Below are 56,016 nucleotides of genomic sequence, written 5' to 3'. Positions count from 1 at the left end.
CACGTACGGGATGGCGTTGACCACCCGCATCGTGGTGGCGATCATCCCGTCCTCGCCGGGCGAGTCGCCGTCGCCGATGGTCAGTTCACAGGTCAAAGACGGTGTGCCTTCGATGACCACCCGGTAGGTGCCGTCCCGCGCCGCGACGGGCCACTGCGGTGCGATATCGACGGCCATTCGGTTCACGTGTTCGATCACAATGGCCGGCCGGCCGCCGACGATCCCGATGGTTTCCATGCGAATTGCCCCGCAGGTGCCTTCCTCGATGATCCCCGCCGCGACTTCGAGCTTGCGCGGCGCCTCGACCCGTTCGTAGGTCTCGGCGATATCGTCGAGTTCCACGCCGAGCGCTGCCGCGACGAAGTGCACAGGTGGTCCCCACGCGAAACGTTGAGACCCGCCAAGACTCATCAGTGGTGCGTAATCCATGGGTCGGCCGAAGCCGAATACGTCGAACATCATGAAGGTGTTCGGGTATTCGCTGTAGTCGAAGATCTCCTGCGTCCTGATCGACGTGATGGTGCTCGACAACGTGCTCAACAGAACGGCGAGCTGGTCGCCCGCGAAGCCCGGTTCCAGTCCCGAGGCGTACAACGAGGCGCCACCCTTGAGGGACGCGGCGCGAACGGCTTCGGCGTAATGAGGTACCCACGCATCCGGGAACACCAGGCCCGGTGAGCTGGTGGTGACGACGTTGATGCCGGCGCTGAGCAGCCGGACATAATCGGGTACCGCGGCGGCGTCGAGGTCCGGTCCGCTGGCCGCGTAAACCACACAATCCGGCGCTGCCTCGATGATGTCGTCGAGCGCGCCCGTCGCCACGACGCCGACCGGGGCGCCACCTGCCAACTCACCCGCATCTACGCCGACCTTGGCCGGCGAATGGACCCACAGCCCGGTGAGTGTCAGGTCGTGGCGCCTGCCGATCGCGCGAATCGCCTCCGTACCAATACCGCCCGAGGCGATCACTGCGATGCGCAGAGCACCGGATCCCATGCGTGTCCCTTCGTCGTAGCGGACCGTCCGCATAACTGACTAATAGTCAGCAAGTTCTTCTGTCGGTCCAGCCGTCACAGACCAGCGGACGATATCGCGGCCGGCACTGGAGTCACACCAAACAGGCGGAGAATAGCTGGAATTCACAAACAGCAGAGACGCTGGCGGTACGTGTCGACCCATTGACATCGTGATCTAAGTCATAGTCTAATAGTCCCTTCGACCGGCCCACTCTCCTACCAGCATCGGAGCCCATGTGCCTGCCCCGGGCCGCAACGGCGCTTCCGACGATCTGCCCACCACGGCGTATCTGGTATTGGGGATCCTGGCCGCTTTCGACAAGCCGTTGACCGCCGGCGAGATCAAAACCCGCGCCGAATTCTCGGTCGGCTACTTCTACTGGTCACCGTCTGTCAGTCATGTCCGTCGCGAACTGACCCGGCTGGCCGACCGGGACATGGTCAGCCACAACGAGACTCATACCGGAAAACGGACCAGCACACTTCATCAGGCCACCGACCGCGGTCTGGCCGCCCTGCGCGGCTGGGTGAAGACCATGCCCGTCAGCGACCAGGTGGTCATCAAACATCCGGTGATCCTCAAGACCTGGCTCGCGCAGGAGGGCGATTCCGCGCAGGTGCTCGACGCGCTCGACCGTCACCTCGCCGCGACCCGGCGCCGTCTCGACGAGGCGCTCTGTAGCCGACAACGCGCTCGGCAGGCGGGGATGGGCGAGGATCCACGGCTGCGGGCCTCGATGGCGGTGCTCAACTACTCGATCCGCGCGCTCTACGGCGAGCTGTCCAATATCGCTGCACTTCGCGACGAGATCGCATTGGAGACAACATGATTGACAGCCGTTTCTCACATCTGGTCGTCGGAGTCACCGACATGGACCGCGCACTGCAGTTCTATCGTGGACTGCTCGGAATGGACGTGGTGTTCGACCAGTCCATCTCGGGTGAGCCGTTCGATACGGCGCTCGGCAGCACGAGCAATCAGGACGGCCGCGTCGTCGGTGGTCTCATCGGCGGGCTCATGGTGGAACTGCTGTCCCTCGGCGCAACCGGGCCCGCCTCGCCTGGTCGGCGGCCGTTCCGGGGCAACCAGAACATCTCACTGTCGGTGGCCGACCTGGATGCCACCCATGGCGCCGTTCTGGACGCGGGCTACCGGCCGGAACAAGAGCCGTTCGAGATCAGCGGAGTGCGAATGTTCTTCGTCAAGGATCCCGACGGAATGCCCGTCGAGTTCATCGAATTCCCGGGCGCAGCAAGAACTTCGTATGAATTGCACCGCGGCACTGCACCACAGAACGGAGAGCGGACATGACATCAGCTGGGATGGGACGGTATTGGCATCCGCACTCGCTGGACGGCCACGCGGTGATCGTCACCGGTGCCGCCAGAGGCATCGGCCGCGGTACCGCCCAGGCGCTGCTCGAACGTGGCGCAGCAGTACTGCTCGTGGACCGTGAGGAATCGGTCGTCGATCTCGCCGCCGAGTTCGTCGCGGCCGGCTTCAAGGCCGAGCACTGTGTGGCCGATCTGCGGGACGCCGCGAGCCCGCAACTGATCGTCACCACGGCAGTGGACAAGCTCGGTGCCGTCACCGCACTGGTGAACAACGCTATTGCCTGCAACGAGCCCAAGCCGTTCACCGACATCACCCAGGAGGACTTCAACCTGGTCTACGACGTCGGGCCACGCGCGACGTTCTTCCTGATGCAGGCGGTCCATCCGATTCTGCAGGCGGCCGGCGGCGGGTCGATCGTCAACTTCGGGTCCGGCAGCGGCACGGTCGGGGAACCGATGTTCGGCGCGTATGCGAGCGCCAAGGAGGCGATCCGCGGGATGTCGTGGGTCGCGGCACTGGAGTGGGGCAAAGACAACATCCGGATCAACGTCGTGTGCCCGTTCGCGAACTCCGATGGAGTGCTCTTCTGGGCCGAGAATTTCACCAAGGACTACGAGCGCGCTGTCCGGCACATCCCATTGCGGCGGGTCGGCGATACTCACGACGACATCGGGGCCATGATCGCGTTCCTGCTCAGTCCGGATGCCTCTTATCTCACTGCCCAGACGATCCACATCGACGGTGGTTCGGGCAGCTTCCGCTAGCCGACGTTGATGAACGGGCTGATGGCGTCGCGGGCGAACTGGACGACGTTGACGCTCGGATCTCCATCCGGATAGCTCACCGTCGCAAGGATATTGCCTCCGGCGTCGGCGAAATTCCCGTCGGCGCGATCCTGATGCGTACTCGACGTGACCAGGATGATGCCCGAGGTGCCCGCATCTTTCGCCAGAGGAACCGAGAACCGGGCGTTCTGGACGGTGCTGTTGGCCTTGTCCTCGACGATGATCCGGTTTGCCGGAAAACCGAGGAGCATCAGCATGTTCCGCATCTGTCCCGCCTCGGTTCTGCCATTCTGCGGATTACCCCCGGTCACGATGATCGGCGATTGCGGGAAGAACTGCGCGACAGTCAGACCGGTCAGGACACGACGGCGCAGGATCGTGCGCATGGTGCCGTCCGGATTGAGTCCGTATCCGAGGATGACGATCGCCGGCTTGGAGAAGTCTTTCGTCGCGACCGGCGGCGCGGCCTGCGAGACCGCCGGCGCAACTCCCCCCAATCCGACCGAGGCGGCGAGAGCCATCGCACCGAGTGCGGCTTTCCATCGGCTGCGCATATGTCCTCTGCTCCCGTGACAGGTGGGGTCGATGTTACTGCCGGGTGTATCGACGCCGAGCGGCCGTTTGTTTCAGCAGCACCCCTTTGAAACACGAAAAGGGGCACCCGCGTCGATGCGGGCGCCCCTGCTGAGCAGTTCTTTTAGGGACTCTGGTGCACGCTGGTGTTGACCTGTGGCACTGAGACGCTGGTCTGGTTCTGCTGGTTAGCCCACACGTTGTGGCCCAAGTCGGCCTGTGCAGGTGCTGCGAACCCAAGAACAGCTGCGGCGAGTCCTGCGCCGACGATGCCGGCCAGCCCAATCTTCTTCATGGTGATGCCTTCGATTCTTCTTGCTCAAATGTTCTGTGTCGGGCCGAGCCTTCGGTTCTTCGTCTCGACCTGATAGATGGAACATGTCCTTCGCAGAGATAATTCCTCTGGGAAGGACCCATGCATCAGCTGTGACTTAGCTATGACGAACCATGCACTGCCGCAATAGGTTCTACGACCCAGGCACCGTGACGCAGGCCACCCAGCACGGCCGGCCGCGCGACCGGGTGACGCATGTCTCACCGCCGGCAGCAGGGCCGCGTCGCGCGGGAGCCCACTGATCGACGGGCCCCGCAGTAGCCCCGCAATAGCCACGGCTGCGGCCGAAGGCACCGCCGAACGACTCACCGCGATACCGGGTTCTTTTGCCACGGCTGATCCCATCCACGACGGCAGCCTGCGATGTTACGGTGCGACTAGACGTTATTTGAGATCTGTCTACTCGAGTGGAGGAATGGTGGCAGGACGGTTGGCCGGCAAGGTCGCTCTGGTCAGCGGCGGCGCCCGCGGAATGGGCGCCTCGCACGCCCGTGCGCTCGCCGCACAGGGCGCCCGGGTGGTGCTCGGCGACATCCTCGACCCCGAGGGTGAATTGGTGGCCAAGGACATCGGGGAGACAGCCCGCTACGTCCACCTCGACGTCACCGAACCCGACGACTGGGCGGCCGCTGTAGCGGTGGCCGTCGCCGAATTCGGCGGGTTGGACATCCTGGTGAACAACGCCGGGATCATGAACTTCGGCATGATCGAGGACTACGAGCTTTCCGACTGGCACAAGATCCTCGACGTCAACCTCACCGGGGTATTCCTCGGCATCCGCGCCGTCGTCGCACCGATGAAGGCCGCGGGCCGCGGTTCCATCATCAATATCTCGTCGATCGAGGGCATGGCGGGAACCATCGCGACCCACGGCTACACCGCGACCAAGTTCGCCGTTCGCGGGCTGACGAAGTCCGTCGCTTTGGAACTGGGCCCCAGCGGAATTCGGGTCAACTCCATCCACCCCGGGCTGATCAAGACGCCGATGACCGACTGGGTTCCCGAGGATATCTTCCAGACCGCCCTCGGCCGCGCCGCCGAGCCGGAGGAAGTGTCGAACCTGGTCGTCTATCTGGCCAGCGACGAGTCGAGTTACTCCACCGGCTCGGAGTTCGTCGTCGACGGCGGCTGCACCGCCGGCCTGGGACACAAGGACTTCTCGGGCATCGAAGCCGAGTGATCAACGCGTAGGACTCTGCGCCAGGATCACACCCGCGGCCCACTCGACCCGGTCCTGACATTCGTCCAGTGACATGTTCCCGGTCAGCAGACCGGTGATGGCACTCGTCAGGATCGCGTTGAGGACGAAGCTCAGGTTCGGGACGTCCTCGGCCGAAAAGCCTTGCAGCAGCCGATCGAACATCTCGGCGTTGGTCGCGTTCATCCGGACGATCGCCGCACTGACATCGGGGTCGGTGGAGGTCACCATCTGCATCATCAGCGCGGACATCTTCGGATTGCGGCCGAATGCCCGCAGCGCGCGTCGCAGATATTCGAGCACGCCCGCCAGCGGATCCGATTGCGGGGAACGGCCAGCCGCCAGCGTGCGGCGAGTCAACCGCTGCTGCCAGTCCTCCAAGGCCGCCGCCAGCAGATGCTCCTTGGATCGGAAGTACCGATACGCGGTGGCCAACGCCACCCCCGACCGTTGGGCGACATCGCGCATCTGCACAGCTTCATGGCCCACTTCACCGATGAGGTCGATGACCGATTCGATCAACGTGGCCCGGCGAATCAACTGGCTGCTGGTCATGCTCTCCAGCGGCACGCGGGTTCCCGCGAACGTGTCCATAACTAGAACTGACCTCTCATTTCTAGTCGATACTACCGCCCGATAGCGGTGCTCTGTGAGCTATAGATCCAGGTCGAAACCCCGCCGCGTGTTGACACAAGGCAGAACGCCGTTTCATTATGAGGCGTGAATCGATGGGTGAGCGACAGCTTGGCTCAGTGCGACTTCATCCGCACTCGATTGGAGAACTGACGCCTCATGCCTTTGGCAATCACCGAGGAACAACAGCAACTGGCCGACGCGGTGGGCAGTTTCGCGGCTCGGCAGGCCCCCGTCGCACAGACCCGCGCCCTGTTCGACGCCACCGCGGCCGGCGACCTGCCGCCCTGGTGGGGCGGATTCGTCGACAACGGTTTCCACGCCGTGCACCTACCGGAGGACATCGGCGGCCAGGGCGGCACGCTGATGGACATGGCGTGCGTCATCGAGGCCGCGGCCACGGCATTGCTGCCCGGGCCCTGGTTGACCACCGCGATCGCAGGCGCCGTCGCGTTGTCCGGCGGGTCGGCGGCGCCGGAGTCGCTGCTGAAGGACCTGGCCGCCGGAACGACGGCCGTGGTCGTCCTGCCCGATCACTCAGATGTCCGCGCGACCGCCGCCGGGGACAGCTGGCGGCTGAGCGGCTCAACGGGGATCACCCTCGGAATCTGCTCGGCTCAACGGATTCTGCTGCCCGCCACCACTGACGATGGCCACAGGTGGTTCGTCGTCGACACCGAATCGACCAACCTGCGCGCTGAACCCCGAAACGGGACCGACCTCTGCACAGACGTCGGCGTGCTGGCGCTGACCGACGTCACCCTGCCGCTGACCTCGGTGCTGCCGGGTATCGATACCGAGCGCGTTCGCGCCCTGGCGGCGGCACTGACCGCCTGCGCGGCCGCCGGCACCGTGCGCTGGTGCCTCACCGCGGCGACGGATCACCTGCGCACCCGCGAACAGTTCGGCAAGCCGATCGGGACATTCCAGGCGTTACAGCACAAGTCCGCAACACTTCTGGTCAACACCGAACTGGCGGAGGCCGCGGCCTGGGACGCGGTTCGCGCCGCGGACGAATCCGTCGAGCAGCACCGGATCGCGGCCAGTGCCGCGGCGCTGGTGGCCGTCATACCAGCGCCCGATCTGGTACTGGACGCGCTGTTGATGTTCGGTGCGATCGGCTACACCTGGGAACACGACATCCAGCTGTACTGGCGGCGGGCCACCAGCCTTGGCGGTTCCCTCGGGCCGGCACCGCGATGGAGCCGCGAGGCAGGCGAGTTCGCTCGGACTGTCCAGCGCTCGCAGGCACTGAACCTCGGTGACGTGGAGTCGGAATTCCGTTCCGAGATCGCTGACATCCTGGATCGCGCGGTATCGCTCAGCAATGACGGGTCGTCGCGCCAGGACGACCGCCCCGAATTCGACATCGGTCCACGGCGTGATCTGTTGGCGGAGTCGGGTTTGGTCGCTCCGCAGCTACCGGCGCCATGGGGCATGGGCGCCAACGCGTTACAGCAGGTGATCATCGCCGAGGAATACGAGAAGCGCCCCGCGATGCTTCGCCCCACACTCGGGATCGCGGAGTGGATGGCGCCGACCATCATCGATGCCGGGACCGATGAACAGCGCGATCGCTTCGTGTGGCCGACGTTGCGGGGTGTCCTGCAATGGTGCCAGCTCTACAGTGAGCCGGGCGCCGGATCCGATCTCGCGTCACTGACCACCCGCGCTGCGAAAGTCGATGGCGGCTGGGTGGTCAACGGCCGCAAGATCTGGACGTCGATGGCCGACGGCGCGGACTTCGGCGCCCTGCTGGCACGGACCGACCCCGATGCGCCCAAACACCGTGGGCTGAGCTACTTCCTGGTCGACATGGAGACCGAGGGCCTCGATGTCACGCCCATCAGGCAGGCTAATGGGGCTGCCAAGTTCTGCGAGGTGGTCCTCACCGATGTGTTCGTCCCCGACGCGATGCTGGTGGGCCAACCGGGCGACGGGTGGGGTCTAGCCGTGGGTGCGATGGCCGTCGAGCGCACCGCGATCGGTAACTACGTCTCGATCGACCGCACCGAAGCGCTGCGTCATCTCGCGGCGATCGACGGGCCGGACCGCGATGCCGTGGTCCGATCGCTCGGCGAGATCCAGTCCTACACCAGCGCGCTCAAGGCCCTGGTCACCCGCGAGACGCTGCGGCTGGTCGAGGGCGGCAAACCGGGTGCGGCATCGAGCATCGCCAAGGTCGCCATGTCCACCCTGCTCCGCCGTGCTTCGACTGCCATGTTGGCCCACACCGGACGCTCTGCCCTGGTCGAGGATTCAGACCCGGAGGTGTTCGTGCCCTATTTCCATCAGCCTTCCGAGCTGATCGGCGGAGGTACGGCCGAGATCCAGCTGACGGTGATCGCCCAGATGATCCTCGGCCTGCCCCGCACGTGACGTCAGAGCCGCACACAGGCTTCGATGCCGTCGCCGATCGGCAGCGTCATCGACAGGTAGCCGTTGGCACTGTCTGCGAGATAGGACGCCAGCGGCCCGTGTACGTCGGAGCCGAAGTCGAGATCGACGTCGTCGACCAGGACCAGCGCTCCCGGCCGCAGCCGCGGCTCCAGCAGCCGCAGCACCGGTAGCGCCAGCTCCGGCCAGCCGTCGAGCAGCACAAGATCTATCGCGCCAGGCACGTCACGCAGCGTCGTCAACGCGTCACCGACCCGCAGATCGATCAGGTCGTCCACTCCGGACTCGACGAAATTACGTTGCGCCGCAGCCGCTTTGTCGGCTTGCAGCTCGGTACCGATCACCAGACCGCCACCGTTGTCCCGCACGGCACTGGCCAGATGGATCGTCGAGACGCCGAACGAGGTGCCGTACTCGACGACTGTGCGGGCTCCGATGGCGCGGGCCAGCAGGTACAGGAGCCTGCCGCCGTCCGACGAGACCGACATGTAGACGTTCTTGAACAGCTCCGCGCGTTCGGCCGCCCCGATATCGATGGGATAGGAGACAGAGGTCGCGGTGCCTGCCACCGCGAAGGCTTCGGCGTCGTTGCCGGATTCGGCCAGCGACAAACGTTGCAGCACAGCGGAAACGGCGGGGGAAGAAAGTGTTGAGTTCACGGACTTCACCGTATGCTCGAACTGGCTTGCACTCCAGTGCATGGTTGGTAAGGAATAGTTATCAATAATGGAATCCTCGGCACTCGACCTGAATCTGCTGGTGGCGCTCGACGCCCTGCTCGACGAGCGCAGCGTCAAGCGCGCGGCCGAGCGGCTGCACACCTCGCCGCCCGCGATGAGCCGGACGCTGGCCAAGCTGCGCCGGGTCCTCGACGACCCAGTCTTGGTGCGGGCCGGCCGGGCGATGGTCCCAACCCCACGCGCACTGTCGCTACAGGGGTCGGTGCGCGATCTCGTCGAACAGGCCCGGATGGTCTTCACTCCGCCGCAACCGCCGCGGCCGGTATCGCTGGAGCGCGTGTTCTCGATTCAGGTCGGCGAAGGACTGTTCAGTTCACTGGGTGCGCAGTTGTTGGCCAGGGTGCGCGCCGAAGCGCCGGGTGTGACACTGCGGTTTGTCGGCGAAAGCCACGAGGACACCCATTCGCTGCGCGACGGTTCCGTCGACGTCGAGGTCGGGCAGATCCGGCGCGCGGAACCGGAAACGCGCATCGAGCCACTGGTGCGCGAGCGCCTGGTCGGCGTGGTCCGGGCGGGTCACCCGCTGCTCGGCAGACGCGTCACCGTGAAGCGCTTCGCGGCCGCCGACCACGTGGTGTTCTCCCGGCGCGGCCGGCTGATCGGGCCCGTCGATGAGCTACTCGCCGAGCAGGGATTGCGTCGCAGAGTGGTGGCGTGCGCACCCAACCCCGCGGGTGGACTCTTCCTGATCTGCAACAGCGATCTGGTCGGGCTGGTGCCCGCCCAGATCGGCCATGATGCGGTGGCCGCGCTGCGGCTGCACACCTTCGAGATCCCTTTGGAGCTACCGCCACTGGAGATCAGCATGGCCTGGCACCCCCGCTACGATGCCGACGGTGCCCACGGTTGGCTTCGGGACTGTGTTCGCGACGCCATCGCGGTGCGCTGACGGATCAGAACGGACTGCTGTTCGCTTGTGCACTGGCCGATTCCGGTCGCGGGCCATAGTGCTGGGCATACGCCTCGTGCAACCGCGCGTCCTTGCGGCGCCTCAGCACATCGACCAAATTCGGATCGAGGCCATGCTGCGACAGGCGGTGCCGGCGCCACACCTTGTTCAGCGCGAGTGTGATCAGTAAGGCCCAGATATAGATCGGAGCCGTCATCTCCAGATGTACGTAGAGCGACGCCGGCAGTAGCCACAGCGGGCCGAGCACGAACAGCGGCGGGATCGCCATGCGGATCACCTGGCGACGCACGGCGCCCGGGCCTGCCAGATCATGTGCCACCCAGTGGCGCATCGAATCGGGTAGGCGGCGCCCGTACGCATAGGCGACATACTGCAACGGACTGGGGCGGGCGGCATCCGCGCGGGAAGTTCTCATGCGGCTCCTAGGTGGTTGCGCTATCGAGGGCGCCGGCCGCGAGCGCGGCGGTGTTGATCCGGGTGAGCACGTGGTGCAGTTGTTCGAGTTCGGCCATCTCGACACCGAGTCGGGCCACGACGGCGGGCGGAATATTCAGAGCGCGGGTGCGCAAAGCGATTCCGGCAGTGGTCAATTCGATATCGGTGGCACGCTCATCGCTGGCGCTGCGGGTGCGGGTGATCAGTCCGAGGGCTTCCAGACGTTTCAGCATCGGCGAGAGCGTGGCCGAATCCAGTTGCAGGGCTGAGGCGATCTGCTTGACCGATAACGCTGGCTGACCGGTAGAGGCGGACTTCTGATGATCCCAAAGCGCCAGCATCACCAAGTACTGCGGATGAGTCAGGCCGAGTGGTTCCAGTAGCGGCCGGTACACGGCCAGGACGGCGCGGTTAGTGACTGCCAGCGCGAAACACACCTGGCGCTCCAATGCGAGCGGATCGAGTTGCGGCGTCGTTGCGACCATAATTGCATCGTACGCTAATAGTTAGTGTCCTAGCTATATGGGATCACGTGACGCGAAAACCCCGCAGGCGCACCCACTGGTGCGCCGCGAAAGTGCCGACTATCCACACACTCAGCGCCACCCCGAGATGCACCATGCTCTTGGTGTCCCGCCCCAGCACAGGTCCGATCATCGAGGGCAGCGCATTCCACAGCAGTTGGTGCGGCGCCCCCTGCACCGGATCGGCGACATAACACAACGCGTACGGCAGCGTCAGAGCGGCGAGCCAGCCGGCCGTGCGCCTGCGGTCATGACGCTGCCGCCACCGCCGGGCCAGCGGAGCGGCCGTGACCGGGTGCAGTACCGAGATCAGATTGCCGACGCCCAGCCAGGACAAAATCGGAACCGCGACGTTGGGAATCGTAACCCCAAGGTGCGCAGGGCTTTCCAGAGCCACAGTGAGCGCCATGGCCACTGCCAGAGTAGGTAGGCCGACCAGCACGATCAGGGCGAGATTCTTGATCAGCAGCACCCGCCACAAGGGCGCGCCATCGGATAACCCCTTCTGCACCCGGACGTGATCGGCCCCGAGCAGATTGGTGGTGGTCACGTCGGCGAGGATGAACGACGAAAAGTAGATGCCGATCAGGGTTACCCAGTCATGCCGGTGACCGTGGGGCGTAATCGGCTGAATCAGCAGCCAGGCGGCGGCCAGGAAGAAATTGGCCACCACGCCCAACAGCCACGTCCGTGGCGGGGTGAAGGCCCACCGGATCTCCGCAACGACGGCCGGCCAGAGCTTCTGGCTGAGATCCTTCGCGGCGCGTTCGGCCGCGGCGGGACGAGGCGCTGACGCCCGCACCGCCGCACGCACCCTGGCACGAACACCCGAGGGCAGCGGCGCCGTTAGATCCAAGGTGAGCTCCCCCATATGCGGTCTGCGAGCAGCACACTACCCGCGGGACCTGGCGATCAGCTGTCGCATTTCCGCGCTGTCGTGACACCATCCGGTGGTGACTGGGCTCCCCGCTGACGCTGTTCTGGCTCAGCTCGAGCAATGGCAGCTGCGACCCGACGGACCCGCCATTCACGGCCACGGCACCCTCGTCCAGCCCGTACGCACGGCTGAGGAAACCGCCGCCGTCCTCAAGCTCGGCTCCGCCGACGCCGGATCCGAACACGAACATCTGGTGCTGCGACGCTGGGGCGGCAGCGGGGCGGTCCGCCTGCTGCGCGCAGACCCACATCGGCGCGCCCTGCTACTGGAGCGGCTCCGGCCCCAGCACCTCGACTCGCTCTCGGATTACGAAGCCTGCGGGGTTGTCGGCGAGCTCTACCACCGGTTGCATGTGCCGGCACTACCCCAATTACGCACCCTCACCTCGCTTGTCGAGCAGTGGCTGGGCGAATTCTCCGTGCTCCCCCGCAACGCCCCGATTCCCCATCGCCTGGTGGAACAGGCGAGCGCACTCGGGCGCGACCTGATTGCCGACCGGAGCGGCGCCGATCGCGTCGTCCTGCACGGCAACCTCCATTCCGGCAATGTGCTCACCGCCGGCCGGGAGCCCTGGCTCGCGATCGCCCCACGCCCGATAAATGGCGATCCACACTTCGAGATCGCCCCGATGCTCTGGCACCAGTGGGACGAACTCGCCGGTTACGTCCGGGACGGGGTCCGGACCCGGCTCCACACCCTGCTCGACGCCGCAGGTCTCGACGAGGACCGCGCGCGGGGCTGGGCGATCGTCCGGGTGATCCACGCCGCCGTTCGCGAAGTGGACAGCGGATCTGACGCCGCAGCCATCACCAGATACATCGCACTGGCGAAAGCCGTACAGGACTGAGCACCTAGCTCGGAGTCAAGGCGAAGACGGGGATCGTGCGCGTCGTATTGCGTTGATACTCAGCAAATCCCGGATAGAGTTGCGCCTGCAGGGCATACTTCTCGTCGCGCTCGGGGCCGTGGAGCTCGACTGCATGGACCGTGAGGTGCTCGTCGCCCACTTCGACCGTGACCGTGGGGTTGGCGATTAGATTCCAGTACCAGGCCGGGTTGATGTCCGCCCCGGCGGCCGAGGCGAATACCAGGTAGCGGTCTCCGTCAGCCAGGTACATCATCGGACTCACCCGTTCGGCACCGCTGCGCGCTCCGATGCTGTGCAGCAACAGAACTGGCGCTCCATCGAAACTCCCGCCGAGCCGGCCGTGGTTGGCGCGGAACTCCTGAATGTTTCGGCGGTTGAAGTCGTCGTCGGTCATACCAGGCTCCTTGTAACGGAATTAATCCTCCGCTTATCCGAGCATACACTCGATCGATGCCTGTCAACGCCAGCTCCGGTCGTGCCCGCGCGGTACGCCGGGACGCCGTCGAGAACCGGGAGAAGATCCTGCGCACCGCCGCCGAACTGATCGCCCGCCGCGGCCGGACGGTGCCGCTGACGGATATCGCGGAGGCAGCGGGCGTCGGGGTCGGCACCTTCTACCGGGGCTTTCCCGACCGTGCCGCGCTCCTCGCCGAGTTGCAGCGCCGCGGTTACGAACTGCTGCTCGCCACCCTCGCCGATATCAGGGCCGCGGGGTTGCGTGGCGGGGCCGCCGTCGAGGCCTATCTGCAGGAGTGTCTGACACTCGCCGATCAGTTGGTGGCGCTACCACTTCGCGGCGCAGAACCGCTGGCCGACGCTGCCGCGGTCGACGCCAAGCGGGAGATCGTCGCTGCCATCGACGCTTTCCTGACCGAGGGTCGCGCCGACGGATCCTTACACGCCGACGTCACGGCACGGGATGTGGTCGTGTGCGGAACACTCATCGCGCGGCCGCTACCGCACGATCCCGACTGGCCCACCACGGCACGGCGCCATCTCGAGCTGGTCTTTCGCGGCATGCGCCCCTGAGACGGCCTCATACCCAGGTGCCGCCGTCCACCCGCAGGATCGCCCCGGTCACATACGAGGCACGGTCACTGAGCAACCACGCGGCCGCTTCGGCGATCTCCGCGGGTTCGGCCGCCCTGCGCAACGGGGTCTGCGCGGTCAGGCTGTCGATGATGCCGGGCGACGCCGTCTCCCATTCCCGAATCATGTCGGTCAGTGTGCTGCCGGGCGTGATCGCGTTGACCCGAATCCCTTCCGGTCCATAGGTGACCGCCGCGGATTCGGTCAGGCTGTTGACCGCGCGCTTCATCGCGCCGTAGGCGGGCAATTCCGGGTTGGACTTCAGGCTGCCGACGCTCGAGGTGTTGACGATGGCGCCGGACTTGGCGGTGCCGCGGATGGCGGCGATCTCGGCGACCATTGCCAGATAGACGCCTTTCAAGTTCACCGAGTAGACGTTGTCGAAATCCGCCTCGGTCGTCTGATCCAGCGGTCCCGGCGGCACGATCGTCGCGCCGTTGTTGAAGGCGATGTCCAGCCTGCCCCACGTCGTGACGGCGCGGTCGACCGCGGCGCGCACGCTGTCGCCGTCGCTGAGGTCGCAGATCGCGTACTCGGCCTCACCTCCGGCCGAGCGGATCTCTTCGGTGACCGTGGCGAGTTGCTCCTCGGTCCTGGCCGCGAGCAGCACGCGGGCGCCCTCGTCGGCGAACAGCCGGGCCGCCGCGGCTCCGATGCCGCGGCCCGCACCGGAGATGAATGCGACTTTGTCAGCCAGCAGGCCGCGGTTCTTCGTCTGGGTGGTCCTCGTCTGTGGGTTGGTCATGAAACGAGCCTGCGTGCCGGCGGTGACGGTATCCAGGTACCGGCTGTACCTGGCTGAGCGGCCGACGCCGGGCACTATGGAGGCATGGACAAGCGGGAGTTCGGAGCGTTCCTGCGCAGTCGACGCGAGCGGATCACCCCTGCCGAGGTGGGACTGCCAGCGGGGAAACGCCGTCGGACGCCGGGATTGCGCCGCGACGAGGTGGCCCATCTGGCCTTCATCTCGACGGAGTACTACACACGCCTGGAGCAGGCTCGTGCCCCGCACCCATCACGGGAGGTGCTCGCCGGCCTCGCCCGTGCGCTTCGCCTCTCCGATGTCGAGGGCACGTACCTGCATCGCCTGGTCGGGATCGAACCGTCACTGCCGCCCGGACCGTCCCGCCTGGTCAGGCAGAGCATCCTCGACCTGCTCGACCGGTTACCGCAGGCCGCCGCGATCGTCGTGTCCGCCACCTACGAGGTGATCGCATGGAACGACCTGGCCTGCGCCCTGATGGAGGACTTCTCCGCATTGGCGCCGCGGGAGCGCAATCTGGCCCGACGGGCGTTCCTGGACCCCGGGCCGCACGGCAGACGCCTGTACGGCGTCACCGATGTCGACGAATTCTCCCGTACCTGCGCACTGCACCTGCGCGCCGCCGCTGCGCGCTACCCGAATGACCCCGAAACCACCCAGCTGATCAACGAATTACGTTCGGGAAGTGCCGAATTCGCGGAGTTGTGGGCCGACCATGACGTGTGCGCGCAGACCATGCTGTGCAAGACCTTCCATCATCCGGCCGTCGGACCGGTGTCGGTCAACTGCGACGTACTGGACATCACCGACCGCGATCAACGCGTCGTCATCTACACCGCCGAGCCGGGCTCAGCCTCGGAAAACGCCCTGGCGTTGCTCTCCGTAGTGGGCACCCAGCGCATGGACGTACCCGGCTGACCAGTAGACATACGTCATGCGCGCAGTGGTGTTCGAGCAGTTCGGCGGTCAGGTAGACGTCCGATCGGTGGCTGATCCGGTGCCGTCACCCGGTGGGGTGGTGGTCGAGGTGCAGGCCACCGGCCTGTGCCGCAGCGACTGGCACGCCTGGGCCGGGCATGACGACGGGGTGAGCCTGCCCCACGTCCCGGGTCATGAGCTGGTCGGGGTCGTGGCGGCAGTCGGCGCCGAGGTCCGGCGCTGGCGGGTCGGCGACCGCGTCACCACACCGTTCGTCTGCGGGTGCGGAACCTGCCAGTGGTGTCTGGGCGGCCAGGCCCAGGTCTGCCCCGACCAGACCCAGCCGGGTTTCACGCACTGGGGCTCGTTCGCCGAATACGTCGCGCTGCACGCCGCCGACACGAACCTGGTCGCCGTTCCCGACGCGGTCAGCGATGCCGCCGCAGCGGGTCTAGGCTGCCGGTTTGCCACCGCCTATCGCGCGCTGACGGCCAGGGCCGACGTCCAGCCCGGCGAGTGGGTCACCGTCGTCGGGGCCGGCGGCGTCGGGCTCAGTGCAGTCCAGATCGCCGCGGCGGCCGGTGCCAACGTGATCGCGGTCGACCGCACGCCGGCGGCGCTGGCGCTGGCGCAGACGCTGGGCGCAGTGCATACCGTGCTGGCCGACGCCCGTGCCGATGTCGCCGCCGTTGTGCACGAGCTGACCGGCGGCGGCAGCCACGTCGCGATCGATGCGGTCGGTTCACCCACTACCTGCGCGGACGCCATCCACAGTCTGCGGCGGCGCGGCCGGCATGTGCAGGTCGGACTGCTACCCAATGTCGACGGGTTTCCCCCGGTGCCGATGGATCGCGTAATCGGCTGGGAATTGGATGTTCTCGGCAGTCATGGGATGGCCGCTGTGGACTACCCGGGCATGCTGAGGCTTGTCGAATCGGGTGCACTGCAGCCGCAGTCGCTCGTCGACCGCGTCGTCGGGCTGGCCGAGGGTGCCGCGCTGCTGCCGACGCTCGACACCGCCGCCCCCGTCGGCGTAACCCTGATCGACCCGCGCCGCTAAGGCAACACGGTGTGCATCAGCATCACGTTGTACGCCGACCACAGCGACAGGTTGTAGTACAGCTCCTTACCTGTCGACCAAGGGTGCAGGAAGGGTGCGTAGATGCCGCCGGGAATCTCGGCTGAGGTCACCAGCACCTGCTCGGGACCCCAAGGCCCCTGGGGCGCAGGCGCTGTGCGCATGACGACATCGTTGTTGCCGTTGCAGTACAACACCAGGTACTGCTTGAGATAGGTGTTGTACTGTGCGGACAGCTCACCCACCGGGCCGGGAATCACCACCGTCGCCGCCGCCGGATTGCCCGGCACCCAGGAATTACTGTCGACATTCCAGTACTCATACTTCGTCAGGTCGGGGATGACGTTCGGGGACACCCGCGCGACATACGCCGAACCGCTTCGCCCCGAAGGTGTTCCGAACGAGTAGAGATAGGGGTCGCCCGGCCCCGGCTTGAGGAAGGCACCCTGCTGGAAGTTCTCGTTTCCCGCGCCCGGCTGACGAATGGTGCCAGGGTAGACACCCCAGGTCTGGCCGTTGTCGGTCGACGTTGCGATCGCCGAGAAGTTGGTCGTCCAGGCGCCGTTGCTGTCCCAGTTCCTGATGGACATGAAATTGAGGTACTGGTTCCTGCCGACGGCAACACCGGCGGTCGGGATGATGCCCTTCTCTGCCGATGCCGCGTTGATGCTGTTGACGATCTGCTTGGAGATGCCGGGTTGCCACACCGGCGATCCCGAATACTTGTTGGCCACTGCGGCATTGGGCACGCTGACGGTGTTCGACAGAGCACCGTCCTGGCTGCGGAACAGTGTGTTGTACCGCCACTGACTGCCTGGAATGCCGCAGAAGCCGTAGGTGTCGCCGAACGCCATCAATACCTGGTTGTCGGCGGGATCGCCGTTGTCCCACATGATCCCGAGATCGGTACCGGTGATGGCGAAACGCTGGATGGTCTGGTTGGGGCTGTCCGGTCCGGTCACCCAGCCGACGATCGAGGTTCCCGGCGGAGCAGACGGCGGGGCCGGCGCTGCCAGTGGGGCCGGTTGGGTTGCTGTGGGCTTGGGCGCCGACGGAGCTACCGCCGCCTGCTGTTGCACCTGCGCCTGCGCGGGACGCGGGACGAGCGCTTTGAGGATGGCCAACGGCAGCTGGCCCAATTTGGGAAGCGGCGCTTGGTCATTCGCGCCGGTCGGCTTGTGGCCGATCGGGCGGTCGAACGGCGCCAGCGCTGACGGGCTCGGAATCTGGACAGCCTGACCGGCGGCCGGTTGCGCGGATGCGGCTGGGCCAGTGCACGGTTCGGCCGCCGCGTGCGGTGCGACGGCGATGGGCACGCAGAGTCCGATGACAGCCGACGCAGCCACCGATACCGAGGTGATGCGGGAACTTCTCGGACACCGTGACACTGGTGTGACGATAGTGAACGGGGTGACCAATGTGCCGGGGGGCGGAGTAAATAGAGACCCATCCGAGACCGTGTCGCAATCATCGGACCGGATCCGGGGTTAACGATTGCAACGCGCTTTGGTCACGAACGTCGAGTGTCACTGCCGGATCGGCACCGTCGGTGATTGGATCGCCCCCATGGGCGGTGTCGGCGTGACGTGGGCTATCTGGCTGCTCATCGCCGTCTCCATCACCGCCTCAGCCTGCGGATACATCGGGTCAGCTCTGGCACAGCGAAAGCAACAACGGTCGCGCCGGTCCTTCGCGCTCGGCTTCTTGTGCGGTTCGATCGCCGGAGTCGTCCTGCGGCGAAAGCATCGGGTCGCGGCGCGCGGCCTGATCCGCCGGGTGGCGGCAAAGGCATTGTCAGTCAACTGACCTGACTCGCGGTCGTAACCGGTGCTCGCGCAGAGATGGCCAGCACCGCTGAGCGCACCCGAATCGCACGCGGTCCAACTCACCCGCGAAGCCCCTACCCCACTGTTAGCATCGCTCGACGCGGTGAAGGGGTACACAGCGAAGGGGCACGCGGTGAAGGCACGCTGGATCATCAGGGCAGCGACCGTGCTCGCGAGCACGGTCGCTGCGGCGACGTTGACCGTTCCGGTACCGGCGTTGGCCGATCCGACACCCACTCCCGGAATGGAAGTCGACGACGACAGCGGCCGCTGCACCGCAGGTTTCGCCGCGGACGACGCAAACGGCAACCACTACCTGCTGACCAGCGGGCACTGCGATGCCCACGACGGGTCGTTGTGGACCTACGGCGACGACATCCCCCTGGGGTACATCACCGCCAGCGAGCGGGAAGGTGACGTCAGGGACGCCGCCATCATCAAGCTCAACCCCGAGGTCGGCGCGCCCGACGGCGATCTCAACGGGGCGTACCCGGTCCGCGATGTGCTCAGCGCGGGACAGCTACAGGTGGGCATGCCCTTCTGCAAAACCGGGGCAGTGTCCGGTGAGACCTGCGGCGCGATCACCAGCATCGACGGCAACGTCGTCGAGACCAGCGTCTTCAGCCTCGAGGGTGACAGCGGCAGCCCTGGGTTCGTGAAGAATCCCGACGGCACGGTCAGCGCGGTCGGCCTGCTGATGTCCTCGCCCGAGGGCGACGACAACACCACCTACTTCGCGCTGGTGGCACCGTTGCTGAATCAGTGGGGTCTGAGCATCGTCGGATAACCTCACCGCCCGCACGGCGGCGCAGGGTTAGGCAGTAGGTTCTGAGGTATCGGGTACCCCCGGTACTGGCCACCACGGCCGTGCCTGACGATCTCGGAGGTTCAACAGTGAAGTTGGCACTCAGCGATGCAGAAGCCGCGTTCCGCGACGAGCTGCGCGAGTTCTTCACCACCCAGATTCCCGAGGACATCCGTCAGCGGGTGCGCGAAGGCGAACCGTCGTTCCCGGAAGACGCCGTGACGACCCAACGGATTCTGAACAAGCACGGGCTGGGGGTCCCGAACTGGCCGGTGGAGTGGGGCGGTAAGGACTGGACGCCGCTGCAACGGCAGATCTGGTCGGATGAGATGCGCCTGGCGTGCGTGCCGGAGCCCCTGGCGTTCAACGCCAGCATGGTGGGTCCGGTGATCGCCCGGTTCGGCTCGCAACAGCTCAAGGAGCGGTTCCTGCCGCCGACCGCCAATCTCGATATCTGGTGGTGCCAAGGATTCTCGGAGCCGGAAGCCGGCTCGGATCTGGCGTCGCTACGCACCACCGCCGTCCGCGACGGTGACTCCTACGTGATCAACGGGCAGAAGACCTGGACCACGTTGGGCCAGTACGCGGACTGGATCTTCGTCCTGGCGCGAACCAATCCCGATGCGCCCAAGCGCCAGGCCGGGATCTCGTTCCTGCTGGCCGAGATGTCGACACCGGGCATCACGCTGCGGCCGATCAAATTGATCGACGGCAGCTACGAGGTCAACGAGGTCTTCTTCGAAGATGTCCGCATCCCCGCCGATCAGCTGGTCGGAGAAGAGAACAGCGGGTGGACGTACGCCAAGTTCCTGCTCAGCAACGAACGCACCGGGATCGCCCGGATCGGCACCACCAAGGTGTGGTTGTCGCAGGTCAAGGAGCGAGCCGCGAACACCCCGACCGAGCGCGGCACCTTGCTCGAGGACCCGCTGTTCGCCGCCCGCATCGCCGAGGTCGAGAACGAATTGCTGGCCCTTGAGCTCACTCAGTTGCGGGTCAGTGGGTCCGAGGCGGACGGCAAACCCAATCCAGCATCGTCGATCCTCAAGCTGAAGGGCAGCCAGCTTCAGCAGGCCGTCACCGAGTTGCTGGTCGACGTCGCAGGACCGGACTCGTTGCCGACCGACGCCGGCAACGACATCGCCTCGGAGCTGTGGGCCCAGCTCGCCGCGCCGAAGTATCTCAACTACCGCAAGACCTCGATCTACGGCGGCACCAACGAAGTGCAGCGCACGATCATCGCCTCGACAATTCTGGGACTGTGAGGACGCCATGGACTTCGATCTGAGCGACGAGCAGGGCCTGCTGCGGGACGTCACCCGCGAGGCGCTGACGCGGAAGTACGACATCGAGACCAGGATCAAGGTCGGCGACACCGACCTGGGGTGGAGCCGTGACGTCTGGTCGCAGCTGGCCGAGATCGGCATCCTCGGATTGGGCTTCGATCCGGACGAGGCCGGCCAAATCGAGCTGATGGTGGTGCTGACCGAAATCGGGCGGCGGCTGGCTCCCGAACCAGTGGTGGCGGCCGCGCTGATTCCCGGCAGTGTGATCGCCGAACTCGGCGACGCCGAACAGGCCGCAGTACTGGAGGCGGTGGCCGAGGGCAAGACGCTGTTGGCGCTCGCGCACCAGGAGCCCGGGATGCGCGGGTTGTCCACCAAGGTCACCACACAGGCTGAACGGCAGGGTGATTCGTGGACACTGACCGGAGTCAAGAATCCGGTACTCGCCGGCGACTCCGCCGACGCGTTCGTCGTCAGCGCCGCGCTGCCGGATGGCGGCGTCGGGTTGTTCCTTGTCGACGCCGACTCCGTGAGCCGTCAGCCGTTCCGGACCTTCGACAGCCAGCGCGGCGCCCAGGTGAGCCTGGAGGCTGCGACGGCACAGCCACTCGGCGCCGGCGGGGACGCCACGGCGCAATTGCAGAACGCACTGATTCGGTATCAGTCCGCTTTGTGCGCCGAAGCCGTCGGAGCGATGGAGGAGGCGTTGCGTCTCACCACCGAGTACCTCACCAGCCGTAAGCAATTCGGGGTGCCACTGAGCAACTTTCAGACGTTGACCCAACGCGCGGCCGACATGTACGTGTCGCTCGAGCTCGCTCGCAGCATGAACTTCTACGCCGCGATGTCGATTGCCGACGGCAACTTCGACCCCGTGATCGCGGCGCGCGCCAAGCTCCAGATCAGTCGCTCGGGCCGCCACATCGCCCAGGAGGCGATTCAGCTGCACGGTGGTATCGGCGTCACCGCCGAGTACCCCGTGAGTCACTACGCTGCCAGGCTTACCGCGATCAACCAGACCCTGGGGTCGGCCGACGACCAGCTGCACACCCTGATCAATGCCATCGGCTCGTACGGAACCGTCTCGCTGTAGGTATTGAAGTCAACATGGTTGACGGTTGCGGCAATTACCCGTAGCGTCCGCGCGGGCGCTTCCGAGTGCCAGTTCCTGAACATCCCCAGCCCGGGTGTCGAAAGAGGTTCTTGGTGAGAAGACGCGCGTTCATTGCCGGCGGAGCCGGCGCGGTGGCATCGATTTCAGCCCTGACGGCGTGTGCGCACTCTGCACCGCCGGCCGACCAACCGTTGACACCCGGAGACGTCGACGGCGCGGTGGCGAAACTCCGCAGCCGGTACATCACCGAATTCGGTGACGCAGACTACGTCGACAACGTCATTCTGCCGAGCTTTCTCAACAGCATCTTCGACGGCGAGCGTCCGGTCCTTCCGATGATCGACGTTGCGCTGACCAAAGAAAACGCGTTGCCCTACGACATGTGGGGTCTGCTGAGCATGACGTGGAAGCCAGCCCCCGAAGATGGCGTCACAGTGTTTCTGCAGGGCCTGGAAAAGCGGGGGCCGGACAACCGGCGCAAACGCATCTACATGTCGGCGGTGACGCCGGACCTGTACCAGGGCAAGTACCAGGCCAAGATCGTCGCCTTCTTCGACCAACTGTTCGCCCCCGCGAATTCCGGTAAGCCGTTGATGCGAATCTACCTGGACACGTTCTGGGATCTCTACTGGGATCTTCACCTGGGAGTCAAGGGCAAAGACATCCCCGACCAGGTTCGTCAGATCGGTGAAAACTTCAATACCGTTCTGGCGTATCGCGATCCAACGCAGCGAATCGTCTTCGACAACTACATGGCCGTCAGGAAGAACCTGGACTTCCTGAAGTCCTGGATCGACGACCGACTCAAAGACATTCAGTCCGGCAAGACACCGGAACCCGAGAAGACCTTCGCGTGGTACTGGCTCAAGAACGGCGAGGAGAGCGACTACTTCAACCATAAAGACGTCGTCTTCGAGTGCTTTCACAACTTCGTGGCGTTCAGCCAGTGGGGTAACACTCTCTACAACATCATGGCGAAGCTCGGCCGGGACTCCGGCGATGCCCAAGCCAAGGACTGGTTCGCCAAGACGATGGCCGGGGGCCCGGAAAACTCCGACAAAGCCGATGGTTCGGCATTCCCTCCGCTGGAACGCTTTGTCATGGAACTCTTTCGAACGATCTCACCCAACGCTGGAAGTATCTCGGCGATGACGGAAACGCGACCGCCGGCGTTTGAACGGCACGGATTCATCGTCAGCCCGCACACCTCGACCAGCCATGACCCAGTGCAGTGGGCCAAGCCGGACGATTTCGATCCGTCGCGCTATGAACATGCGCCCACCAGCGCCGAAATCGACGAAGCACGGATCAAGCAAATGGGCCTGAACCAATGCCCATTTCCTCAAACGTCTTTCGCCGTCAAGGATGGACGCAAAGCCACGCTGAACAACAGCGGGTTCGGCACCGTATTCGGCGTCGCCGACGACAAGCCGTTACCCGTCTGCGATTACGCGGGCTTCGCCCCCTTCGGATTTGGCTATCGCCGCTGTCCCGGTGAGCAGCTGACCATCATGGCGTTCGAGGATCTCATCCGAAAGGTGTCGAAGGATCGGATCGAATTCGTCAACGTCACCGGAGCCGCTCCCGGGAAGGTGCCCCTCGGGCCGAGTACTCCCGAGATGGTGCCCATCGGCCCGACCACGGTCATCACCGACGACATCGCGTTCACCCGTCCGTCGTAGTCGTGAGCATCGACGTTCGTTAGCATCGGCGTCTTCAAATACGCTCTTTCAGTATCATTTCCGCTCAGCGCGGGCACCGGGCGGGTGGTCGCGCTGCCGGAGGATGGACGCTGGCCTGAACTCCATGCCGGACCGGTAGGTCGACGGGACGGTCCGCATATAGAACGCTCGGCTGGGTTGTGCCAGCCGAGCGTTCTATATGACCTGCTGGCTGGCTAATTCAGCTGTGTTGCATGATTCCGGGAGCCCCAGCCCCGTTGCAGGAGCTGGTCTGTGCAGGTCGACTACTGGTTGCTGCCGCTGGTGGAGCTTCTGGCGCTGTCATTAGCTCGAGATCTTCCACAATCGCCCAAATCCTCACTGCACCAAGGGATGCGGACTCCGATAGAGTTCGGGCTACTAAGTCCCCGACCCCGGAGCACATCAGAGTCTCCGGACATGGCGGGTCAGTTCAACTCGCTGTTCCGACAAGGTCTTTGAGTCTCTTCTTCCGAAGATTTTGAGCAACGATCCATGCAACGTCGGGATCGTCTTGGCCCAAACCTTGAAAGGCCGACAATCCCGATTCTGGAGCCGCAGCGACCGCGACACTCCAGCAGTAGCCCAGGGCCTGCCGAAGCGACCTCAGCGAGGAGGCTCCCCGCGAGCTTTGAGGCCATCGCGTGAGGGCGGTGGTTGATTTGGCGCAGATATTGATGGCCACCGCAGCGGCGTGCGGAGTCCTGAGCAGACGGGGTTCGCAAATCGCGGCCACGGCCGCGCGTTGGACAAGCGGATCGTGATCGTCAACCCACGCTTCTACGATCTTCTCGAGCGCACCAAAGCTGACGTCACCTAGTAGCTGGAGTCCAATGGCCACTGCCTCCCGGACTCGCCATCGCGAATCTGATGCCAGTTCGTGGAGCTTTGTCATCGCCCCGGGATCGGCCGCCCGCGCACCGAGCGCGACGGTGCCGCACATTGCGAGGTACTCGTCGGAGTCGTTTGTCGCCGTGCTGATTTGATTCCAGTCGGCAACCTCGGCGAAGGCAATTGCAAGCTCGGTGTTGGCCCGCGGCCCGGGCAAACCAGAGTGCTCGCCGAGGAAACGTGTCCACTCAGACGGGCCCAACGAGCGCAGCTCTACACACCACCGTTCTCGGGGTTTCATGCCCACAACGTACGTGACTCGAAGAATTCGATGTGTCAGAGTTCCCGCGAGAATGTCACGTGGACACCACCTTGGCCGTCGTAGTTTCCGATTGAGTCGCTGACGGTGAATCCCAGGCGGCGATGAAACGCCTGTGATCCGGTAGTGATCGCGAGGACCTTCCGGCGGCGGTTCTCGCGGATTACAGCGAAGAACCGCTCATACAGGTCAGCGCCGATTCCGCGGCCCTGGTGACGAGGTTCGACACCGACAAAGTGTATGTAGGCCTCATCGGGTCGAGACTGGGACAGGAAGCCGATCAGAAACGCCACCAACCGGTCCTCATGACGCACTATCAGCGTTGTATCAGTGAAGTGTTGGAAAAATAGCCTGGGCACAAGCGCTACCCGTTGCGAACGACGAGTTTGGGCTTCGGGATTGTCCCACCACAAGCTAAGAGCGGCAACGACATCGGGATAGTCCTGCTCGATCGACGTTCGATAGATCAGCTCGGCCACGCACCGATTCTAGGGCTGGAGGGGTCGCCGGTAACGATGTCTGTGATGGTGATCTCGATGAGCCGGGTGCCGGGGTGGTGCGGGTTGTCGAGTAGATCACCGATGAGGGTGAGGACGGTGTGGCGGATGGCATCGCCGAGTTGGCGCAGTTGGGTGCCGTAGCTGCCGGTGATGGTGATGTGGACTGCGCGCAGCGCGGTCTGGTCGAGGGTGAAAGTGATGCTGGTGGGTTGGCACATGTAGGTACGACGCAGTTCGCGGGCCACGATGGCGCGCAAGGCGTGATCGCTCAGGTAGATCGCGCCGTGACCGAGAGCGTCGGCTACGGTGTTCACCCGCAGCGGCCAGCCGGCACGGGGCGCGGCGTGCACTGCGGCCAGAACACGCGCATGGATGGCGTCCCAGCCGGGTTCGGGGACCGATCGCAGGAACGCGGCGGCGCGCTGCAGATACGGATCCGGCTCGGTCACTGCCACCTCCTTAACAAAATCCGTAGTGTTGCGGTTGCGCGGTGATGGTGTCCTCTTACTGCATCGGAGCTGAGCCGCAAAACGTCACCGATTTCCGGGAAACTCATCAGTTCGATCTCCCGCATCAGCCACGCTGCGCGCTGCCGCGGCGGTAGTTCGGCTAACGCCTGTTCCAGGGCGGCGAGAAACGCTGCGTTGGACACCGCGGCGAAAGGATCCAAAGTGGAGCCCTGGGAGACTTGGGGTTCGAGTACCCAGTCCTCGACCGGTTGCGCACGCTTGACCCGGTAGGTGTCGACGACTTTGCGGGCGCAGATCGAGAACAGCCAGGTTCGCAGCGAAGACGCACCCCGAAACGTCGACAGTTGGCCCCAGGCAGCAACAAACGTCTCCTGAACAACATCGGCGGCGTCGGCCTCGCCCGACAGCATGCGCCGGGCATAGCGATAAAGCACCGGACCGTAGCGATTGACGATGGCGTCAAATGCTTCTGGGTCACCCAGTCGTGCCGCCGCCTGCAACACCTCGTCGCTGGCGTCGCCGATATCGCTGCTGGTATGACCGATCACATCGCTCCACTTCTGGCTACCTCGCGGTCAACGCTCAGCACTCCCAGGAAGCTAACCTACTCGGCGGTAGCATCCGCCGTCGATCGGATTTGCTGGTGTGGCTTCTCTCACAGGGCGGGCGGCGTTCGGATTGCCGCATGGGCTCCGACTACACCCTCGAAAACCCAGACTGGTCATCAGGATTGGGGCACTGAAGGAGGACACATGTCGAACACACAATCCACGACCACCATCGTCGGCACGGACGCAAACTGGGCCGACGCGGAGATCAGTCCGTATCAAGGCTCGTCGCTGGTCAGTTCGCAGGGCAAAACCTCGATCACCGACACTGTCGTGTCCAAGATCGCCGGCATCGCCACCCGGGAAGTCAGCGGCGTCCATGGCCTCGGGGGCGGGGCGTCGCGGGTGGTCGGGACGTTACGCGAACACATCCCGGGGGCCAGCGTGAACCATTCACAAGGCGTGTCGGTAGAAGTCGGGGAGAAACAAACCGCGATCGATATCGCTATCGTCGCCGACTACGGAGTGTCAATCGCTGACGTGGCGAACGGTATCCGCCGCAATGTCGTCGCTGCGATCGAGCGAATGACCGGCCTGGAGGCCACCGAGGTCAACATCGCCGTGCACGACGTCCACCTCAGCGACGAGGAGGACCATGACCAGCCAGAGGCGATGTCCAGGCTCCAGTGAATCTGTCGAATCCCACCGCCGGACACAGTTGTGAGCCGCCGTGATGGAACACAGCGAACTCGATGACAGCGAAGCGATCGCGGCCGTGGTTTGCGCGGTGCCGGGGGTGGAGGGTCTGCACGCCGGCATGTTCGGCGAAGTCGCCACCTATCTGCCCGGGCGCCGCGTTCCGGGCGTCCGGTTGGGTCAGGACTGGGTGCAGGTGCATGTGCATGTGCATGTCAGCCTGCTGCACGACGCCCCGGTGCGCGCCACCGCCGTCGCGATACAACACGCCGTCATCGCCCTCTTCGACCTGCCGGTCGAAGTCACGATCGAAGACATCGTCCCCCCAACGACGGAGGTGTCCACCCACGCCGGTTAACGATCGTGAACAGGTACGCGCCCGTCACGCGGTAGCCCGGATGTATCACCCCGGCCGAGGTGGCGATCCCGACGTATTCACGACGGCACGGCCGCCCTCGATACCCCTACTCAACAGATCATTCCCACCCGATCCCCGCAGGGACCCGTATGACCACATCCATGGTGGGACTGACTGCCGGCCCGCTCTCCGGGGTAGCCGCCGACGGCGGGTTCTCCGGCTTTCTCATCGCCTCGAATAGCTAAGGGCACGAGCTGCATTCAGCAATCTCTCTTCGTTGGCGCGATCACCGCCCACCACACCCACACCCCTAAGCACAGATAGACGAACAGCTCGGCCCCAACCTTGATCTCAGGGAATTCCCTTTACGTGCAAGGAGAACAAATGGACCCCCAACCGCCAATCCCCGTCGACGAGCGACTCTTCGCCTGGGCGATCGCCCTGCCAGTGCTCACTCAGCACTACAGCATCACCACACCCGCCGACCACAGCGTCACCGTCTGCGCGTGCTCACCGGGGACCCGACGCACCATCGAACAATGGGCCCGCCACGTCAGCGATGAAATCGCCCGCACCATAACCTAATCGACTCAAATACCGACGTGTCGCTGCCAAACCAGCCTTCCCGCCACGACAACAGCCGAGCCGGACAGATCACACGCAACACGGTCACAGACCACCCCTACACGGTAGAGGGGCTCTGGCTGCGGCTACTGATTCTCCTGCTGTGGCTCGCAGCCCTCATTGTCGTCGCACTCGGCGTCATCACAACACCGACAAACACTCCCGAGCATCCACCATCAGCCAACGCGCCACGCAAAGGACATTCCTCATGTGCGACTCCCCTCGCTCCCACACACTGGGGCGCCCCGCGCGTCAACCTGCGGGCTACACAGTCATGACCACAGTCAGTCATAGACCCACCGTGACCGTACAGCGCCGATGTACCGATACCCACCTTCTGCTGCATGTGGTCGGCACCGTCGACGTCCTCACCCTGCCGGTACTCGACCGGCACATCGCCAAAGCACTATGGTCTGATCCCCCACCCATATTGATGATCGACCTCACCTGCGTGGACTTCTTGAGCTCCGCCGGAATGCAGATACTCCTCGAAGCACACGACCTCACTCCAGCCGGAACCCGACTCGCCATCATCGCCACCCCACGCCTCGCCCGTATCTTCGATGCGCTCAGCATTACTGACATCATTGAGGTGTACCCCACCATCCTCGACGCCCTGACCAGAGGATGAGGGACTCTGGAATCAACGGTGTCTCCGGCGGTTTCCATCAGTAGATTTCGGTCGCCGAGAATCGGTCGCCGAAGGTGATTGCGGACAACCAAATTCCGCCGCTGCTCGACAACTCACTCGCATGGGATGTCTACTGCCGCACCTGGTCGGGATTCGCCTACCCGGCGTTAGTGTCGGTGAGATCCTGGCCAGGGACCGCCTTGGCAGGGCGCCGAACACATTGGATAAATCGAAGCTCACGCCGCTCGCACATGGTGGCAATGTCGGTATCCATACATTTGGACCAAGACCGCCGGCCAAATCCTGACCAGCGTCGGAAACTCCTGCCAAAGAAGAGCCGACTCAGCCGACCGCTGGCGACGTTCCACGAGACGTGCGTTCCTGAACCCTGTGCAATTTGCCGCGAGGTTGGCGCACACCTGACTGAGCAGTCGAGGACGCCGCCTCTGCAGGCCAGTTCAACGCCGTTGTGTCGGCTTCGACGGCACGTTTGGAGGCGTCTGCAGTGCGTCGAACCGCGCGCCCGTTAGTTCAATCGACTTCTCCCACAACCGTTTTGCCATCATGGTGTCGCGTGCTGCCCTCGCGCGCGGTGAACGTTCTACCGGACCGCGGACGCCGAACAATTTGTTCGGTCCCAGATAGTCTCCGTTGCGCACATCCGGCATCGTCGCGGCATAGAGCTGACTGAGCGCACCCTGGCTTTCGCTGTTGCCGAGCATCCGCAGGCCCAAGTGAGTCGCTTCGAGCGCGCCAGGAATCGACGGCACCATCGAGTCGAACAAGTTGGTCGCCGCCACGCCTGGGTGCGCCACAACCGATTTGAGCAAAAGTCCGGCAGTCTCGCTGCGCCGTGCCAGCTCAGCACCGAAGAGCAAGTTGGCCAACTTGGATTGCTGGTACGCGACCATTCGGCGATAGCGGCGCTGACGAAAGTTCAGGTCTTCGATGACAATTCGGCCTTGACGGTGCGCAATGCTGGCAAGAGTGACAACGCGTGGCGCCGGTGCGGCAAGCAGTGCCGTCAGCACGCCGTCGGTAAAGGCGAAGTGCCCAAGATGATTGGTGCCCAGCTGCATCTCGAAACCGTCAGCTGTTGTCGCAAACGGGATCGCCATGAGGCCCGCGTTGTTGATGAGCACATCGATCGTCGGCGCCAGCGCTGCGGCATTCGCCGCCGCTTCGCGGACGGAACCGAGATCGGCGAGATCGAGCGCCACGAGGCGGTGGTCAGCTTCAGGGCCTGCTCGGCACACCTGGGCTAGAGCCTCGGCGCCAGTCGCCTGATTGCGGCAGGCCAGGATGATTCGCGCTCCCGCTCCAGCGAGCGCTGTCGCCGCCCGCAGGCCAAGGCCATTGTTCGCACCTGTTATCAGGATCGTCTTGCCGGCTTGAGGAGGTATGTCGACTACCCGGAAGTTGGGGATCCGTAAGGGGCTACGCGTCATCTGAGGTACCTCCTTGACCAGGTTGGTCTTCACCGGTTGTGTTGGTGTTCGAGAATGCAAGGTGCAGTGGAAGTGTGGGATCGACAGTGAATCCGATGAGCCGAGCCGCCGATTCTGCGATGCTGGACACGGTGGCGGCCAGGTAGTCGATGAACTTCTCGATCGGCATCGCGTCGCCCTGAATAGGGTTGGCGCCCAACCACCAGTCTGTTGCGGAGGCGACAGCGCCGAAGACCGAGTAGACGGTCAGTTCGGCGTAGGTGTCGTCGATCGTGTCGCCGTCGAAAGCGTCGGAAAACAAATTGGCGGCGCGCCTGGCCGATTGGCGCGCAGATTGCAGCGTTCTCCCCGATTCGTCCATCTGTTGGGTGAAGTGGCTGTGCACCATGAACCGGAACACATTTGGGTATTCGGTGACAACCTTCGCGTACTCCGTTGCGCCACGGCGCACGAGATCCCCGGTCGAATCGCTCATCAAGTTGATGCTCCACAGCACCCGCTCCCAAAGCATGTCCTGGACACGGTCGACGATGGCGTCGAAAAGCTCGACTTTGTCCTTGAAGTATCGGTACAGCTTGGGTTTTGAGGCGCCGGCCTCCTTCGCGATGTCATCCATGCTGACATCGGGCCCGATTTTGCCCAACGCCCGGAACGCCGCGGTGACGAACTCTTCGCGGACCTGGCTGCGGTGCTCGCGCCAGCGTTCAGTGCGTGCGTCGGGGCGGCCATCCGTCCGCTGTTCGGATCTGCGCGATCGCGCCCTGGCTGCCACTTCTGACACCTTACCCGATACCAATAGTACTAGCTACAAACGGTTTCAGTTATTCTTCCGGTGTCGCCGCGACGAGAGTCACGCCACGCGGCGTCGGCAACCCCGATCGCAGTCGCAGGCTCGTCTCCGCAGATCCACTCGCGGGCGATCCGATGCCAATTGTTGGTGGCCCTCAGTTGGCCCAAAACACCGAAGGTCAGGAAATCCGCCCGTCGGGAGAAGATATGTTCTGGTGGCAGGTTCTGATGGCGCATACCCGAAAACTCCGTCATTCGCGGGTCGGTCGCGCCGAGCATGCTGTCGCTGGCCATCGCCGGCGTCACTGTGATCACCTCGTCGGTGAGGTGCCATCCGGCTGCGGCGTAGACGTATTCGAGACATTCTCGGGGTGCCACCCCGGCGTCGGCATTGATTACACCGCGTTCCACCATCATGTCGAAGAGGTCTTGGCAGCGGTTCTCCATGGCGGCGCGGACGCACTGACGCTCGAAGTCGACGTGGATCGGGTCCATCTGGTTGTAGAGACCGAAATCGATGAACCCGATCTTCCCGTCACGCCCCAACAGAATGTTCCCCGGATGCGGGTCACCGCAGAACTCGTTGTGCAGGAACAGCGAACCGACGTAAAACCGGTAGATGATCTCGCCGACGCGATCGCGATCGGCTTGTTGCAGCCCACAGATGGCGTCGAACGGTTCGCCGTCGAACAATTCGGTCACGACCACCTTGCGGCCGCTGCGCGCCGCAATACTGTCTGGGATCGCGATAAATGGATGGTCGGTGAACAACATCGCGAGGCTGTGCTGTGTTCGCGCTTCGCGTTCGTAGTCAAGTTCGCTCTCCATATTGCGGGTGATCTCAGCCGCGAGTCCCGGCGCCGACACCGTCGGCAGTGCCGAACTCCAGAATCTGAGGAATGCGGTCAGGTTCTTCATGTCGGCCCGGATCGCGATATCGATACCTGGGTACTGCACTTTGACCGCGACATCCCGACCGTCATGCAGACGGGCGCGGTAGACCTGGCCGATCGACGCCGCAGCCATGGGCTGGTCGTCGAAGTCCGCGAACAACGTCGCTACGGGTCCTCCGAGATCCTCCTCAATCTGACGTCGCATCACGTCGAATGAGACTTTGGGGGCCTGGTCGCACAGCACTGCGAGCTTGCGTTGGAAGTCCTCACGGTGCGATTCAGGAACCAGCTGTAGGTCGACGACCGAGAGCATCTGGCCGAGCTTCATCGCGGCGCCCTTCATGCTGCCGAGGACGATAACCAGCTGGTCGGCGGCCTGCAGCGCGGCCTTTTCGGAGATCCGTGCCTTCGACTCGGGTGAACGGCCGACCATGGACATCTTGGCGCCGGCGGTCCGGACCGCTTGAGTGGCGGCCGCTTTGCCGAGCTTCGTCCCGCGCGTAACCCGCGAAGTCGGTACCTCGTCTGGCATTGTGGCGTCCCTCCCTCCGGCGGACTGACCGTTGCGAGCTGACGGCCGCCTCACACCCAGGTTACAAATTCCGGCCGCACGCCCTGCCGAAAACTCGCTAGTGGTCGAACGCTATTGGTCGAACGCGATGTGCACCCGATCGGATTCCGGCAGTGTCTGGCATGCGAGGGTCAGGCCGACCTCGAGTTCCTCGTCGAGTAGTGACTCATTGAGTAGCATTCGGGTCCGACCACTCCTGACCGAGCACACACATGTTCCACAGGCCGACTCGCGACACACGTAGGGGGCGTCGAGTCCCTTCGTCAACAGGATGTCGAGAAGTGGGGTGCCCTTCGGCCAGTCGAGCTCATAGGTTTGGCCGTCCAATTCGACTGTTGCGATCGTTGCGCTGTTGGGATTCGAGGCTCGTAGGGCCGCGCTGGGCGCAAGGAATGGGTTGGCCTCCAACGATCGGTACGCTTCGGTCCGGATGCGGTCGTCCGCAACGCCCAGGCGAATCAATGCCGCCATGGTCTGCGTGGCGAATCCCGCTGGTCCACAAAGATATACATCGCGATCGACGTAGCTCTGCACAAGCTGAGCAATGGCATCAGTGGCCGGTAAGCCCCGCTCTTCCTCAAGCCAGTGCAAGACGTGCAGCCGATCTGGGAACTTGGCGGCCAGCGCGTCGATCTGTCCGGCAAAAATGACCGAGCCGATATCGCGGTTGGCGTAGAGCAATGCAACGTTTCCGGTACCTGCGAGAAGAACGGACTTGGCTATGGAGATCACGGGTGTGATGCCACTGCCAGCCGCACACAGCAGGACATCGCGGTCCAACGAACCGGGTACGAAAGCGCCCGCGGGCTCGAGCACCGTCAGGACTGAATTGACGGCCGCGTTGTCGCAGATCCAGTTCGACGCGTAGCCGTCGGCCGTGCGCTTCACCGTAACGGCTGGCCTGCGATCGCAGTGCGGGCTGCTCGACAGGGAGTAGCACCGCGCGACCGATCCGCAGCGTTCACTTGGCACTTCGACGGTCAGGAATTGTCCAGGTGAATAGCCGAACCTTTCGGCCAGTTCTGCCGGCACGTCGAAGACGAGCGTGACGGCATCGGCGGTCTCCTTGATCACCTCGAAGACACTGAGCGTATGCGCACGAGAATTCATCCCGCCGATCCCTCCAGCTGCCATGCGGACGCGCGGGCTTTGGTCGTCAGTGCCAGGAGTTGGGCGGCGACGGCTTCTCGTCTTTCATAAGGCAGGTGGTGACCAGCACCCTCATAGACGACCACCTGGCTGTTGGGAATCAGCTGGGCAATGCGTCGAGCATGCGCCGGTGATGTCAGCCAATCCTTGGTCCCTGCCATCACCACGACATCGACGTCGCTGAATTTCGCCAGCGCCTCATAGCGGTTGTGCCGCAACAGCGATCGACCCAATGACGCCACCGCGCGCGGATTGGCCTGTGCCACCTGCTGGATGGAACGGTTCATATCGCGTCGCCGCGGCCGCGTGCCGAACAATGCACCTCTGGTCCCTTGCCGCGCGAGGATCAGCGGTCTGCTGGGCACCCTCAGCCGGGACGACACGACAAGACCCGCCCGTAACAGGAGGTCGACCCCGCGGACCTTTCGTATCGCGCCCAGCAGGTCACCCGCGCTGGTTGCCACGAACGCCGCGCCGAAGACGCGCTCCTCGATCACCGCGGGGTAGTGCTGTGCCAGCGCCATCAGCGTCATTCCACCGAGGGAATGACCGCCGAACACAATGGGTCCGTCAGGAACGTGCGCCCGAAGCAGAGCCGCCAGGTCGTCGGCCAGGATGTCGATGGATGCCGGTGCGATAGACGAACTGCCGTGGCCTCGGTGGTCATACGCGACCACGCGCAGGGCTGGATCCGTCGTCACCAGTAGTTCAGCCACGTCCTCCCAGCTCCGGCTGGACAGACTCCAGCCGTGGGTGAGGACAACGGTGACGTCCGCATCACGTGAGCCCCATTCGTTGACGTGCAGCCATCCGCTCTCGATCGGCAGGCGGAACTGGCGCCGCAACACAGGTGATCGGTCTCTGGTCATCGGTGCGCCACCTTGCTGTCACTGAGGACGGGCGGCTTCTCGCCAGCGCCGGAGGCTGCCGGATCGTGCCACGCCGCGGTGCTCAGCCGGTTCAGAAACCGCGAACCCAGCTTCTCCATGGTCTGCACGGAGAACGGTTGCGCCATCCGGCGATTGATACCAGGGGCGAGGCGGAGCATGAAGTAACCCAGCCAGGCTTCGGTGCGCACCGGCACGATTGCGAGGTCGAAACGCACGGCTCGCACGGCGGCGCGAGCGACCAGATCGGGGCTCATCGGCGAGAAAGGCAGCTTCTCGCCGAGTTCCTGGAGTTGCCTGGTGAATTGCTTGCCGCGGTCGATGAGGTCATTGTCGATGCCGACGGTGTGGGCGTTCTCGCCGATATTCGTGCTGATCACGCCCGGGCAGATCGCGCTCACACCGATACCGTGGGAACCGAACTCCAAACGCAGGCACTCGGTCAGCATCTTCACGCCGGCCTTGGATACGGAGTAGGGCGCCATCACCGGCGTGGGCGTGAACGCTGCCGCCGACGCGATGTTGACGATGTGACCGCCCTGCCCTCGCTCGATCATCTGCGCCCCGAAGGTCCGACACCCGTGGACGACCCCCATCAGGTTGAGACTGAGCTGGCGGTCCCAATCCGCGGGCGTGAGATCGAGGAATGGGCCGCCGACAACCATCCCAGCGTTGTTCACCAGCACATCGGCGAATCCGTGGTCGGCAAGCACGTCGCGGGCGAAAACCGCCCAGTCGTGCGGATCGGTGACATCCAGACGGGCCGCCGAGGCTTTGTGGCCCGCCGACCTGATCATCGCGACGGTAGCCGATGCCGCGTCCAGGTCGATATCGGAAACCACCACGTGGGCACTGTGTTTGGCGAATCGGATCGCGGTGGCGCGACCGATGCCGCTACCGGCGCCGGTGACCACCACCAGCTCAGGGCTGAGCTTGTTGAACTTCACAGTGCCTCCCAGCTGCCGATGCGAAGTCGGCGGCCGACACCTCCGGGGTGCCGTAGTGGTAGATGTCGAGATCGAAATGACGGTTTTGCCAGTACATTTCACCGTGCGTCGTCGGCCGGAACGGGGAATCGCCCTTGTCGTCGATGTAGTACGTGTTCGAGCCCGAGCACGTGGGCGTGAACAAGAAATTGCGCGACTGACGTTTCAGGCACATCTGGAAATACTTGTCGTGCGCCTCTTGGCTGATCTCACATTCGATGGCACCGCGGCCTTTGGTCTCCGCGATGGCGCGGCTCAGATGCGCCGCCGTCGCCTCGATCATCCACAGATACGAGCCAAGCACGAATCCGTACGGACCGGTGATCATGAAGACGTTCGGGAAGCCGGGAACCGAAACCCCCTGGTAAGCCTGGTATCTGTTCTCATCCCAGAACTTCTCGAGGTCCAGACCGCCGCGGCCGGAGACCGGGAAGGGCGGAGCTGATCCCTTTTCCCAGAGCTTGAACCCGGTAGCGCAGATCAAGACGTCGATCTCGTGCTCCACACCGTCGGCCGTGAGTACGCCTTTGTCCGTGACGCGGTCGATCGACTCGGTCACCAGGCTGACGTCATCGCGGTTGAATGTCTTCAGGTATTCGTTGGACATCGACGGTCGCTTGCAGCCCAGCCCGTACTGCGGGATCAGCTTCTCGCGGGTGATCGGATCATCGACCTGGCGGCGCATCCAGCGGCGGGCGGGCACTTCCAGTAGTTTGCGGGTGGAATCCACCATCCAGGTCGGTCCCGTCAGCTGTCCGCTCATGGCGATCTCCGTGGCGATGGTGCCGACGAGGCGGATGGCAGATCGGATCCGTCTGCGTCCCATGATCTTCCGGCCCAACGGACCTACCGCGGCATCTCGTTTGGGAAACACCCAGATCGGAGTGCGCTGGAAGACCGTCAGGTGGTCAACCTCCTCGACGATGGCCGGGACCAACTGCAACGACGTTGCGCCGGTGCCGATCACCGCGACGCGCTTACCCGCGAGTGCGACGTCATGATCCCAGAGCGCGGTATGCATCAACGTGCCGCCGAACTCGTCGATGCCTGGAATCTCAGGCATCTTGGGCCGCTCAAGCCCACCGATCGCCATCGCCACGTACCGGCCGGTGATTTCCGCGCCCGAGGCGGTGGCGAGCCGCCAGATGCTGTTCTGTTCGTCGAATCTGGCGGACACGATCATGGTGCTGAGCCGGAGTTTCTCCCGCAGTCCGTATTTGTCGACAACGTCGTCGGCGTAGTCCCGCAGCTCCTCACCTGGAGCAAAGATCCGGGACCAGTCTCCACGCTGCTCGAACGAAAAGCTGTAGATGAGCGACGGGATATCCACCGCGACGCCGGGGTAGGTGTTCGCGTGCCATGTGCCACCGACCCGATCCCACTTGTCGATGATCACAAAGTCGTGAATACCTTTTCGCTGTAATGCAATACCGGCTCCGATGCCGCCAAGGCCGGCCCCGACCACCACGACCTCATAGTCGGGAGACACCCGCCCGTCCGCGGCGCAGCGCCGTATGTCGATACCCCTGCCCATAGTGACGAACCTCGTACTTCCGGTTATTTCGCGCGATCGACGAGGATGCCCTCGGTGCCGAACAGTTCCTTCTGCCATTTCTGCAGGACGGCGTCGGTGTCGATGTCGTCGGGGTGGAACCCTCTGCGCATATAGGGCCTTATCTCCGCCATCAAGCCGCCGAGAATGGGTCCGCGGAAGATTCCGTACGCCTGGCGCAACAGCTTGATCGGCCGCCATCCACTCGGGTCGGTGAGCACCGATACGGCGACGGCCGCCGTTGCGACCGGAATGGTGAAGTAGTACAGGATCCGCATCACCGCGATCCGGATCCACTCCGGTCCGCCTACCGCCCGGTAGACGTCGAACGCCACCGACTTGTGCTCGAGTTCCTCGAATGCGTGCCAGTTCAGCAGGTGCCAGGCCTCGGGATCGGCCGGAATGGCCTGGATCTCAGGGGTTTCCAGCACCCGCAGGCCCAGGGTCGCGGTGTAGTGCTCGGCCGCCGCGGTGAGGGCGAGGTGCACTTTTGCAGGAAGGAGCTTCTCACCGAAGACGAAAAGCTTCTGGCGCAGGGTGTTCGGACCGAAGTTCAGGAACCGCACCATCAGGTAGCCCTTTTCGATCAACTTCTCATTCAGCTCGCGGTGCTGCTGGCCGTGCACCGCCTCCTGGCCGACGAAGGCGGCGACCCGCTTCTTGAGCACCGGATCGGTGATCTGGTCGGAGAAGCGCCGCACCGAACGGATGAACGACTCCTCGCCGGGCGGGAAGGTGCCCGAGAGAATGGCCATCAGATGGCTGAGCGCGATATCGCCCTCGACAAAGTGCCGCTTGATCGGCTCGGGCTCGCCGAACCGGAACTTCATCCGCCGGACCTTCGGATATGCCGACGCGGGAGCCTTCCCATTTGTCCTGATTGTTGTGGAAACAGGTGAATCAGTGGTCATTTCGCTGATCTCTCTATTCGTCTCGGGGTCTTGGTGCGTTGGATCATTTGAGATGGCCGACCAGGGTGCCCTCGGTGCCGAACATCTCCATCTGCCACTCCTTGAGCAATGCGTCGGTGTCGATGTCGTCAGGATGGAAGCCGGGTCGCAGGTATTTCGCGAGTTCACGCGTAACGCCGCGAAACAGCGGGCCGCGGAACAGCGAGTTCGCCTCGCGGATGAGCCGCAGCGGTTGTCGGCGCGCAATCGGATCGCGGGCCATCGCGATCGCGAGAGAAATCGTCACGAAGGGCGTAGTGAGCGCCAAGATCGCCGCCATCACGAGGATGCGCGTGCGTTCGGTGCCGCCCACCGCCCGATAGACGTCGAAGGCCACCGACTTGTGTTCCAGTTCCTCCAAGGCGTGCCAGTTCAGCAAGTGCCACACCTCCGGATCTCCCGGAACTGCTTGAATCTCGGGAGTGCCCAGCGTCCGCTCGGCGAGGACCGCGGTGTAGTGCTCCGCCGCCGCCGTCACGGCCAGGTGCACTCTGGCCGGCAGCCGCTGTTCAAACCGGATCAGGCGTTGCTTCAACGCTTCCCGATCGAGCCACTCGATCTGGTACCCCAATTCGACCAACTTCTCGTTCAGTCTGCGGTGCTCCTGTCCATGCATCGCTTCCTGGCCGATGAATCCGGCGACCCGTTTCTTCAAGTCCGGATCCTCGATGTGGTCAGCGAACCGGCGCACCGACCGGATGAACCCTTCTTCACCCGGTGGAAAGCCAGCTGACAATCCCGCCACGAAGTGGCTGTAGACGATGTCGTCTTTGACGAAGTACTTGTCCGCCATGCCGTCCTTGCCGAAGCGGAAGCGGACTCGGCGGGTCTTCGGATGAGCGGACGTGCCCCCCGCCGCACCTGTGACGGCCCCGGCCGACTTCGCACATCCTTCGACTTCGTTCCGCATGATTGCCGCCTTTCATCGAACACTCAGTAGCCAGTACTGCCAGTACCGTGTTGTCAGTCACATTAGGCTCGCGGCAACCGTTGCGCAAGACCCCGGCGCACGATGCCAACGGGTGATCGCGAGCGGAACTGTTGCGCCCGTGTTCAGTCGACGTATCGGAATCGGTTGCGCATCAACGGAAAGCTGCGCTACGCCCGGCTAGGTCAGCGGGTGGTTGGCCGTCGCGGGAGCCGCGGCGGGGCTAGTCAGTCGACGCTCTACTGCGGTGACGACAGGCGCTCATCAGGGTCGAGAGTGATCCCGCGGGCCGCTGCGCTCGCCGATGCGGCGCCCCATACGACCGCCGTCAACTCGTCAACCAGCGCACCCTTGGCAATGGTCGGGGTGTTCAGCCAGCGCAGGACACCCAGCGCCACCGCCCCGAGGATGGCGTCGACGAAGTACTCCAGGTGCTCGCCGTCGCCGCCACGTCCCGTGACGATGAGGGCGACGGCCGCAACGATGGCGTCCGACATCGGGCGGCCCCCGTCGACCAGCGCCATGGCCGAGCGGTTCTCGGTGAAATGCGCTCCGACCAGGAAGCGAAAGAGATTCGGGCGCTCCGCGACTAAGTCGACGTATGCAGTCAGGGCCGAACGAACCAACCCGAGAGCGGTGCCGGTCAGATCGAACTGCGGCGCGACGCGTTCGATGACCAACTGCTGGATGCGTTCGGCGACGGCGTCGAACAGTGCGTCCTTGTCTTCGAAGAATCGGTACAGCTTGGGCCGCGGAATCTCGGCCGTCTTGACGACGTCATCAATCGACAGATCCGGTCCGTACTCGTCGATGGCGCGCAGCGTTGCCTCCACGAGTTCGGCCCGGACCGACGCACGATGCTCGCGCCAGCGATCGACTCTGGCATCTCCTGTCAACTCAGGCAGACGCCCGCGACCAGGACCAGGACCAGGACCAGGACCAGCCGTCGATGACACCGTCTCATCGTAAGCCACCGGCTCCCTCCGTCATGGACTCCCGATCGCATCCGACATCCACGTCGGAACCTGGTCCCGCCGGTACGAGCAGCCGTGATCACTTGACGAGCGACTGTGACATCAAGCACACTGAAAGTCGCTCTGTACTCGCAGTACCGGATACCGTCGGTATCAAACGAGGCCGAACTACCGCTTCGGCGCAGTCGCAAACCTCGCGGCATCAGAGGGAAGGAACTCTTTGTTGAGTCCAGATACGCGCCCGCGCGTCGGAGATGTTGTGAAAGCCATTGCAAAAAAGGCAGATTTGCCCGAGTCCGTCGACGACTTGAGGATCGATTCGGTGGGTGCCCCCCAGATCGAGGGACTGGGCGGTCCTCCTGGTGAGGCGACCGATGAGTCGTATCAGGGCGAAAGGGTCGAGGAGCGGTCGGTGGGCGGCCAGGTCGCGACGCTGCTCGGAAAACCGCTGCGCTACATCACCAATCAGATGGACGGCTCGTTGAAGACCCTCGGGCGCTTTCTCGAGCTTGCCTTTCATTCCGTCGCATACCTCGTCACCGACCTGATCCGGCTGCGCCATCCGTGGCGCGAGACCATCAACCAGGCCTGGTTTGTGGTCAGTGTCACGGCAATTCCGGCACTGCTGGTATCGGTCCCGTTCGGAGTGATCGTCGCCGTGCAGGTCGGCAGCATCATCCAGCAGGTCGGCGCCACATCGATCTCCGGCGCCGCCGGCGGCCTCGGGGTGATCCGCCAGGGAGCTCCGATCGTGGCCGCGCTGCTGCTGGGCGGCGCCGCGGGCTCGGCGGTGTCAACCGATCTGGGGGCCCGCAGCATTCGCGAAGAGGTTGATGCCCTTCGCGTTATGGGCATCGATCCGGTGCAACGTCTCGTCACGCCCCGACTGGCGGCGATGCTCTTCGTCGCGCCGGTGCTCTGCGTGTTCATCATCTTCATGGGCCTCGCCGCGGGCTACCTGATCAACGTGGGCTTCCAGTCGGGCACTCCGGGCAGCTACATTTCTTCGTTCGCTTCGTTCGCCACGGTGTCCGACGTCGGTGTTGCGCTGATCAAGACATGGCTTTTCGGACTAGTCGTGATCTTGGTGGCCTGCCAGCGCGGCCTGGAAGCCAAGGGCGGCGCACGCGGTGTGGCCGACGCGGTCAATGCGGCCGTGGTGATCGGCGTGGTCTCGGTGTTCGTGCTCAACCTGGTGATCACCCAGATCGTCTCGATACTCATGCCCACGAGGGTGGGTTGATGGCAACGCCCGCAAGGTATTCGCCGTTCAAACTCAACCCGGTGCTGCGTGCGTCGCGATCAGTCGTCGACGCGCCGGGCTCGCTCTTGGAGCACTTGGGGCATCAGGCCACATTTGTGTTCCTGGTCTTCAGTGCGATCCCCCGGACGCTGAAGAATTACCGACGGCAGACTGGTGCGCTACTGGTCGACATCACTTGGGGCAACGGATCATTGATCGTGGGTGGTGGCACCATCGGAGTACTGGTTCTCATGGGTGCCGCGGTCGGCGGTTCGGTCGGCGTCGAGGGATACGCCGCCTTGAACATGGTCGGCATGGGACCGCTGACCGGGTTCGTTTCGGCGTATGCCAACACCCGGGAGATGGCACCGATGATCGCGGCGATCGGGTTCGCCGCCCAGGCAGGCTGCCGAATGACAGCCGAGATCGGCGCTATGCGGATCTCAGAGGAAATCGACGCATTGGAAGTCCAAGGAATCCAACCGATTCCATTCGTCGTCACCAGTCGTGTCATCGCGGGCTTAATTACCATTGTTCCGCTCTACGTCCTTACCCTCACATTGAGCTACCTATCCTGCGCACTGGTGGTCAACGTGCTGCACGGTCAATCGTCGGGCACCTACTACCACTACTTCGACTCGTTCATCCAGCCGTCCGACGTGTTCTTCTCCGTCATCAAGGCGATCATCTTCGTCTCGCTGATCATCGTCATCCACGGCTATCAGGGCTACTACGCCAGCGGGGGGCCCGAAGGTGTCGGAGCCGCCTCGGGCCGAGCCATCCGCGCCAGCCTGATCACCATCGTCCTCACCGATATGGTGCTCACCCTCTTGTTCTGGGGTAGCAGCACCGGAATTCAGATATCGGGATAATCGATGCCGGTATACCTGGACCACAGCGGACGATCGGCCAGCTCACGTCGTCTCCGAGTACGCGGCCTGGCGGTCGGCGTTGTGCTTGCCGTCGCCACCTACTTCCTTTACCAGCAGAGCACCGGAAAGCTGGACGACACCTTCGAACTGACCGTCTTGGCGAATTCGATTGGGGAGGGCCTGGCACCGGGGGCCGAGGTGAAGTACCGCGGGATGACCATCGGGTCGGTCAAAGCACTGGAATCGGCCGGCTACAACAAGCAGAAGATGACGGTGGTTCTCGATCCCCGCCAGGCGAAGATCCTCACCACCGCCACCAGTGCCCGGTTCACCTCGTCGAATGTCTTCGGCACGGCGGCAGTCGAACTCGTCAGCAACGGTGACGGCGCCCCGTTGGGCACGAATCAGACGTTGGAGATCGGCGCCAACGTACAGGCCGCGTCGGTCACCGGACTGCTCCGGCAGGGCCAGAAGCTCAGCCAGATCATCGATTCGGCAGACGGCGAGCACATCGTCAATGTGCTTCGCCGGCACGCTGATCTGACCGAGCCAGTGGCGAAATCCGTTCTCGACTTCGCCAGGATACTTGCCGACTCCCAGACGGTTCCGTTCTCACAGTCGCTATCGGTGATTGGCTCGTTCGTCAACGGGCTCAACGATTTCGTTCCCCTCATGGGACTGATCAACCAGTTGCTCGACCAGCTGCAGTTCCTGGCGGAGCCGGGAGGCGCGGACCACACGAACGTCATCCTGCAGCGCATCGGCCAGTTGATCAACGGCGGCGGTCAGATCTTTGCCAGGAACAACTCGTGGCTGGTACCGCTGGTCAATGGTCTGATGAACGCCGCGATTCCCGCCGCGTTCGCCGTGGGCAGCCTGGCGCCGGCCTATGACCGGCTCTCCGGCCTGCTCGACCGGACCAGCGCCGCGTTCCCGGTTCGCGACGGTAAACCCCGCCTGCAGGTCGAGCTGTTACTGGACAGCATGCCTGGGCTCGCGGCCGCCCTGCCTTCTCCCGGTGTCGATCCCGGACCTACCCCTGGTCCCCCGCCGATGCCAGGGGGTGGCTCATGAGAAGCATCTCCCGATCGCTGCTGTGGCTGACGATCTTCACTTCCGTGGCAGCACTATGCGCCGTCATCGTGATCGGCGCCTTGCGCAGCCCCGTCAAAGGTGCGGTGACCCAGTTCACCGCGACATTCTCCGACGTGTCGGGACTGTTCGTCGGCAACGATGTGCGCGTCTCCGGGGTGCAGGTGGGCAAGGTGCTGGCCCTGCGGCTGGTCGGCAACGACGCCGAAGTGGACTTCACCGTCCTCGACGATCATCCGCTGTACCAGAACACCGTGGCCGCGGTCCGCTACCAGAACCTGCTCGGCCAGCGTTACCTGGAACTGGCCCAGCCGGACAACCCGGGCCCGCCCCTTGCCGCCGGGGCCGCCATCGCGCTCGCCCAGACCGTTCCCTCGTTCGATGTCTCCAAACTGTTCAACGGATTTCGACCACTGTTCCATACGCTCGACCCCGCCCAGTTCAACCAGCTGGGCGAAAACCTCTTGCGACTGATCCAGGGGGACGCGTCCGGGATCGGACCTGCGCTGAGCGATCTCGACGCCATCTCCAAGTACGCCGTCGATCGTCAGTCGGTATTCATGGTGCTGATTCACAACCTGGGCGACATCTCCCGCGATTTGGGCGGCAAGTCCAAGCAGCTCATCGACCTGATCGGCACCCTCAATGGAGTGCTTCTGCGGTTCACATCCAAGGTCGAGCAGTTCCGCACCTCGATCGACGAGGCGCTGCCTCCCCTACGCAATCTCGTCAAGCTCCTCGATGCAGTCGAGCGAGACTTCGACGGTTCGAACAGGCCACTGTATGACCTGATGAGCCGGATGTTTCCGCAGACTCCGACCATCATCGCCGGACTGTCTCTGGTGCCGTCCCTGATCACGGGTCTACGAGACTCGCTGGTCGACGATCGGCCCGCCGTTGCGGCGTTCACGTGTTCCAACGGCGAGGTTTCCCTTCCAGGCATCGGCATGGTGTCGTTCGCCCAACAGGATCTGGTGGTGTGTCGCTGATGGCTCTCCGAAAACGCCGACCCGTGCTCGACGATCACGCGGCTGCGGTGCGCAGCCGCCGGTTCGGCGTCATCGGGGTGATCACCATCGTGTGCGCCCTGGTGACTGCCGGGGTGACATACGTGAACCCGGCGGGACAGACGAGGTATGCCGCGCACCTCCCCGTATCTGGTGGCGTGCGCCCCGGCGACGAGGTCCGGATCGCGGGCATTCCGGTCGGAAAGGTCACCGGGGTCCGCCTTGACCGCACCCTGGTCGAGATGAAGTTCGACGTGAGCCAGTCGATAGCGGTGGGTTCGGAATCCACGGTCGAGATCAAGTTACTCACGCCGTTGGGCGGCCACTACGTCGCGCTCGTTCCCCGGGGCGAAACTCCATTGGGCCACAACGTGATTCCACCGCAACACACCACAACGCCGTTTGAGATCAACGACATCATTCAGGCAGCGACTCCCGAGATCAAAAAGGTTGACGGCCAGGTCATCCACGATACCTTTACCGAAATCGCCAACGCCGCCAACAAGTATCCGGACGCATTACGCGATGTGATCCAGACAGCCGACACGTTGACGACATCGTTGAGCCAGACGACCGCGGACTTCCACCGCGGCTTGGACTTCATCAATGACTACTCCAGCGCGTTCGTCGCCGGACGTCAGCAGCTGGTCACGCTGTCTGAGCAGTTTGCGTTGATCGGGCGCAGGCTCACCTCGAAATCGGCCGATATCGTCGAGTTCTTCGGGACGCTTGCCGAGTTGGCCCGGCTCGTCGACCGGTTCCTGGTTTTCTACCAACGCGAAGTGGCACCTGTCGTGAACGGTATCGACGACATCTTCGACACGCTGTTCACCCACCCGGAGCGGATCGGCAAGGCGGCCGAAGGCCTGGGCCAGATCCTGAACATCGTGGTGCCGATGCTCAGCGGCAACGGCGTCGTCGTCAACGAGAGCGACAAGCTGATGCCGGGGCAAGATTTGTGCCTGCCATACAAGATGAGGACCTGCTGACGTGTCGCTATTCGCCGCCATCCGCCACCGGATACATTCTCGCCTGGCAGTCGCACTGGCGTTGGCCGTGGTCGCCGCGCTCGTTGCGGTAGGAGCCTTGGGCGCCAAGGTCCTGATGCCCCAGATCACCAACAGCCGCGCGATGTGTGCCGAATTCACTGATGCGGTGGGGCTTTACCCGGGCAACAACGTGGCGTTGCTCGGTATCGAGGTCGGCACGGTGACCGCGATCACCAACAAACCTGATCACGTCGAGGTCGACTTCACCGTACCCAAGGACCTCGACCTTCCTGCTGACGTCGGTGCAGTGACCTTCGCACAGTCCGTGGTCACCGACCGGCACGTCGAACTCACCAAGGCCTATTCCGACGGCCCGAAGTTCACCGGCTCGCAGTGCATCAAACTGGCGGACACCAAGACCCCTATCGGTATCAGTGAAACCTATTCCGCCCTCGGCAATCTGACCGACACCATCCTCGGTGCCGGCAAGGACCAGCGCCCGTCCGAGGCGCCGGGCGTGCAGGCCATCAACGACAGCCTCAGCGCGGCCAGTCACTCGCTCGAGGGCACCGGAGCGGGCCTGAACCAGACGCTGCGGAACCTGGTGACGATGGTCGGCGACCCCTACCAGGCCGATGCCGACTACCGGCAGCTCTTCGAGAATTCCCAGATCCTCACCTCTGGCTGGCTCAAGCACTGGGATACCTTCGCCACCGTCGTCCAGACGCTGCCCGCCACCGCCCAGCTGATCGAAGGCCTGGCGGACAACTTCGCCACCGCGCTCAGTCATCTCGTGCATCTGCTGCCGATCCTGGTCGATGCGATCAATCGCTTCGCCCCACGCATTTATCACAACATCACCGACAAGGCGATTCCCTGGATCCGGGATCTGCTGAACGCCTGGACACCGAACATCGTCGGCAGCATCAATGCCCTGCCGCCGCTGACCAATTGGCTGGCGGACATCTACGACCCGTCCTGGGGCACCAATCACGTCACCTACATCGCTCCGCGCGTGGCGATTTCACCGTCACAAGCCAGCGCCATCTGTACCGAACTACGGCAACGCAACATCCCCGGCACGGCGGCGGCCTGTGCGCAAGGCACGGCCTCTGATCCGGTGACCTTGGGACTGACCAACCTCATCATGGGAGCGGCGCTGCCATGAACCGTCCGATACTGCGCGCGGTCGGCGGTCTGCTGACCACCGTGACTGTCGTCCTCGCGGCGGGGTGCGCCCTCGACCCGACGCGGCTGCCGGTTCCCGGATCCTATGTCGCGGGTGCCAAGTACAGCATCAAGATCGAATTTTCCAGCGTGCTGAATCTGCCCGCCCGCGCGAAAGTTGACTCCGGAGGTGTGCAGATCGGCGTCCTGGATCGAGTCCAACTTGCCGCAAGTACGGCGGTCGCCTACGTGGATATCTCCGCGAATGTCACACTGCCGCAGGATACTCGGGCTGAACTTCGGCAGGCCACGGTACTTGGCGACACCTATATCGCACTGTTCACACCGGCCGCGCCGTCGCCCGTCCCGTTGCACAACGGAGATACCATCCCCCTGCGCAACACCGTGCCGGCCGACAATGTCGAAGATGTCCTGAGATCGGTGTCGAACTTGGTCTCCGGCGGAGAGCTCGGCACGCTGCAGGACACCGTGATCAATCTGAACAAGGCTTTCCCGAAGGACCCGGCCGAGCTGACCCGAATCCAGCGCAAATTGTCGGGCGTGCTCGATGATCTGGCGGCCAACCAGGACACCATCGACGGAATCCTCTCGGGGGCAGAGAACATCAGCAACAGTTTGGCGGCGAACACCAAAACCTTCGACCGGCTGGTTACCGAGGGCCCGGCCAAGCTCGAAGGGCTCGGCAGCGTCACGCTGAGCATCGTCGATCTCATCATCAACGCTGCTGTGCTGGGCCGGAACCTGACGCCGCTGCTGGACCCGATCACCCCCGATCTGCTCCGCATCCTGTCCTACGTGGGGCCGTTCATCGCATCGGTCTCAACCGCCGATACCACGATCCCGGTCATCTCGAACAAGCTGATCGAGCTGATCCGCGACAAGCTCATTCCGTTCTTCGGGCAGGGCGGACCCAAATATACTGTCTCCGAGATCAATTCACCGGGAATGGATCCCACCTCCAGGGCCAATCAAGTGATCTCGGCGATGCAGACCATGGGGTTGCTGAAATGAAATTCAACGCCGGCCCCACCTTGGTGATCCTGCTGATCATGACGCTGATCGGCGCGGGTTATATGGCGCTGGGAGTCCTCGACATGAGCCCGACCACGACGGCTACTCGGGTGACCTTGATGCTGAACACCTCCGGTGGCCTGCTGCCGACGTCGCAGGTGACGATGCGCGGCATCAAGGTCGGTCACGTAGCCGGTATGCAAATCACCCCGACCGGTCTGGCGGTGTCACTCGACCTCGACGGGGCGTACCCGATCCCGGCCAGCAGCGCAATCCGCGTCGAGAACCTTTCCGGCGCCGGAGAGCAGTACATCGACTTCAGGCCCGAACTCATAGCGCCGCCCTATCTTTCGTCGGGCGCCGTAATTCCGGCCGATCACGTTGCTCCGACGGTGTCGGTGAGCCAATTGCTGGCCAGGGCCGATGCCCTGCTGTCGGCTCTGCACCCCGACGACGTGCGCACCATCGTGGCCAACGTGTCTGGAGCATTCACCGACAACGACCACGCGCTGGACTCGCTGGCCACCACTGCTGGTTTGTTCGCCAACGTCGTGCGGGAGAACAGGGAGCTGCTGGCGACGCTGTTCAGCAATGTTTCGACACTGACCACCGGGCTCGGCGATCTGAACGCGGGAGCGGTGTTCAGCCAGACCGGCAAGATGCTGCCGCAAGTCGTGCCGGCGTTCATCCGTCTGATCGGTCAGTTCGATGCGTTGTCGCACACGGGTAACGACATCTTCGGCAGCGATGAGGCGGTCGGCAACCTGGTGGCCAAGCTCGGCGAGTACCTCGACACCCTTGCCATCCCCCTGGGCACGTTCGCCAGCGTGCTGGGGCCGGCGACCGCCCCGCTGCGCGGGGTCAAAGTCGACGCCGGCCATTGGCTCGACTTCTGGGAGTCGACATTCAGCGACGCCGGTGGCGTGCGGGTCCAGCTCACCGTGCCGGATTGGAACCAACAATGAGGAGTGAGGCGTGACCAACGACATGATCAAAAAGCCCGACATGGCTAATGACGAAGAGACCAAGGCGGGTAACGACGTCGACTCGGTTCATGGAGCCCAGAGTGTGGAGGACGCGGCCGCCGACGATCCGCCGTCGCGCCGGTGGCGCAACCGTTGGATGTGGGTGTCGGCCCTGCTGTTGGCGGCGCTGCTTGGAGGCGGCGTCTTCGGGTACGTCAGGTACAAGGCCGCCGCCGACGATGTCGCGGTGCTGCGCCAGGCCGAAGCCGATCGCAGTAACGCGGCGCAGTTGGCGAACGCCTACGCGCTGAAGTCGCTGACTTATAGCTTCGAAGACCCCGACGCCTTCTTCCGATCGGTTGAAGACGGGGCATCCGAGTCGCTCAAGGACAAGTACATCAACGCCAACGACCTGCTCCGGGGTGTCATGTTGCAAGCGCAGGTGACCTCGACCGGTGAGGTGCTGGCGACCCAGGCGACCGCCCAGCCAGGCAACGTCTACCAGGTGGTCGTATCGGCGAGCCAGACCACCAGAAACCTGCAGAACCCCCAACCGAGGGTATCGATCATCCTGCTGGCGATCACCGTCAACAAGGTCGGTAACACCTGGCAGATCTCCGACATCGGCCCCAAGACGGGCAGTCAGGAGGTCACTGCGGAGCAGTCTGCAGCGCCAAAGCCGGGTGCCGGTCCCATCGCTCCTACACCGAAGCCGTAGGGGGCGTACGGTTCTGACCCGTTCGCCGACCTCGGGCACCACAATGTCGGCGACCGGGTCAGAACCGGTACGGCTAGCTGCGCGAATGGACTCCCGGTCGGCCGTGGTCTGCGCGGCCGGCAGCGGGCGTGTTCACAGCGGGATGCCGAAGCGTTCGGCGATCTTGCGCCCGATCCGATACAAGGGTGCCCCGATGTCTTCGTAGCGAGGACCGATGATCCGGGGAATCGCGTCGAAGACGCGCGCATCGGGCCCGATCAGCACGCGCGGCTTGTTCTGCTCGACACCACGCAGAATGATGCGTGCAGCCGAGTCCGCGTGCGTGAACGCGACGAGCTGAAAACCCTTCTGGATCAGCTCGATATCGACATCGTCGGGGACACCACGCGCATTCGCGGCGATATTGGTCTTGATGCCGCCGGGATGGACACAGGTGACGCCGACGGGGTGGCGGGCGGCCCGCAGCTCTTGGCGCAGCGCTTCGGTGAAGCCGCGAACCGCGAATTTTGCTGCGTTATAAGCGCTCTGAGACGGTATTCCCATCAGGCCGAACACCGATGACACGTTGACGATGTGGCCGTCGCCGGATTCGATCAGATGCGGCAGGAACGCCTTGGTGCCGTGCGCGACACCCCAGAAGTCGATGTTCATCAACCAGTCGAAGTCGTCCCACTCCATGTCGACGACGTCGGCAGACAGGGCGACGCCCGCATTGTTGAACACCAGATTGACCTGGCCGAACTCGTTCTTGACGTCCTCGGCATGCGCATAGACGGCGGCCCGGTCGGCGACATCGAGTTCGAACGGAGTCGCCTCGGCGCCGATCTTCTCGCAGCGGCCCGCAGTATCGGCGACGCCCGCCGTATCGATGTCCGAAAGGGCGAGGCGCGCACCGCGTTCAGCGAGTTTGATAGCCAAGCTGCGGCCGATTCCGGATCCGGCCCCGGTGATGACGGCCACCTTGCCAGTGAAGTCCTTCACCGCTGGACCGCCGACCCAAGCGACGGCGAGCTCTGCCTGGGGCCGTCGGGCCGGGGCACCGTCTTACGCACCTCGGGGCTGGGGATGCCGATCAACTGGTACTCGTTGAGGTCCACCGAACGGGTGGAACGCCAGTACTCCCAAGTGAATCCGGACCATAGGGTTCGGTTGTAGCCGTGTTCGTCGAGGTACCAGCTCTTGCAGCCGCCGGTGTTCCAGACCGAACCTACGAGCTTGCGTTGTAACTCGTCGTTGAACGCGTCCTGCGCCGCCCGCAGCGGTGCGATCGCCCGAGCGCCGTAGGCATCGACGGTCTTGATCGCCTCCGCGACATAGTGGATTTGGGACTCGATCATAAAGACCACCGAATTGTGGCCCAGACCAGTGTTGGGCCCGAGTAGGAAAAACGCGTTCGGTACGTCGGCCACCGTGATACCGCGGTGCGCGGCCACACCTTCCTGACCCCAGCGGTCCGACAGGTCTTCGCCGTTGCGCCCCTTGATGTCGACGTATTTGTACGAATCGGTGACATGGAATCCGGTGGCGAAGATGATCGCGTCCACCTCGCGCTCCTTGCCGTCGCTGGTGACGATGCCACCGGGTGTCACCCGCACGATCCCGTCGGTGATCAATTCGGACTTGGCGTTTTCGATGGCCTTGTAATAGGTACCCGAGCCGAGCAGTCGCTTGCAGCCGGCGCGGTAGTCCGGGGTGAGCCTGCGCCGTACCTCCGGGGCAGAGATCTGGCTACGAATGTAGCGCTTACCCAAGAAGTCAACGGCCTTGAGCAGCACCGGCCGCTTGTTCATGGCATATGCGAGGCTTTCCGCACCCCAATACAGACCTGCCCGATATCCGGCCCGCAGACCCGGAATGAACCTGAAAGCCCGTTGGAGCAGCTGGGGGTAGGTGATGTTCGTACGGGGCAGTACCCAGGCCGGGGTGCGCTGGTAGAGCTGCAGCTCCCCCACGCGATCGACGATCTCCGGTACCAGCTGGATAGCGCTGGCTCCGGTTCCGACCACGGCGACCTTCTTGCCGGTCAGGTCGAACTCGTGATCCCACTGCGAGGAGTGGAAGGCCTTGCCGCAGAACTGATCCAGCCCGTCGATATCCGGAGTGCTCGGAATGTGTAGTGCACCGACCCCCGAGATCAGGAACTGCGCGATGTACTGCTGGCCCGATTCGGTGAAGACATGCCAGCTGTAATCGTCTTCGTCCCAGTAGGCCCGCTCGACCTTGGCGTTGAACGTGATGCGGCGACGCACATCGTATTTGTCGGCGACACCCTTGAGATAGTCGAAGATTTCGGGTTGCAACGAGAAGAGGTTTTTCCAGTCCGACTTCGGCTCGAAGGAGAACGAGTACAGATGCGTAGGCACGTCGCAGGCGGCGCCGGGGTAGGTATTGTCGCGCCAGGTGCCGCCGACCTCGTCGGCTTTCTCGAGGATGACGTGCTCGATGCCTTGCCTCGCCAGAGCGACGGCCATGCCGAGGCCGGAGAACCCCGTGCCGATGATCAGGGCCCTGGTGCGCAGCGGCGGTTTGTCGGAGCCCGGCTCGGCGTCAGTCGTGATTTGCACGTGGGACTCGGCGGTGGTCATCGTGATCCGGCCTTCTCGGCGGCGATAACGTCGCGCACTGCACGCAACAACCGCTGCGCAGCTCTTTCACGATCGCCGATCGTGCTGCCGCGTACCGACGACGCGCCGACTTCGCTCAGCAGGACAGGCCGATCGATGGTGCATTCAACGCTCATCTTGCGTGTTTCCCCTCGTAACGACTGGATAGAATCATGTAACACTCAGTACGTCATACTGACGGTACCGCATAGTGCGCAGCGGCGAAAGGACTGCTTCCCACACGGAACTTGCGGGGCCGTCCGGATTCGACGGACTGAAGTCCGCAATGGGTCAGCCGAGGGAAGCCGTCTTGGCGACCAGCCGCACCAGGCCCGGCGCGAACCTGCTGAGCCGGTACTGGAGGGCTGCTTCGGGTGTCACCGGAACGACCGCCTTGTCCTTTTTGACGGCTTTGACGATCTGCTGGGCCACCTTGCCCGGTCCGTAACGACGCAACTTGTAGGCCCGGTCCACGGCCGCAAGCTTTTTCACCGCCTGCTCGCCGGACAGGCCGGACACGACGGTGTTGCGAATAATGTTGGTCGCGACGATCCCCGGGCAGATCGTGGCAACGGAGACCCCGGAGGAGGCGAGCTCGGCGCGCAAGCAATCGGAAAACATAAACACCGCGGACTTGCTGGTCGAGTACGCGGTGAAGCCCTGCTGGGGTGTGTACGCGGCCATGCTGGACAGATTCACGATATGGCCGCCGAGACCGCGGGCGGCCATCCCGGGCCCGAAAGCGCGGCATCCGTTGACCACCCCGTACAGATTGATGTCGAGCACCCGCTTGAACTGATCGGATGGAGTCGAGAAGAACGCACCCGCCGCCCCGACGCCGGCGTTGTTGATCAGGATGTCGGGTACCCCGTGAATCGCCTCGACCTCGCCGGCGTGGGCGATGACCGCTTGCTCGTCGGCGACGTCCAATTGATACGCGTATGCGGTGCCACCGGCATCGCTGATCAGCGCAGCGGTCTCCTTGGCCGAGACCAGGTTGACGTCGGAGACCACGACCTCGGCACCGTCGCGTGCGAACGCCAGCGCAGTCTGCCGTCCGATTCCGCTGCCCCCGCCGGTAATCACCAACAATTGGTCTTCGAAAGGCTTTCGCTGCCTTCCCATTTCGGCGCGGCGCAGCCCCCTCGCAGGAGGCAGGCCCGAGGTGGCGTCGACCAGTTCGGCCGCTGCCGTCGCCAGCAGCTCCGGATGCGAGAACGGCAGCCAGTGTCCACCTTTGACCACGCGCCGCCAGACCGCGGGTGCCCAGTTGAGGGCGTCGGTGTAGCTGGCCTGTCGCACGGCGGGATCGCGGGTGCCGACGATCACCTGTACCGGAACGCGGGTGAACCGCTCCTGCCGCTGCCGGACGGCAAGGACATTGGCCCGGTAGATCCGGAGACCGTTTCCGATGTCCTTTTTGAATGTGGCGCCGAGGAAGATCTCCTCCGGTGCGACACCTTCGGCGCGGGAAAGGCCTTTACGCCAACGCTTCTCGTTGATCGTCAGAGCAAACATGGCCTTCGGAAGCAGCGGCAGCATGAAGTAGAACATGTAGCCGAAAGAGACTAGCTGTGCCAGCACCAACCCCAGGTTCTTCGGGGTCGGCCGCGACAGCCGGTTGCGTGCCCACATGCCGACGTGCGCGATATTCGGGCCCGCTACCGAGGTGAACGAGGCGATCCTGCGTTGCGCCCACTCGTCGCACACAACCTCCCATGCGGCGACGCTGCCCCAGTCATGGGCGAGCACATGGACCGGCTTGCCCGGGCTGACTGCGTCGATGACGGCCATGTAGTCGCTGGCGAGCGCGGCAAGTGCAAAGTTGCGGAAACTCTTCGGGTTCGTCGACTTGCCATGTCCGCGATTATCAACCGACACAACGTGGAAGCGTTCGGTCAGCAGCGGCGTCACCCCATCCCAGAGGTGGTGCGTGTCGGGCCAGCCGTGGAGCAACACGATGGTCTCACCGCCGCGGTGACCTTGCTCGTACACCGCGATCTCGATATCGCCGTTACGGACGATACGTTCGGTGATGTCGGCGGCCCCGCATTCGGCGATGCCCCCCGGGCTCGTCATCTTCGAAACTGGACCCATTCCTGATGCTCCATCCCTGCCGACGCGCCGGCGAGCCGATACCCAAAGTATGTCATACATTTAGTATCGTGTACTTCCGGTACGGTGGAGTCAACAGGGGTACTGTGCGCCACATGAACAGGCACGCAGCTCTTGGCGCCGCGCTGGCGATCGCCGCAGCAGGCTGCTCGTGTCCTCCGGCCGCAGCCGACGGTGGTCTGCCGTCGTGTGTGCAGACCACCGTGATGATCAACCCAGCAACCCCGCAGGGGCACCCGAATTGCCGGATGCACTCTCATGATCGGCTCGGCCTGACCTTCGATGTCAGTTACTGGTCCCCCGATGACGCGGAGCCACTCATGGCAGTGAAGATCAGCGTCACCGACCCTACTGGCGCCCTAGTCCAGACGATCGACGAGCTGCTCGAACCGACCAGCCCGGCAGGTGTCGGGCTGGAGGATATCGACGGCGACGGCCGCGACGAGATCATCATCCCGATGGGACAGACTCGATTCAACGGGAGTCCCAACACCCGGTTCTCCGTGTGGCGGGCCGCCGGCGATAGCTCCCACTTCGAACGAACGCAGATGGTCGGGCAGGCCCTGTACCCCAGCGGCGACGGTTATGTCGTGACCAACGGCGGCGCGCTGACCAGCCGAGATCTCACGTTCTACCTGCCCACCGGCGCCGGGTTCACGTTGATCACTTCGCTGACGATCGAACCTGAACAGGTCGATCCCGATACCGGCCGAGTCCTCACGGTGAGCTGTCGAGCTCACCAAGAAGAGGGGCTGGGGAGCATCGACATGGAAGTACATCAGGCTGAGGAGGTGTTTTGCGCGTCCCCGGCCGCACTGGCCATCTGGCCTGGCGCGCAACGTGTCTCGATCTGAGCCGTGAACGGCGCTTAGCGGATCACCACGGCCGCTGGCTCCTCGTCCGCATCGCACACGCAATCCGGCTGCTATCCCACGGCAAGGGTAGAGCGCCTGCGCGCAGTAGTGAGTGAGGTCCCGATTCGGGCGGAATTGGCGGGCAAACCAATATGTGTCGGGGAAGCCAGCCAACGCCTTTACAACCTCCATGTTCGACACAGCTGGAAACGAGGTGGGGCGCAACATGTCCGCTGGAGAACAGAGCGGTCGCGGCGATCCACAGGATCTGCAGATCGCCGGTAACGCCCGGCGCCCGAGACCGCGTCACGTCCACTCTCGCGCCTTGGCGGCCCTGCCGGAGCGTCTAATTCGTCGGACCACCGCAACATTGGTGCCGTCGTTCGCCTTGGTAGGTGTCGTTGCCGCGATGTCCATCGAAGGCCCACACTCACTAACGCGGCGATTCATCGTGATTGCGATCTATGCGACGACCATTCCCGTCAGTTCCCTCATCTTTCGGACGCGGCTGGACAGGCTGTGGCGGCTCCGGCACACGGATCGGCGCCATATGTTGCCGAGAGCTTTTGTCTGTTATGGCGATATCGGCCTGGGTGCTGCGCTCTTCACCTTCACCGACGCCGAAGCGGCGATGTACGGGGCAGCACTATTTGCGATTATCGGAATTTACGCCGCAACCTTCGCCAGCAAAAGAGAAGTCATCGCCCACGCCGTGTTCGTCACACTAATAGTCACCGTTCTTGCTGCGCTTACCTGGCGGCAGGGACATCACGATGCAGCAGGTGTCGTTGCGCGATGGATCGTGTCGGTCTTATGCGCGAATAGCACACTCGGGATGTTGCACGGCTTCACTCGCGGCGTGCAATGTGCACTCAACACGCAGCTCGACAACGCTACCTGCGACCCGTTGACGGGCCTGCTCAATCGACGCGGCCTTGCACTCTGGTCAGAACAACTCCTGGGAATGTCACCTTCGCTGGATGTGGGATTCATCGTGGTCGACCTTGATCACTTCAAGGCCATCAACGACAACCACGGCCATGAAACGGGCGATGCGGTGCTGTGTCTAGTCGGCGACCAGTTGCGGCGCGTGGCCGGTGCCACTGCCACCATCGCCCGCAGCGGCGGCGACGAGTTCGTCCTACTTATAGCGGGTCCACCGGACGTCAACGTCAGTGTTGCCAATGCGATCCGTGTCGCGGTGGCAGACGGCGTCGACGGGCAACGCGTCACCGCCAGCGTCGGAGTCGCCAGCCTGGAAGCCGCGGAGATCCTGCGCGTCGCCTCGACCGATGCCCTCGGCGAAGGTCTGCGACGAGCCGACATCGCGATGTACGAAGCGAAGCAAGCCGGGCGAAACCAGGTCCGCACCTACACGCCCGAACACATGGACGTCTCATGGCCTGACCACGAACAGCGGATGCCGCGGTCTCGCGGCTGATGGCCGTGCCGGCCGGCGATGTCGCGGCGGCCGTGGCCAAAGCCCGGTCCGCCGAGGCCATAGCCCGGCCACGGGAGCGGGCTCGCCGACGGCCCGTTGATGGTAGGACGGGCCGTCAGGTCATCATCGATCCCGATGGCACTCTGCCGACTGCGCACAACGAAAAGTAATTCGCAGCAACGGCATTCAAGTGCGAGCTTGGGTTTCACCCCATGTAGGCGTTCGTCGATCACGGCGGCGTCCACACACGGGTTAGGGGTGTACACCGAAACGCTGCGGAACTGGACCCGCCAGCAGCGGGCCGACGACGGCAACTGTGACGGGCTAGCACCAGATCTGGCGGATCGCCAGTTCCAGGTGCCCGCCCGCAACATGCCGCCTTCGGCCAGTGAGACCTGGCCCGCTGATGCGCGCGGCGGTTCACTCTGCCGCACCGTCGTCGTCTGCTTCGGGGTGGAGGAGTTCCTCGGGGTGGTGGTGTTTGTTGATGCGGCCTTGGCCGGTGTCGAGGTGTGGTGGTGGGATCCATTCGGTGCGGCCGTCTTTGCG

60 protein-coding genes (1 of these 60 running past the window's edge) are annotated in these 56,016 nt (G+C 63.9%); 31 read left to right on the top strand and 29 right to left on the bottom strand.

Translation table 11 applies throughout. The annotated features are described in order from the left end of the window. Positions 1–996: the 5' portion of an NAD(P)H-dependent amine dehydrogenase family protein gene (locus H7J73_RS20810; protein ID WP_264069549.1), read on the bottom strand. Its footprint begins 84 nt before the window's first position; 996 of the gene's 1,080 nt are visible here — the first part of the coding sequence; the start codon lies at positions 994–996; its stop codon lies beyond the left edge, outside the window. A gap of 256 nt (positions 997–1,252) precedes the next feature. Here H7J73_RS20810 and H7J73_RS20805 point away from each other — a divergent pair, with 256 nt between their 5' ends. From H7J73_RS20805 to H7J73_RS20795, 3 genes are read left to right on the top strand one after another with little or no spacing between them, the layout of a single operon-like run. Then, complete coding sequence (locus H7J73_RS20805; RefSeq protein ID WP_264069548.1) at positions 1,253–1,846, top strand: MarR family transcriptional regulator; 594 nt, start codon at positions 1,253–1,255, stop codon at positions 1,844–1,846. After that, positions 1,843–2,328, top strand: coding sequence for a VOC family protein (locus H7J73_RS20800; protein ID WP_264069547.1), 486 nt, complete (start codon positions 1,843–1,845; stop codon positions 2,326–2,328). Before H7J73_RS20805 ends, H7J73_RS20800 begins: the two co-directional genes overlap by 4 nt. Then, positions 2,325–3,116, top strand: coding sequence for an SDR family NAD(P)-dependent oxidoreductase (locus H7J73_RS20795; protein WP_264069546.1), 792 nt, complete (start codon positions 2,325–2,327; stop codon positions 3,114–3,116). Before H7J73_RS20800 ends, H7J73_RS20795 begins: the two co-directional genes overlap by 4 nt. Here H7J73_RS20795 and H7J73_RS20790 read toward each other — a convergent pair. Next, a complete protein-coding gene (locus H7J73_RS20790; RefSeq protein WP_264069545.1) occupies positions 3,113–3,691 on the bottom strand; it encodes a YdcF family protein in 579 nt (192 codons plus the stop codon). The genes H7J73_RS20795 and H7J73_RS20790 overlap by 4 nt on opposite strands. 143 nt (positions 3,692–3,834) lie before the next feature. Continuing rightward, positions 3,835–4,005, bottom strand: coding sequence for a hypothetical protein (locus H7J73_RS20785; protein ID WP_264069544.1), 171 nt, complete (start codon positions 4,003–4,005; stop codon positions 3,835–3,837). A gap of 457 nt (positions 4,006–4,462) precedes the next feature. Between H7J73_RS20785 and H7J73_RS20780 the strand changes: the two genes are divergently transcribed. Beyond that, entirely contained in the window at positions 4,463–5,224 is a 762-nt protein-coding gene (locus H7J73_RS20780; protein WP_264069542.1) for a glucose 1-dehydrogenase, read from the top strand. Here H7J73_RS20780 and H7J73_RS20775 read toward each other — a convergent pair whose 3' ends face one another. Then, entirely contained in the window at positions 5,225–5,836 is a 612-nt protein-coding gene (locus tag H7J73_RS20775; RefSeq protein WP_264069541.1) for a TetR family transcriptional regulator, read from the bottom strand. Between the two features lie 198 nt (positions 5,837–6,034). Between H7J73_RS20775 and H7J73_RS20770 the strand changes: the two genes are divergently transcribed. Beyond that, positions 6,035–8,254 carry an acyl-CoA dehydrogenase family protein gene (locus H7J73_RS20770; protein ID WP_264069540.1) on the top strand — a complete coding sequence of 740 codons (2,220 nt, stop codon included), beginning with the start codon at positions 6,035–6,037 and terminating at the stop codon, positions 8,252–8,254. Between the two features lie 2 nt (positions 8,255–8,256). On the opposite strand, the gene H7J73_RS20765 is transcribed toward H7J73_RS20770, so the two are convergent. Further along, complete coding sequence (locus H7J73_RS20765; protein ID WP_264069539.1) at positions 8,257–8,931, bottom strand: O-methyltransferase; 675 nt, start codon at positions 8,929–8,931, stop codon at positions 8,257–8,259. 67 nt (positions 8,932–8,998) lie between these two features. On the opposite strand from H7J73_RS20765, the gene H7J73_RS20760 reads away from it, so the two are divergent. Continuing rightward, positions 8,999–9,901, top strand: coding sequence for a LysR family transcriptional regulator (locus H7J73_RS20760; protein ID WP_264069538.1), 903 nt, complete (start codon positions 8,999–9,001; stop codon positions 9,899–9,901). Between the two features lie 4 nt (positions 9,902–9,905). On the opposite strand, the gene H7J73_RS20755 is transcribed toward H7J73_RS20760, so the two are convergent. The 3 genes from H7J73_RS20755 to H7J73_RS20745 are packed head-to-tail and all read right to left on the bottom strand — an operon-like array spanning position 9,906 to position 11,683. After that, a complete protein-coding gene (locus H7J73_RS20755) occupies positions 9,906–10,337 on the bottom strand; it encodes a DUF5313 domain-containing protein (RefSeq protein ID WP_264069537.1) in 432 nt (143 codons plus the stop codon). Positions 10,338–10,344: 7 nt separating this feature from the next. Beyond that, positions 10,345–10,842: a MarR family winged helix-turn-helix transcriptional regulator gene (locus H7J73_RS20750; RefSeq protein WP_264069536.1), complete on the bottom strand. Its 498-nt coding sequence runs from the start codon at positions 10,840–10,842 to the stop codon at positions 10,345–10,347. Between the two features lie 43 nt (positions 10,843–10,885). Beyond that, positions 10,886–11,683 (bottom strand): hypothetical protein, encoded by a 798-nt coding sequence (locus H7J73_RS20745; RefSeq protein WP_264069903.1) that lies wholly within the window; start codon positions 11,681–11,683, stop codon positions 10,886–10,888. Between the two features lie 151 nt (positions 11,684–11,834). Between H7J73_RS20745 and H7J73_RS20740 the strand changes: the two genes are divergently transcribed. Further along, positions 11,835–12,665, top strand: coding sequence for an aminoglycoside phosphotransferase family protein (locus tag H7J73_RS20740; protein WP_264069535.1), 831 nt, complete (start codon positions 11,835–11,837; stop codon positions 12,663–12,665). 4 nt (positions 12,666–12,669) lie between these two features. Here H7J73_RS20740 and H7J73_RS20735 read toward each other — a convergent pair whose 3' ends face one another. After that, complete coding sequence (locus H7J73_RS20735; RefSeq protein ID WP_264069534.1) at positions 12,670–13,080, bottom strand: nitroreductase family deazaflavin-dependent oxidoreductase; 411 nt, start codon at positions 13,078–13,080, stop codon at positions 12,670–12,672. 56 nt (positions 13,081–13,136) lie between these two features. Between H7J73_RS20735 and H7J73_RS20730 the strand changes: the two genes are divergently transcribed. After that, a complete protein-coding gene (locus H7J73_RS20730) occupies positions 13,137–13,715 on the top strand; it encodes a TetR/AcrR family transcriptional regulator (protein WP_264069533.1) in 579 nt (192 codons plus the stop codon). 7 nt (positions 13,716–13,722) lie between these two features. On the opposite strand, the gene H7J73_RS20725 is transcribed toward H7J73_RS20730, so the two are convergent. Beyond that, positions 13,723–14,520: an SDR family NAD(P)-dependent oxidoreductase gene (locus tag H7J73_RS20725; protein ID WP_264069532.1), complete on the bottom strand. Its 798-nt coding sequence runs from the start codon at positions 14,518–14,520 to the stop codon at positions 13,723–13,725. 84 nt (positions 14,521–14,604) lie between these two features. Here H7J73_RS20725 and H7J73_RS20720 point away from each other — a divergent pair, with 84 nt between their 5' ends. Beyond that, positions 14,605–15,456, top strand: coding sequence for a helix-turn-helix transcriptional regulator (locus H7J73_RS20720; protein ID WP_264069531.1), 852 nt, complete (start codon positions 14,605–14,607; stop codon positions 15,454–15,456). A gap of 16 nt (positions 15,457–15,472) precedes the next feature. Continuing rightward, positions 15,473–16,516, top strand: coding sequence for a zinc-binding dehydrogenase (locus tag H7J73_RS20715; protein ID WP_264069530.1), 1,044 nt, complete (start codon positions 15,473–15,475; stop codon positions 16,514–16,516). On the opposite strand, the gene H7J73_RS20710 is transcribed toward H7J73_RS20715, so the two are convergent. After that, positions 16,513–17,922, bottom strand: a complete 1,410-nt coding sequence (locus H7J73_RS20710; protein WP_264069529.1) for a glycoside hydrolase family 183 protein — start codon at positions 17,920–17,922, stop codon at positions 16,513–16,515. The two genes, H7J73_RS20715 and H7J73_RS20710, sit on opposite strands and share 4 nt — an antisense overlap. Before the next feature lie 178 nt (positions 17,923–18,100). On the opposite strand from H7J73_RS20710, the gene H7J73_RS20705 reads away from it, so the two are divergent. The 5 genes from H7J73_RS20705 (at position 18,101) to H7J73_RS20685 (ending at position 23,247) form a co-directional block, all read left to right on the top strand. Further along, a complete protein-coding gene (locus tag H7J73_RS20705) occupies positions 18,101–18,340 on the top strand; it encodes a hypothetical protein (RefSeq protein ID WP_264069528.1) in 240 nt (79 codons plus the stop codon). A gap of 153 nt (positions 18,341–18,493) precedes the next feature. Beyond that, complete coding sequence (locus tag H7J73_RS20700) at positions 18,494–19,147, top strand: S1 family peptidase (protein ID WP_435405545.1); 654 nt, start codon at positions 18,494–18,496, stop codon at positions 19,145–19,147. Between the two features lie 107 nt (positions 19,148–19,254). After that, the gene (locus tag H7J73_RS20695; protein ID WP_264069526.1) at positions 19,255–20,430 is read left to right on the top strand and encodes an acyl-CoA dehydrogenase family protein; all 1,176 of its coding nucleotides are present in this window, start codon (positions 19,255–19,257) and stop codon (positions 20,428–20,430) included. A gap of 7 nt (positions 20,431–20,437) precedes the next feature. Continuing rightward, positions 20,438–21,544, top strand: a complete 1,107-nt coding sequence (locus H7J73_RS20690; protein ID WP_264069525.1) for an acyl-CoA dehydrogenase family protein — start codon at positions 20,438–20,440, stop codon at positions 21,542–21,544. 113 nt (positions 21,545–21,657) lie between these two features. Beyond that, positions 21,658–23,247 carry a cytochrome P450 family protein gene (locus tag H7J73_RS20685; protein ID WP_264069524.1) on the top strand — a complete coding sequence of 530 codons (1,590 nt, stop codon included), beginning with the start codon at positions 21,658–21,660 and terminating at the stop codon, positions 23,245–23,247. Between the two features lie 451 nt (positions 23,248–23,698). Here H7J73_RS20685 and H7J73_RS20680 read toward each other — a convergent pair whose 3' ends face one another. Genes H7J73_RS20680 through H7J73_RS20665 form a run of 4 tightly spaced genes read right to left on the bottom strand, consistent with a single transcriptional unit; the run spans position 23,699 to position 25,930 of the window. Further along, positions 23,699–24,397: a HEAT repeat domain-containing protein gene (locus H7J73_RS20680; RefSeq protein ID WP_264069523.1), complete on the bottom strand. Its 699-nt coding sequence runs from the start codon at positions 24,395–24,397 to the stop codon at positions 23,699–23,701. A 35-nt stretch (positions 24,398–24,432) separates the two neighbouring features. Beyond that, a complete protein-coding gene (locus tag H7J73_RS20675; RefSeq protein WP_264069522.1) occupies positions 24,433–24,894 on the bottom strand; it encodes a GNAT family N-acetyltransferase in 462 nt (153 codons plus the stop codon). Continuing rightward, complete coding sequence (locus H7J73_RS20670; RefSeq protein WP_264069520.1) at positions 24,882–25,364, bottom strand: hypothetical protein; 483 nt, start codon at positions 25,362–25,364, stop codon at positions 24,882–24,884. The genes H7J73_RS20675 and H7J73_RS20670 overlap by 13 nt, the downstream gene beginning before the upstream one ends. Beyond that, positions 25,361–25,930, bottom strand: coding sequence for an RNA polymerase sigma factor (locus H7J73_RS20665; RefSeq protein WP_435405560.1), 570 nt, complete (start codon positions 25,928–25,930; stop codon positions 25,361–25,363). Before H7J73_RS20665 ends, H7J73_RS20670 begins: the two co-directional genes overlap by 4 nt. A 207-nt stretch (positions 25,931–26,137) precedes the next feature. On the opposite strand from H7J73_RS20665, the gene H7J73_RS20660 reads away from it, so the two are divergent. The 4 genes from H7J73_RS20660 (at position 26,138) to H7J73_RS20645 (ending at position 28,242) form a co-directional block, all read left to right on the top strand. Then, positions 26,138–26,623, top strand: a complete 486-nt coding sequence (locus H7J73_RS20660) for an Asp23/Gls24 family envelope stress response protein (RefSeq protein ID WP_264069518.1) — start codon at positions 26,138–26,140, stop codon at positions 26,621–26,623. A 43-nt stretch (positions 26,624–26,666) separates the two neighbouring features. Beyond that, positions 26,667–26,987, top strand: a complete 321-nt coding sequence (locus tag H7J73_RS20655) for an Asp23/Gls24 family envelope stress response protein (protein WP_264069517.1) — start codon at positions 26,667–26,669, stop codon at positions 26,985–26,987. Positions 26,988–27,371: 384 nt separating this feature from the next. Then, positions 27,372–27,572 carry a hypothetical protein gene (locus H7J73_RS20650; RefSeq protein ID WP_264069515.1) on the top strand — a complete coding sequence of 67 codons (201 nt, stop codon included), beginning with the start codon at positions 27,372–27,374 and terminating at the stop codon, positions 27,570–27,572. Positions 27,573–27,912: 340 nt separating this feature from the next. After that, the gene (locus H7J73_RS20645; RefSeq protein WP_264069514.1) at positions 27,913–28,242 is read left to right on the top strand and encodes an STAS domain-containing protein; all 330 of its coding nucleotides are present in this window, start codon (positions 27,913–27,915) and stop codon (positions 28,240–28,242) included. A 458-nt stretch (positions 28,243–28,700) separates the two neighbouring features. On the opposite strand, the gene H7J73_RS20640 is transcribed toward H7J73_RS20645, so the two are convergent. From H7J73_RS20640 to H7J73_RS20595, 10 genes are all read right to left on the bottom strand, one after another. Then, a complete protein-coding gene (locus tag H7J73_RS20640) occupies positions 28,701–29,690 on the bottom strand; it encodes an oxidoreductase (protein WP_264069512.1) in 990 nt (329 codons plus the stop codon). Next, a complete protein-coding gene (locus H7J73_RS20635; RefSeq protein WP_264069511.1) occupies positions 29,680–30,462 on the bottom strand; it encodes a TetR/AcrR family transcriptional regulator in 783 nt (260 codons plus the stop codon). The genes H7J73_RS20640 and H7J73_RS20635 overlap by 11 nt, the downstream gene beginning before the upstream one ends. 29 nt (positions 30,463–30,491) lie before the next feature. Next, positions 30,492–31,904, bottom strand: coding sequence for an ABC1 kinase family protein (locus H7J73_RS20630; RefSeq protein WP_264069510.1), 1,413 nt, complete (start codon positions 31,902–31,904; stop codon positions 30,492–30,494). Between the two features lie 111 nt (positions 31,905–32,015). Next, on the bottom strand, positions 32,016–33,053 hold the full coding sequence (locus H7J73_RS20625) for a ferredoxin--NADP reductase (protein WP_264069509.1): 1,038 nt from the start codon (positions 33,051–33,053) through the stop codon (positions 32,016–32,018). Beyond that, complete coding sequence (locus tag H7J73_RS20620) at positions 33,050–33,961, bottom strand: alpha/beta fold hydrolase (protein ID WP_264069508.1); 912 nt, start codon at positions 33,959–33,961, stop codon at positions 33,050–33,052. The genes H7J73_RS20625 and H7J73_RS20620 overlap by 4 nt, the downstream gene beginning before the upstream one ends. Further along, the gene (locus H7J73_RS20615; RefSeq protein WP_264069507.1) at positions 33,958–34,926 is read right to left on the bottom strand and encodes an SDR family NAD(P)-dependent oxidoreductase; all 969 of its coding nucleotides are present in this window, start codon (positions 34,924–34,926) and stop codon (positions 33,958–33,960) included. The genes H7J73_RS20620 and H7J73_RS20615 overlap by 4 nt, the downstream gene beginning before the upstream one ends. Then, on the bottom strand, positions 34,901–36,499 hold the full coding sequence (locus H7J73_RS20610) for a flavin-containing monooxygenase (RefSeq protein ID WP_264069505.1): 1,599 nt from the start codon (positions 36,497–36,499) through the stop codon (positions 34,901–34,903). Before H7J73_RS20610 ends, H7J73_RS20615 begins: the two co-directional genes overlap by 26 nt. A gap of 23 nt (positions 36,500–36,522) precedes the next feature. Beyond that, complete coding sequence (locus H7J73_RS20605) at positions 36,523–37,428, bottom strand: metal-dependent hydrolase (RefSeq protein ID WP_435405544.1); 906 nt, start codon at positions 37,426–37,428, stop codon at positions 36,523–36,525. Positions 37,429–37,471: 43 nt separating this feature from the next. Continuing rightward, positions 37,472–38,377, bottom strand: a complete 906-nt coding sequence (locus H7J73_RS20600; RefSeq protein ID WP_264069502.1) for a metal-dependent hydrolase — start codon at positions 38,375–38,377, stop codon at positions 37,472–37,474. Between the two features lie 257 nt (positions 38,378–38,634). Further along, complete coding sequence (locus tag H7J73_RS20595) at positions 38,635–39,369, bottom strand: TetR/AcrR family transcriptional regulator (RefSeq protein ID WP_435405543.1); 735 nt, start codon at positions 39,367–39,369, stop codon at positions 38,635–38,637. A gap of 469 nt (positions 39,370–39,838) precedes the next feature. On the opposite strand from H7J73_RS20595, the gene H7J73_RS20590 reads away from it, so the two are divergent. The 9 genes from H7J73_RS20590 to H7J73_RS20550 are packed head-to-tail and all read left to right on the top strand — an operon-like array spanning position 39,839 to position 48,454. Continuing rightward, positions 39,839–40,612, top strand: coding sequence for an MlaE family ABC transporter permease (locus H7J73_RS20590; protein WP_264069900.1), 774 nt, complete (start codon positions 39,839–39,841; stop codon positions 40,610–40,612). Then, entirely contained in the window at positions 40,612–41,484 is an 873-nt protein-coding gene (locus H7J73_RS20585; protein ID WP_264069501.1) for an MlaE family ABC transporter permease, read from the top strand. The genes H7J73_RS20590 and H7J73_RS20585 overlap by 1 nt, the downstream gene beginning before the upstream one ends. A gap of 3 nt (positions 41,485–41,487) precedes the next feature. After that, complete coding sequence (locus H7J73_RS20580; protein WP_264069499.1) at positions 41,488–42,558, top strand: MlaD family protein; 1,071 nt, start codon at positions 41,488–41,490, stop codon at positions 42,556–42,558. Then, complete coding sequence (locus H7J73_RS20575) at positions 42,555–43,565, top strand: MlaD family protein (protein WP_264069498.1); 1,011 nt, start codon at positions 42,555–42,557, stop codon at positions 43,563–43,565. Before H7J73_RS20580 ends, H7J73_RS20575 begins: the two co-directional genes overlap by 4 nt. Continuing rightward, entirely contained in the window at positions 43,565–44,572 is a 1,008-nt protein-coding gene (locus tag H7J73_RS20570) for an MlaD family protein (RefSeq protein WP_264069495.1), read from the top strand. Before H7J73_RS20575 ends, H7J73_RS20570 begins: the two co-directional genes overlap by 1 nt. Position 44,573: 1 nt before the next feature. After that, positions 44,574–45,740, top strand: a complete 1,167-nt coding sequence (locus tag H7J73_RS20565; protein ID WP_264069494.1) for an MlaD family protein — start codon at positions 44,574–44,576, stop codon at positions 45,738–45,740. An 8-nt stretch (positions 45,741–45,748) separates the two neighbouring features. Then, on the top strand, positions 45,749–46,771 hold the full coding sequence (locus tag H7J73_RS20560; protein WP_435405559.1) for an MlaD family protein: 1,023 nt from the start codon (positions 45,749–45,751) through the stop codon (positions 46,769–46,771). Next, positions 46,768–47,736 (top strand): MlaD family protein, encoded by a 969-nt coding sequence (locus H7J73_RS20555; protein ID WP_264069492.1) that lies wholly within the window; start codon positions 46,768–46,770, stop codon positions 47,734–47,736. Before H7J73_RS20560 ends, H7J73_RS20555 begins: the two co-directional genes overlap by 4 nt. 10 nt (positions 47,737–47,746) lie before the next feature. Continuing rightward, complete coding sequence (locus H7J73_RS20550; protein WP_264069491.1) at positions 47,747–48,454, top strand: hypothetical protein; 708 nt, start codon at positions 47,747–47,749, stop codon at positions 48,452–48,454. A 132-nt stretch (positions 48,455–48,586) separates the two neighbouring features. Here the strand turns inward: H7J73_RS20550 and H7J73_RS20545 are convergent, their stop codons facing one another. From H7J73_RS20545 to H7J73_RS20530, 4 genes are all read right to left on the bottom strand, one after another. After that, positions 48,587–49,435, bottom strand: a complete 849-nt coding sequence (locus H7J73_RS20545; protein WP_264069490.1) for an SDR family NAD(P)-dependent oxidoreductase — start codon at positions 49,433–49,435, stop codon at positions 48,587–48,589. Continuing rightward, complete coding sequence (locus tag H7J73_RS20540; protein ID WP_264069489.1) at positions 49,432–51,039, bottom strand: flavin-containing monooxygenase; 1,608 nt, start codon at positions 51,037–51,039, stop codon at positions 49,432–49,434. The genes H7J73_RS20545 and H7J73_RS20540 overlap by 4 nt, the downstream gene beginning before the upstream one ends. Then, on the bottom strand, positions 51,036–51,194 hold the full coding sequence (locus tag H7J73_RS20535; protein ID WP_264069932.1) for a hypothetical protein: 159 nt from the start codon (positions 51,192–51,194) through the stop codon (positions 51,036–51,038). The genes H7J73_RS20540 and H7J73_RS20535 overlap by 4 nt, the downstream gene beginning before the upstream one ends. A 154-nt stretch (positions 51,195–51,348) precedes the next feature. Beyond that, positions 51,349–53,136, bottom strand: coding sequence for an SDR family oxidoreductase (locus tag H7J73_RS20530; protein ID WP_264069488.1), 1,788 nt, complete (start codon positions 53,134–53,136; stop codon positions 51,349–51,351). Positions 53,137–53,258: 122 nt separating this feature from the next. Between H7J73_RS20530 and H7J73_RS20525 the strand changes: the two genes are divergently transcribed. The 3 genes from H7J73_RS20525 to H7J73_RS20515 form a co-directional block, all read left to right on the top strand. Continuing rightward, positions 53,259–54,026: a hypothetical protein gene (locus H7J73_RS20525; RefSeq protein ID WP_435405558.1), complete on the top strand. Its 768-nt coding sequence runs from the start codon at positions 53,259–53,261 to the stop codon at positions 54,024–54,026. 409 nt (positions 54,027–54,435) lie between these two features. Continuing rightward, positions 54,436–55,467 carry a GGDEF domain-containing protein gene (locus H7J73_RS20520; RefSeq protein WP_264069486.1) on the top strand — a complete coding sequence of 344 codons (1,032 nt, stop codon included), beginning with the start codon at positions 54,436–54,438 and terminating at the stop codon, positions 55,465–55,467. A 258-nt stretch (positions 55,468–55,725) separates the two neighbouring features. After that, positions 55,726–56,016, top strand: a 291-nt coding sequence (locus tag H7J73_RS20515) for a hypothetical protein (RefSeq protein ID WP_264069485.1), incomplete at its 3' end; no start/stop codon positions are given.

This window comes from Mycolicibacterium komossense (assembly GCF_025822605.1).
Classification (GTDB): domain Bacteria; phylum Actinomycetota; class Actinomycetes; order Mycobacteriales; family Mycobacteriaceae; genus Mycobacterium; species Mycobacterium komossense.
Note: the sequence above shows the minus strand (reverse complement) of the source record. Positions and strands in the feature narration are given on the sequence as shown.

What these genes read in the sequence shown, in the direction of transcription:
- H7J73_RS20800 (WP_264069547.1), top strand. Translation starts at nt 1,843, where the DNA reads ATGATTGACAGCCGTTTCTCACATCTGGTCGTCGGAGTCACCGACATG.
- H7J73_RS20795 (WP_264069546.1), top strand. Translation starts at nt 2,325, where the DNA reads ATGACATCAGCTGGGATGGGACGGTATTGGCATCCGCACTCGCTGGAC.
- H7J73_RS20790 (WP_264069545.1), bottom strand. Translation starts at nt 3,691, where the DNA reads ATGCGCAGCCGATGGAAAGCCGCACTCGGTGCGATGGCTCTCGCCGCC.
- H7J73_RS20785 (WP_264069544.1), bottom strand. Translation starts at nt 4,005, where the DNA reads ATGAAGAAGATTGGGCTGGCCGGCATCGTCGGCGCAGGACTCGCCGCA.
- H7J73_RS20775 (WP_264069541.1), bottom strand. Translation starts at nt 5,836, where the DNA reads ATGGACACGTTCGCGGGAACCCGCGTGCCGCTGGAGAGCATGACCAGC.
- H7J73_RS20770 (WP_264069540.1), top strand. Translation starts at nt 6,035, where the DNA reads ATGCCTTTGGCAATCACCGAGGAACAACAGCAACTGGCCGACGCGGTG.
- H7J73_RS20760 (WP_264069538.1), top strand. Translation starts at nt 8,999, where the DNA reads ATGGAATCCTCGGCACTCGACCTGAATCTGCTGGTGGCGCTCGACGCC.
- H7J73_RS20755 (WP_264069537.1), bottom strand. Translation starts at nt 10,337, where the DNA reads ATGAGAACTTCCCGCGCGGATGCCGCCCGCCCCAGTCCGTTGCAGTAT.
- H7J73_RS20750 (WP_264069536.1), bottom strand. Translation starts at nt 10,842, where the DNA reads ATGGTCGCAACGACGCCGCAACTCGATCCGCTCGCATTGGAGCGCCAG.
- H7J73_RS20735 (WP_264069534.1), bottom strand. Translation starts at nt 13,080, where the DNA reads ATGACCGACGACGACTTCAACCGCCGAAACATTCAGGAGTTCCGCGCC.
- H7J73_RS20730 (WP_264069533.1), top strand. Translation starts at nt 13,137, where the DNA reads ATGCCTGTCAACGCCAGCTCCGGTCGTGCCCGCGCGGTACGCCGGGAC.
- H7J73_RS20725 (WP_264069532.1), bottom strand. Translation starts at nt 14,520, where the DNA reads ATGACCAACCCACAGACGAGGACCACCCAGACGAAGAACCGCGGCCTG.
- H7J73_RS20720 (WP_264069531.1), top strand. Translation starts at nt 14,605, where the DNA reads ATGGACAAGCGGGAGTTCGGAGCGTTCCTGCGCAGTCGACGCGAGCGG.
- H7J73_RS20715 (WP_264069530.1), top strand. Translation starts at nt 15,473, where the DNA reads ATGCGCGCAGTGGTGTTCGAGCAGTTCGGCGGTCAGGTAGACGTCCGA.
- H7J73_RS20705 (WP_264069528.1), top strand. Translation starts at nt 18,101, where the DNA reads ATGGGCGGTGTCGGCGTGACGTGGGCTATCTGGCTGCTCATCGCCGTC.
- H7J73_RS20690 (WP_264069525.1), top strand. Translation starts at nt 20,438, where the DNA reads ATGGACTTCGATCTGAGCGACGAGCAGGGCCTGCTGCGGGACGTCACC.
- H7J73_RS20680 (WP_264069523.1), bottom strand. Translation starts at nt 24,397, where the DNA reads ATGAAACCCCGAGAACGGTGGTGTGTAGAGCTGCGCTCGTTGGGCCCG.
- H7J73_RS20660 (WP_264069518.1), top strand. Translation starts at nt 26,138, where the DNA reads ATGTCGAACACACAATCCACGACCACCATCGTCGGCACGGACGCAAAC.
- H7J73_RS20655 (WP_264069517.1), top strand. Translation starts at nt 26,667, where the DNA reads ATGGAACACAGCGAACTCGATGACAGCGAAGCGATCGCGGCCGTGGTT.
- H7J73_RS20650 (WP_264069515.1), top strand. Translation starts at nt 27,372, where the DNA reads ATGGACCCCCAACCGCCAATCCCCGTCGACGAGCGACTCTTCGCCTGG.
- H7J73_RS20640 (WP_264069512.1), bottom strand. Translation starts at nt 29,690, where the DNA reads ATGACGCGTAGCCCCTTACGGATCCCCAACTTCCGGGTAGTCGACATA.
- H7J73_RS20630 (WP_264069510.1), bottom strand. Translation starts at nt 31,904, where the DNA reads ATGCCAGACGAGGTACCGACTTCGCGGGTTACGCGCGGGACGAAGCTC.
- H7J73_RS20625 (WP_264069509.1), bottom strand. Translation starts at nt 33,053, where the DNA reads ATGAATTCTCGTGCGCATACGCTCAGTGTCTTCGAGGTGATCAAGGAG.
- H7J73_RS20620 (WP_264069508.1), bottom strand. Translation starts at nt 33,961, where the DNA reads ATGACCAGAGACCGATCACCTGTGTTGCGGCGCCAGTTCCGCCTGCCG.
- H7J73_RS20610 (WP_264069505.1), bottom strand. Translation starts at nt 36,499, where the DNA reads ATGGGCAGGGGTATCGACATACGGCGCTGCGCCGCGGACGGGCGGGTG.
- H7J73_RS20605 (WP_435405544.1), bottom strand. Translation starts at nt 37,428, where the DNA reads ATGACCACTGATTCACCTGTTTCCACAACAATCAGGACAAATGGGAAG.
- H7J73_RS20600 (WP_264069502.1), bottom strand. Translation starts at nt 38,377, where the DNA reads ATGCGGAACGAAGTCGAAGGATGTGCGAAGTCGGCCGGGGCCGTCACA.
- H7J73_RS20590 (WP_264069900.1), top strand. Translation starts at nt 39,839, where the DNA reads ATGGACGGCTCGTTGAAGACCCTCGGGCGCTTTCTCGAGCTTGCCTTT.
- H7J73_RS20585 (WP_264069501.1), top strand. Translation starts at nt 40,612, where the DNA reads ATGGCAACGCCCGCAAGGTATTCGCCGTTCAAACTCAACCCGGTGCTG.
- H7J73_RS20580 (WP_264069499.1), top strand. Translation starts at nt 41,488, where the DNA reads ATGCCGGTATACCTGGACCACAGCGGACGATCGGCCAGCTCACGTCGT.
- H7J73_RS20575 (WP_264069498.1), top strand. Translation starts at nt 42,555, where the DNA reads ATGAGAAGCATCTCCCGATCGCTGCTGTGGCTGACGATCTTCACTTCC.
- H7J73_RS20570 (WP_264069495.1), top strand. Translation starts at nt 43,565, where the DNA reads ATGGCTCTCCGAAAACGCCGACCCGTGCTCGACGATCACGCGGCTGCG.
- H7J73_RS20555 (WP_264069492.1), top strand. Translation starts at nt 46,768, where the DNA reads ATGAAATTCAACGCCGGCCCCACCTTGGTGATCCTGCTGATCATGACG.
- H7J73_RS20540 (WP_264069489.1), bottom strand. Translation starts at nt 51,039, where the DNA reads ATGACCACCGCCGAGTCCCACGTGCAAATCACGACTGACGCCGAGCCG.
- H7J73_RS20535 (WP_264069932.1), bottom strand. Translation starts at nt 51,194, where the DNA reads ATGAGCGTTGAATGCACCATCGATCGGCCTGTCCTGCTGAGCGAAGTC.
- H7J73_RS20530 (WP_264069488.1), bottom strand. Translation starts at nt 53,136, where the DNA reads ATGACGAGCCCGGGGGGCATCGCCGAATGCGGGGCCGCCGACATCACC.
- H7J73_RS20520 (WP_264069486.1), top strand. Translation starts at nt 54,436, where the DNA reads ATGTCCATCGAAGGCCCACACTCACTAACGCGGCGATTCATCGTGATT.